The organism is Streptomyces sp. NPDC002619, from assembly GCF_042889305.1.
GTDB lineage: Bacteria > Actinomycetota > Actinomycetes > Streptomycetales > Streptomycetaceae > Streptomyces.
On record NZ_JBIAQV010000008.1, the window covers coordinates 218,591 to 260,051 of the forward strand.

At 69.4% G+C, this 41,461-nt stretch carries 43 protein-coding genes, 3 pseudogenes and 1 riboswitch (1 of these 47 only partly in view); of the genes and pseudogenes, 22 read left to right on the forward strand and 24 right to left on the reverse strand.

Annotated elements, in window-relative coordinates; translation table 11 throughout:
• The 3 genes in view from ACFYXB_RS16575 to ACFYXB_RS16585 are tightly spaced (at most 50 nt apart) and all read left to right on the forward strand, a layout consistent with a single transcriptional unit that may run on beyond the window.
• A protein-coding gene (locus ACFYXB_RS16575; RefSeq protein WP_389582517.1) for an ABC transporter substrate-binding protein crosses the window boundary here: on the forward strand, nt 1-453 show its 3' portion. Its footprint begins 507 nt before the window's first position; only the last 453 of its 960 coding nucleotides appear in the window; its start codon lies beyond the left edge, outside the window; its stop codon occupies nt 451-453.
• 36 nt (nt 454-489) lie between these two features.
• Nucleotides 490-1,422 carry an amino acid ABC transporter permease gene (locus ACFYXB_RS16580; protein ID WP_351343607.1) on the forward strand — a complete coding sequence of 311 codons (933 nt, stop codon included), beginning with the start codon at nt 490-492 and terminating at the stop codon, nt 1,420-1,422.
• A 50-nt stretch (nt 1,423-1,472) separates the two neighbouring features.
• Complete coding sequence (locus ACFYXB_RS16585; RefSeq protein WP_351344449.1) at nt 1,473-2,225, forward strand: amino acid ABC transporter ATP-binding protein; 753 nt, start codon at nt 1,473-1,475, stop codon at nt 2,223-2,225.
• 66 nt (nt 2,226-2,291) lie between these two features.
• Here ACFYXB_RS16585 and ACFYXB_RS16590 read toward each other — a convergent pair whose 3' ends face one another.
• The 3 genes from ACFYXB_RS16590 to ACFYXB_RS16600 all read right to left on the reverse strand — a co-directional run bounded on the left by ACFYXB_RS16590 (nt 2,292) and on the right by ACFYXB_RS16600 (nt 4,444).
• On the reverse strand, nt 2,292-3,047 hold the full coding sequence (locus ACFYXB_RS16590; protein ID WP_389582520.1) for a hypothetical protein: 756 nt from the start codon (nt 3,045-3,047) through the stop codon (nt 2,292-2,294).
• Nucleotides 3,044-3,532, reverse strand: coding sequence for a sigma-70 family RNA polymerase sigma factor (locus ACFYXB_RS16595; protein ID WP_351343613.1), 489 nt, complete (start codon nt 3,530-3,532; stop codon nt 3,044-3,046). The genes ACFYXB_RS16590 and ACFYXB_RS16595 overlap by 4 nt, the downstream gene beginning before the upstream one ends.
• 141 nt (nt 3,533-3,673) lie before the next feature.
• On the reverse strand, nt 3,674-4,444 hold the full coding sequence (locus ACFYXB_RS16600) for a class I SAM-dependent methyltransferase (protein ID WP_389582523.1): 771 nt from the start codon (nt 4,442-4,444) through the stop codon (nt 3,674-3,676).
• Between the two features lie 113 nt (nt 4,445-4,557).
• On the opposite strand from ACFYXB_RS16600, the gene ACFYXB_RS16605 reads away from it, so the two are divergent.
• A complete protein-coding gene (locus ACFYXB_RS16605; protein ID WP_351343618.1) occupies nt 4,558-5,187 on the forward strand; it encodes a CGNR zinc finger domain-containing protein in 630 nt (209 codons plus the stop codon).
• On the opposite strand, the gene sodX is transcribed toward ACFYXB_RS16605, so the two are convergent.
• Complete coding sequence (gene sodX / locus ACFYXB_RS16610) at nt 5,091-5,525, reverse strand: nickel-type superoxide dismutase maturation protease (protein WP_351344452.1); 435 nt, start codon at nt 5,523-5,525, stop codon at nt 5,091-5,093. The two genes, ACFYXB_RS16605 and sodX, sit on opposite strands and share 97 nt — an antisense overlap.
• Nucleotides 5,526-5,670: 145 nt before the next feature.
• Here sodX and sodN point away from each other — a divergent pair, with 145 nt between their 5' ends.
• Nucleotides 5,671-6,066 carry a superoxide dismutase, Ni gene (gene sodN / locus ACFYXB_RS16615; protein ID WP_004983535.1) on the forward strand — a complete coding sequence of 132 codons (396 nt, stop codon included), beginning with the start codon at nt 5,671-5,673 and terminating at the stop codon, nt 6,064-6,066.
• 7 nt (nt 6,067-6,073) lie between these two features.
• On the opposite strand, the pseudogene ACFYXB_RS16620 reads toward sodN, so the two are convergent.
• Both ACFYXB_RS16620 and ACFYXB_RS16625 read right to left on the reverse strand, forming a co-directional pair.
• Nucleotides 6,074-6,744 (reverse strand): annotated as a pseudogene (locus tag ACFYXB_RS16620) (site-specific integrase); the annotation flags it as partial.
• Nucleotides 6,745-6,891: 147 nt separating this feature from the next.
• Nucleotides 6,892-7,997 (reverse strand): annotated as a pseudogene (locus ACFYXB_RS16625) (anion permease).
• Between the two features lie 107 nt (nt 7,998-8,104).
• Here ACFYXB_RS16625 and ACFYXB_RS16630 point away from each other — a divergent pair.
• The 3 genes from ACFYXB_RS16630 to ACFYXB_RS16640 all read left to right on the forward strand — a co-directional run bounded on the left by ACFYXB_RS16630 (nt 8,105) and on the right by ACFYXB_RS16640 (nt 9,799).
• The gene (locus tag ACFYXB_RS16630) at nt 8,105-8,503 is read left to right on the forward strand and encodes a helix-turn-helix domain-containing protein (protein ID WP_389582526.1); all 399 of its coding nucleotides are present in this window, start codon (nt 8,105-8,107) and stop codon (nt 8,501-8,503) included.
• Between the two features lie 86 nt (nt 8,504-8,589).
• Complete coding sequence (locus ACFYXB_RS16635; RefSeq protein ID WP_389582529.1) at nt 8,590-9,006, forward strand: VOC family protein; 417 nt, start codon at nt 8,590-8,592, stop codon at nt 9,004-9,006.
• A 43-nt stretch (nt 9,007-9,049) separates the two neighbouring features.
• A complete protein-coding gene (locus tag ACFYXB_RS16640) occupies nt 9,050-9,799 on the forward strand; it encodes a VOC family protein (protein WP_389582533.1) in 750 nt (249 codons plus the stop codon).
• A gap of 14 nt (nt 9,800-9,813) precedes the next feature.
• On the opposite strand, the gene ACFYXB_RS16645 is transcribed toward ACFYXB_RS16640, so the two are convergent.
• The 7 genes and pseudogenes from ACFYXB_RS16645 to ACFYXB_RS16675 form a co-directional block, all read right to left on the reverse strand.
• Complete coding sequence (locus tag ACFYXB_RS16645) at nt 9,814-10,089, reverse strand: hypothetical protein (protein ID WP_389582536.1); 276 nt, start codon at nt 10,087-10,089, stop codon at nt 9,814-9,816.
• Complete coding sequence (locus ACFYXB_RS16650; protein WP_389582539.1) at nt 10,086-10,418, reverse strand: DUF952 domain-containing protein; 333 nt, start codon at nt 10,416-10,418, stop codon at nt 10,086-10,088. Before ACFYXB_RS16650 ends, ACFYXB_RS16645 begins: the two co-directional genes overlap by 4 nt.
• Before the next feature lie 9 nt (nt 10,419-10,427).
• Nucleotides 10,428-11,636: an RNA polymerase sigma factor gene (locus ACFYXB_RS16655; RefSeq protein ID WP_389582542.1), complete on the reverse strand. Its 1,209-nt coding sequence runs from the start codon at nt 11,634-11,636 to the stop codon at nt 10,428-10,430.
• Nucleotides 11,637-11,652: 16 nt separating this feature from the next.
• Complete coding sequence (locus tag ACFYXB_RS16660) at nt 11,653-12,066, reverse strand: YciI family protein (RefSeq protein WP_389582544.1); 414 nt, start codon at nt 12,064-12,066, stop codon at nt 11,653-11,655.
• Between the two features lie 86 nt (nt 12,067-12,152).
• Nucleotides 12,153-12,398: a hypothetical protein gene (locus tag ACFYXB_RS16665; protein ID WP_389582547.1), complete on the reverse strand. Its 246-nt coding sequence runs from the start codon at nt 12,396-12,398 to the stop codon at nt 12,153-12,155.
• A gap of 192 nt (nt 12,399-12,590) precedes the next feature.
• Nucleotides 12,591-12,992 (reverse strand): annotated as a pseudogene (locus ACFYXB_RS16670) (polyprenyl synthetase family protein); the annotation flags it as partial.
• Nucleotides 12,993-13,197: 205 nt separating this feature from the next.
• Nucleotides 13,198-14,604 carry a family 2B encapsulin nanocompartment shell protein gene (locus ACFYXB_RS16675; RefSeq protein WP_389582549.1) on the reverse strand — a complete coding sequence of 469 codons (1,407 nt, stop codon included), beginning with the start codon at nt 14,602-14,604 and terminating at the stop codon, nt 13,198-13,200.
• Nucleotides 14,605-14,801: 197 nt separating this feature from the next.
• On the opposite strand from ACFYXB_RS16675, the gene ACFYXB_RS16680 reads away from it, so the two are divergent.
• Nucleotides 14,802-15,701 carry a 1-aminocyclopropane-1-carboxylate deaminase/D-cysteine desulfhydrase gene (locus ACFYXB_RS16680; protein WP_389582551.1) on the forward strand — a complete coding sequence of 300 codons (900 nt, stop codon included), beginning with the start codon at nt 14,802-14,804 and terminating at the stop codon, nt 15,699-15,701.
• On the opposite strand, the gene ACFYXB_RS16685 is transcribed toward ACFYXB_RS16680, so the two are convergent.
• Nucleotides 15,698-17,293 carry a Na+/H+ antiporter gene (locus ACFYXB_RS16685; protein WP_389582554.1) on the reverse strand — a complete coding sequence of 532 codons (1,596 nt, stop codon included), beginning with the start codon at nt 17,291-17,293 and terminating at the stop codon, nt 15,698-15,700. The two genes, ACFYXB_RS16680 and ACFYXB_RS16685, sit on opposite strands and share 4 nt — an antisense overlap.
• Before the next feature lie 61 nt (nt 17,294-17,354).
• Here ACFYXB_RS16685 and ACFYXB_RS16690 point away from each other — a divergent pair, with 61 nt between their 5' ends.
• The 3 genes from ACFYXB_RS16690 (at nt 17,355) to ACFYXB_RS16700 (ending at nt 19,373) form a co-directional block, all read left to right on the forward strand.
• Nucleotides 17,355-17,615, forward strand: coding sequence for a UBP-type zinc finger domain-containing protein (locus tag ACFYXB_RS16690; RefSeq protein WP_389582557.1), 261 nt, complete (start codon nt 17,355-17,357; stop codon nt 17,613-17,615).
• 262 nt (nt 17,616-17,877) lie between these two features.
• Complete coding sequence (locus tag ACFYXB_RS16695; RefSeq protein WP_004925829.1) at nt 17,878-18,291, forward strand: anti-sigma regulatory factor; 414 nt, start codon at nt 17,878-17,880, stop codon at nt 18,289-18,291.
• Nucleotides 18,292-18,308: 17 nt separating this feature from the next.
• On the forward strand, nt 18,309-19,373 hold the full coding sequence (locus tag ACFYXB_RS16700) for an RNA polymerase sigma factor SigF (RefSeq protein WP_389582560.1): 1,065 nt from the start codon (nt 18,309-18,311) through the stop codon (nt 19,371-19,373).
• 17 nt (nt 19,374-19,390) lie between these two features.
• Here the strand turns inward: ACFYXB_RS16700 and ACFYXB_RS16705 are convergent, their stop codons facing one another.
• Complete coding sequence (locus ACFYXB_RS16705; RefSeq protein ID WP_389582563.1) at nt 19,391-19,849, reverse strand: hypothetical protein; 459 nt, start codon at nt 19,847-19,849, stop codon at nt 19,391-19,393.
• 116 nt (nt 19,850-19,965) lie between these two features.
• Here ACFYXB_RS16705 and ACFYXB_RS16710 point away from each other — a divergent pair, with 116 nt between their 5' ends.
• The gene (locus tag ACFYXB_RS16710) at nt 19,966-20,934 is read left to right on the forward strand and encodes a diacylglycerol/lipid kinase family protein (protein WP_389582564.1); all 969 of its coding nucleotides are present in this window, start codon (nt 19,966-19,968) and stop codon (nt 20,932-20,934) included.
• 319 nt (nt 20,935-21,253) lie between these two features.
• Complete coding sequence (locus ACFYXB_RS16715; protein WP_003992873.1) at nt 21,254-21,511, forward strand: WhiB family transcriptional regulator; 258 nt, start codon at nt 21,254-21,256, stop codon at nt 21,509-21,511.
• Between the two features lie 215 nt (nt 21,512-21,726).
• Here the strand turns inward: ACFYXB_RS16715 and ACFYXB_RS16720 are convergent, their stop codons facing one another.
• Nucleotides 21,727-23,193 (reverse strand): PAS domain-containing sensor histidine kinase, encoded by a 1,467-nt coding sequence (locus ACFYXB_RS16720; protein WP_351344455.1) that lies wholly within the window; start codon nt 23,191-23,193, stop codon nt 21,727-21,729.
• 379 nt (nt 23,194-23,572) lie between these two features.
• Complete coding sequence (locus ACFYXB_RS16725) at nt 23,573-24,211, reverse strand: TetR/AcrR family transcriptional regulator (RefSeq protein WP_389582567.1); 639 nt, start codon at nt 24,209-24,211, stop codon at nt 23,573-23,575.
• Nucleotides 24,212-24,354: 143 nt separating this feature from the next.
• Between ACFYXB_RS16725 and nagB the strand changes: the two genes are divergently transcribed.
• A complete protein-coding gene (nagB, locus tag ACFYXB_RS16730) occupies nt 24,355-25,140 on the forward strand; it encodes a glucosamine-6-phosphate deaminase (RefSeq protein ID WP_389582570.1) in 786 nt (261 codons plus the stop codon).
• A gap of 70 nt (nt 25,141-25,210) precedes the next feature.
• Here nagB and ACFYXB_RS16735 read toward each other — a convergent pair whose 3' ends face one another.
• From ACFYXB_RS16735 to ACFYXB_RS16750, 4 genes are all read right to left on the reverse strand, one after another.
• A complete protein-coding gene (locus ACFYXB_RS16735) occupies nt 25,211-26,704 on the reverse strand; it encodes a glycoside hydrolase family 3 protein (RefSeq protein WP_389582573.1) in 1,494 nt (497 codons plus the stop codon).
• Nucleotides 26,705-26,713: 9 nt separating this feature from the next.
• Nucleotides 26,714-27,580: a carbohydrate ABC transporter permease gene (locus ACFYXB_RS16740; protein WP_389582624.1), complete on the reverse strand. Its 867-nt coding sequence runs from the start codon at nt 27,578-27,580 to the stop codon at nt 26,714-26,716.
• A gap of 5 nt (nt 27,581-27,585) precedes the next feature.
• Entirely contained in the window at nt 27,586-28,572 is a 987-nt protein-coding gene (locus ACFYXB_RS16745; protein WP_351343685.1) for a sugar ABC transporter permease, read from the reverse strand.
• A 140-nt stretch (nt 28,573-28,712) separates the two neighbouring features.
• On the reverse strand, nt 28,713-29,993 hold the full coding sequence (locus ACFYXB_RS16750) for an extracellular solute-binding protein (RefSeq protein WP_389582576.1): 1,281 nt from the start codon (nt 29,991-29,993) through the stop codon (nt 28,713-28,715).
• A 411-nt stretch (nt 29,994-30,404) separates the two neighbouring features.
• Between ACFYXB_RS16750 and ACFYXB_RS16755 the strand changes: the two genes are divergently transcribed.
• The 6 genes from ACFYXB_RS16755 (at nt 30,405) to ACFYXB_RS16780 (ending at nt 37,491) form a co-directional block, all read left to right on the forward strand.
• Nucleotides 30,405-31,169, forward strand: a complete 765-nt coding sequence (locus ACFYXB_RS16755; protein ID WP_351343691.1) for a GntR family transcriptional regulator — start codon at nt 30,405-30,407, stop codon at nt 31,167-31,169.
• Between the two features lie 162 nt (nt 31,170-31,331).
• Nucleotides 31,332-31,595, forward strand: coding sequence for a DUF3311 domain-containing protein (locus tag ACFYXB_RS16760; protein WP_351343694.1), 264 nt, complete (start codon nt 31,332-31,334; stop codon nt 31,593-31,595).
• A complete protein-coding gene (gene mctP, locus ACFYXB_RS16765; RefSeq protein ID WP_389582580.1) occupies nt 31,592-33,208 on the forward strand; it encodes a monocarboxylate uptake permease MctP in 1,617 nt (538 codons plus the stop codon). Before ACFYXB_RS16760 ends, mctP begins: the two co-directional genes overlap by 4 nt.
• Before the next feature lie 83 nt (nt 33,209-33,291).
• Complete coding sequence (locus ACFYXB_RS16770; protein ID WP_389582583.1) at nt 33,292-33,798, forward strand: GNAT family N-acetyltransferase; 507 nt, start codon at nt 33,292-33,294, stop codon at nt 33,796-33,798.
• 87 nt (nt 33,799-33,885) lie between these two features.
• Nucleotides 33,886-33,964: riboswitch (cobalamin riboswitch) on the forward strand.
• 144 nt (nt 33,965-34,108) lie between these two features.
• On the forward strand, nt 34,109-36,481 hold the full coding sequence (locus ACFYXB_RS16775) for a ribonucleoside-diphosphate reductase subunit alpha (RefSeq protein WP_389582586.1): 2,373 nt from the start codon (nt 34,109-34,111) through the stop codon (nt 36,479-36,481).
• The gene (locus tag ACFYXB_RS16780; protein WP_389582588.1) at nt 36,481-37,491 is read left to right on the forward strand and encodes a ribonucleotide-diphosphate reductase subunit beta; all 1,011 of its coding nucleotides are present in this window, start codon (nt 36,481-36,483) and stop codon (nt 37,489-37,491) included. Before ACFYXB_RS16775 ends, ACFYXB_RS16780 begins: the two co-directional genes overlap by 1 nt.
• On the opposite strand, the gene ACFYXB_RS16785 is transcribed toward ACFYXB_RS16780, so the two are convergent.
• Nucleotides 37,404-37,646: a hypothetical protein gene (locus ACFYXB_RS16785; protein ID WP_389582591.1), complete on the reverse strand. Its 243-nt coding sequence runs from the start codon at nt 37,644-37,646 to the stop codon at nt 37,404-37,406. The genes ACFYXB_RS16780 and ACFYXB_RS16785 overlap by 88 nt on opposite strands.
• Before the next feature lie 93 nt (nt 37,647-37,739).
• Between ACFYXB_RS16785 and ACFYXB_RS16790 the strand changes: the two genes are divergently transcribed.
• The gene (locus ACFYXB_RS16790) at nt 37,740-38,705 is read left to right on the forward strand and encodes a helix-turn-helix domain-containing protein (RefSeq protein WP_389582594.1); all 966 of its coding nucleotides are present in this window, start codon (nt 37,740-37,742) and stop codon (nt 38,703-38,705) included.
• Nucleotides 38,706-38,732: 27 nt separating this feature from the next.
• Here the strand turns inward: ACFYXB_RS16790 and ACFYXB_RS16795 are convergent, their stop codons facing one another.
• Together ACFYXB_RS16795 and cyc1 are read right to left on the reverse strand one after the other, a co-directional pair.
• Nucleotides 38,733-40,106, reverse strand: a complete 1,374-nt coding sequence (locus tag ACFYXB_RS16795; RefSeq protein ID WP_389582596.1) for a cytochrome P450 — start codon at nt 40,104-40,106, stop codon at nt 38,733-38,735.
• On the reverse strand, nt 40,103-41,188 hold the full coding sequence (gene cyc1 / locus ACFYXB_RS16800; protein ID WP_389582599.1) for an epi-isozizaene synthase: 1,086 nt from the start codon (nt 41,186-41,188) through the stop codon (nt 40,103-40,105). The genes ACFYXB_RS16795 and cyc1 overlap by 4 nt, the downstream gene beginning before the upstream one ends.
• Nucleotides 41,189-41,461: the final 273 nt, after the last annotated feature.

Sequence of the window (41,461 nt, forward strand, 5' to 3'; positions counted from 1 at the left end):
CGCAAGGGCGACACCCAGGGCATCACCTCCTGGGCCGACCTGTGCGGCAAGAAGATCGCCGTCGAGCGTGGCACGGTCTCCAACGACCTGGCCAAGGCCGAGGCCAAGAAGTGTCCGGCCGGCAAGAAGCTCACCATCGAGGCCTTCGACGACGACCAGCAGTCCCAGACCCGGCTGCGCTCCGGTGGCGCGGACGCCGCGTCCTCCGACTTCCCGGTCGCCGCGTACGCGGTCAAGACCTCCGGCGGCGGCAAGGACTTCCAGCTCGTCGGCGACCAGGTCGAGGCGGCGCCGTACGGCATCGCCGTCGCCAAGAGCAACACCCAGCTGCGCGACGCGCTGCAGGCCGCCATGAACGCGGTCATCAAGAGCGGCGACTACGACAAGATCCTCACGAAGTGGGGCGCCGAGGACGGTGCCGTCAAGGAGTCCGCGATCAACGGCGGCAAGTGATCCGCCCGTCGTAGCGGCCACCGAGAGGCAACACCCGTGACTGACATCGAGAAGACGGCGGGACCGAAGGACACGCCCCCGGCCGGAGCGGAGGCCATCAAGGCCGTCCCGGTCCGGCACTACGGGCGCTACGTCACCGCCGTCATCGCGATCGCGCTGCTCGTCGCGATCATCTACGCGTTCGGCCAGGGCAAGATCAACTGGAACGCGGTACCCGAGTACTTCTTCGACGACCGGATCCTGACCGGCGTCAGCAAGACCCTCCTGCTGACCGTCCTGTCCATGGTCATCGGCATCGTGGGCGGCATCGTCCTCGCGGTGATGCGGCTGTCGAAGAACCCGGTGACCTCGTCGATCGCGTGGTTCTACATCTGGTTCTTCCGCGGTACCCCGGTCCTGGTCCAGCTGTTCCTGTGGTTCAACCTGGGCCTGGTCTTCGAGTACATCAACCTCGGTCCGATCTACAAGAACTACTGGTCGGACTTCATGACGCCGCTGCTGACGGCGCTGCTCGGCCTGGGCCTGAACGAGGCCGCGTACATGGCGGAGATCTGCCGCGCCGGCCTGCTCGCGGTCGACGAGGGCCAGACCGAGGCCTCGCACGCGCTGGGCATGAGCCACGGCAAGACGCTGCGGCGGATCGTCATCCCGCAGGCGATGCGAGTGATCGTGCCGCCGACGGGCAACGAAGTCATCAACATGCTGAAGACGACCTCGCTCGTTGCGGCCGTCCAGTATCCGGAACTCTTCCGGTACGCCCAGGACATCGGCCAGAACTCCGGCGCCCCGGTGGAGATGTACTTCCTCGCCGCGGCCTGGTACCTGATCATGACCTCGGTGCTCAGCGTCGGCCAGTACTACATCGAGCGGTACTACGCCCGCGGCTCCAGCCGCAGCCTGCCGCCCACTCCGTGGCAGAAGGTCAGGGCGCATCTCACGACCTTCTCGAGCAGGAAGGTCACGGCATGACCGACAAGCAGAGCAAGACGGACTCCGTGCCCGAGCAGTCGTCCGTCCTGATGGTCAAGGCCGAGGGCGTCCACAAGTCCTTCGGTGCCGTCGAGGTCCTCAAGGGCATCGACCTGGAGGTGAAGCCGGGCGAGGTGTTCTGCCTCATCGGCCCCTCCGGCTCCGGCAAGTCGACCTTCCTGCGGTGCATCAACCACCTGGAGAAGATCAACGCCGGGCGGCTGTACGTCGACGGCGAGCTGGTCGGCTACCGCCAGAAGGGCGACAAGCTGTACGAGCTGAAGGACAGCGAGGTCGCGCTCAAGCGGCGGGACATCGGCATGGTGTTCCAGCGCTTCAACCTGTTCCCGCACATGACGGCCCTGGAGAACGTCATCGAGGCGCCGGTGCAGGTGAAAGGGCTGAACAAGGGCCAGGCGCGGGAGCGTGCGAGGCAGCTCCTGGAGCGCGTGGGCCTGGCCGACCGGGCGGGGTACTACCCCTCGCAGCTCTCCGGCGGCCAGCAGCAGCGGGTGGCGATCGCCCGTGCGCTGGCGATGGACCCGAAGCTGATGCTGTTCGACGAGCCGACCTCGGCCCTCGACCCGGAACTGGTCGGTGACGTCCTCGACGTCATGCGCGACCTGGCCGAGTCGGGTATGACGATGGTGGTCGTCACCCACGAGATGGGCTTCGCCCGCGAGGTGGGCGACAGCCTGGTCTTCATGGACGGCGGTGTGGTGGTCGAATCCGGCCACCCGCGCGACGTCCTGACGAACCCCCAGCACGAGCGGACGCAGTCGTTCCTGTCCAAGGTGCTGTAGGACGACGCGGGAGACCGCGGAAAGGGGCGGTACGGGATCCTCGTACCGCCCCTTTCGCGTGGTCCGCTACGGTCGCAGTTCCGGCTTCAGCGCCAGTTCACGCAGCTGCGCCCGGGTCAGCGGGAACGTCTTCAGCAGCGGCCCCTGGGAGCCCTTGCCGAGGAAGCCCGTCGAGTCCCGGATGGACAGCAGGGTGCCGTCCTTCAGCCGCAGGCTGGCGTTCAGTTCGGTTCCGTTGTACGTCGGCTGGGTGGCCTTGATGCCGGCCCACTGAATGATGCTCAGGAGCGCGCCGCCGGGCACCTTCTCGCTGGTGCACTTGATCATCTCGAGCGGCTGGTGCTTCGGCGCGCAGGGATCCTCCCCCACCCCCTTGGCCTTGACCGCCTTCGCGGTCATCACACGGACCGTGATGTAACCGGTGCCCCCGTCCCGGGTGACCGCGTAGTCCCCGTCGTACGGGCCCACGTCCTTCGGCAGCGGCGCATTCGGTACGCCCTTGATGAGCCGCAGCAGCGACACCTCGCGGACCTTGCCCACATCGCCCGGCAGCAGCTTCCGGAAGCCGGCGGCACCGCCGCCGAACTCCCCGGCCGTCGGCGACGCGGCCACACTCTCGCCCCGCCCGCCCGGCAGCACCCCGGACCCGACGACGACACCGCCCGCGACCACCGCAGCGACGACACCGGTCACCGCCGCGCGCCGCCGCCACCGCAGCCGGGCCGCCCGCGCGAACACCTCCTCGCCGCCCCGGCTCGCCGGCACCGGCACGGCGCCGGCCGCCTTCCACAGCAGCTCCCGTACCACTTCGCTCTCGCTCATACGTATTCCTCCCGCACCGCGGCCCTCAGTGCCGCGAGTCCCCTGGCCGTGTGGCTCTTGACCGTGCTCTCCCGCATGCCGAGCAACTCGGCGGTGGCGGCCACGCTCAGGTCGTCCCAGAAGCGCAGCACCAGCACCGCCCGTTGCTTGGGCGTGAGTTGTGCGAGAGCGGCCCGCACCATCAGCCCGGTGTCGCTGTCGATCAGCTGTCCCGGCACGTCCGGCAGATCGCCGTACGCCTGCTCCCGCCGCCAGAATCTGCGGCGGGCCGAGATGAAGGTGTTGACCAGCGTCTTGCGCGCATAGGCCTCGAGGTTCTCCAGCCGCCCGTGCCTGCGTGCGCCGAGGACGACCTTCACCAGCGTCGTCTGGACGAGGTCCTCCGCCTCGTCGCGGTTGCCGCACAGCAGATAGGCGCTGCGGAACAGCGCCGTTCGTCTGCCCTCGACGAAGGCGTGCAGAGCCGCTTCCGCGCCCCGCGTCATCCCACGCCCCCCTCTCCCTGGCTTCGCGGTCCACCGGATGTACGGACCGTCCCACCCGTACCAGTGCGGTGGGACACCCCCCAGGACGCAGTCGAGGCGGTACGGATTTCCCGTACCGCCTCAACCGGTTGTCGCGGGGCCCTACTTGAGCGCGAGGAGCAGTGTGTCCGAGGGCGAGCACCACACGGGCCGGGCCTCGCCGAAGCCCTGCTCGCGCAGCACGCGCGCGTGCCAGGCGGCGGAGGGCATGTCGCCGTCGGCGTGCTCGCTGTAGATCTCGAAGCGGCGGGCGGTCGGCCCGGCGAGGACCGGGTCCTGGGCGGCGACCTGCCACCAGTCCGCCCAGTCCAGGGCGCCGTCCCGCTTGGCCTGATCCATACGGGCGTGCCGCTGGGCCCGCTCGGCGGCGTTGATCCGGGGCGTGGTGTCGTCGATCATGTGGTCCGCGTTCATGAAGACACCGCCGTCGCGGACCAGCCCCGCGACCTGACCGTAGAGGGCCGCGAGGGGTTCGCTGTGCAGCCAGTGCAGGGCCGTGGCGGTCAGGACGGCGTCGTACGAGTCGTACGGCAGCCGCGTCGCCCAGTCCGGGTCCTTGAGGTCGGCGGTGACGAAGGAGGCGCGCTCGTCACCCTCGAACGTGCCGCGCGCGATGGCGAGGAGGGCCGGGTCGAGGTCGACGCCGGTGCTCGTGGCGCCGGGGAACCGCCGCAGCAGCCGGGCGGTGATGCTGCCGGTGCCGCAGGCGAGGTCGAGGACGCGGGGTGCGGTGCCGACGAGGGCCTCGACCATGTCGAGCATGATTCGGAAGCGTTCCTCGCGGTCCGGCATGTACCACTCCTGCTGCCGGTCCCAGCTCTCCTGCCACGCCGCCCAGTCGGCGCCGGTCGTGGTCGTCTGTGCGTCCGTCATCGCAACCTCCACCGCGGACATCCCGTAATACCCTGGAAGTAACACCCAAGTAGCACGATCGTCTGTTACCCGACCGCATCCACGACCATAGAGCGCCCCCGTAAGGACTACAAGTGGAACTGGCCTATTACTCGGATTACGCCGTGCGCCTCGTCAACAGCGAGGAACCGCTCCGGGGCAAGGACACGCTCACGTCGGTCGACGCCGTTCGCGATCTGTTCGGCGTCAACCAGTCGGCGGCCCGCCGCGCCACGGACGCCGACGTCACGCGCTTCCGCTCGGTACGGGCCCGGCTGCGCGCGGTCTTCGAAGCCGCCGACAAGGGCGACGAGACCCTGGCGGTGGACCTGCTCAACTCACTCCTGCTGGAGTTCCCGGTGAGCCCGCAGATCTCCGGTCACGACCACCGGGACGACGACGGCCGCCCGCTGTGGCACATGCACCTGGCGGACCACCCGTCGAACGCCACCGCCGGCTACGCGGCGATCGCGGCGATGGGCCTGGCGTTCCACCTGACGGAGTACGGCGTGGACCGCCTCGGCCTGTGCGAGGCCGCGCCCTGCCGCAACGCCTACCTCGACACGTCCACGAACCGCTCCCGGCGCTACTGCTCCGATCGCTGCGCGACTCGCGCCAACGTGGCCGCCTACCGCGCCCGGAAGCGCCTGGAGGCCGACCGGTCGGAGAAGACGGGCCATGCCGCCGAAAGCACCCAGCGCACCAGCGCCAGCGGCGAACGCTGATCGGCCCGGCGCGGCCGGTACCGAAAGCGCACCCGGCCGAGCACCAGTTCCTCGGGGACGACCCCGTAATCGGTACTGTCCCCGCCCGCGTACGCGTTGTCCCCCAGCACCCACCAGCCGCCCTCGCGCAGCTCCACGGCACGCTTGACGACCAGCAGGTCCTGCTGGAACGGATGACGCAGGACGACGATGTCACCGGGCCTGATCATGGCCCCGTACTGCAGGACGAGCCGGTCCCCGTGATACAGCGTGGGCACCATGGACGGCCCCGTCACCTCGGCCAGTCCGAAGGGCAGGGCCGCCCTCCCCCGCTCGGTCTCCTGCGACAGCTCCGGCATCGCCGGCACCTCCCCGGTCCGTTCCTCCACCAGTCCCAGTCTGACCCCGGACTTTTGTCCTAAGCCCTAGGGGGCACTCGAGAAAACACGCCTTCCAGGGAGTAATGTCCCACCTGAGAAGACGATCACGAGGAAGGAATGCTCCATGCTTTCCCGCCTGTTTGCCCCCAAGGTCAAGGTCAGCGCACACTGCGACCTGCCCTGCGGTGTGTACGACCCTGCCCAGGCCCGCATCGAGGCGGAGTCGGTGAAGGCCGTCCAGGAAAAGATGGCCGGCAACGACGACCCGCACTTCCAGGCTCGCGCCACCGTCATCAAGGAGCAGCGCGCCGAGCTCGCGAAGCACCATGTCTCCGTGCTCTGGAGCGACTACTTCAAGCCCCCGCACTTCGAGAAGTACCCGGAGCTGCATCAACTGGTCAACGACACCCTGAAGGCCCTCTCGGCCGCCAAGGCGTCCACGGACCCGGCCACCGGTCAGAAGGCTCTGGACTACATCGCCCAGATCGACAAGATCTTCTGGGAGACCAAGAAGGCCTGATCTTGGATCATGCCCTCTGACCTGCAATTTCCTTGGTTGCAGCGTCTCCCTGTCCGCACCCGGTCCGCAGGCCGCCGAGAACGGCGTCCATGACGGTCCGGGTGCGGTCTTCTTCGCCCGGCCACAGGTGGGCGTAGATCCGCAGCGTGATGACGGCGGACGCATGGCCGAGGACCAGCTGGACCTGTTCGACGCTCGCTCCGCCGGCGATGAGGGCGGAGGCGAAGAAGTGGCGCAGGTCGTGGGTCACCATGTGGGGCAGCGCGACGGGCTTGCGGCCATCGCGGTCGGCCGCCTCGTTCTCCGCCGCCTGGAGCGTCCTGCGAGCACAGTTCCACTCCGTCTTCCAGCGGCGGTAGTTGAGAGGCTCGTCCTCCTCCATCGCGAACAGCCACTCCTTGGAGGGCGTGCGGCGAGGTGCGTGAGCAGCGCGTCGGTGACGACTTCGCCGACCGGGACGGTGCGCGGGGACTTGGCGGTCTTCGGCGTCCCGATCTTCCCGGACTGGAGGCGCTGGCGCTCGACGCGGATGGTGCCGGCCTTGAAGTCGACGTCCGACACCTTGAGGCCGAGCAACTCGCCTATTCGCAAGCCTGATCCGGCGAGCGTGACGATCGCCGCGCGGATGTACGGCGGCATCACGCGGGCCATCGCCTCGACCTCGACCACGGTCGGTGACGGCGGCGGCGTGTGCTGCGGACAGTTCCGTGCCACCAGGACGGACTCGTGGCCGACGCCTGTCGCGCGCGTCCTCCGGGCATCGGCTGATGATGGGAGTACGGCCGAACACGCGGAGCTGATCATGACGGGTTGGCGGGTCAGGGACTACACCCAGGACGATCTCGAAGCTGTCATCCGCGTCGATGCGGAGAGCAGCACGACCGAGGAGCCGCCGCTCTTCCCGCTCTCGGACGCCGTGACGGCCCTCCAAGCCCGCCACCCGGCTGTGGTGGCCACGGCCGACGACGTGCTGATCGGCGCCGCCGAGGGCAGGGTGATCAGCCAGGCGAGGGCCATCCGGCCCGCGATCCCCCAGCGGACCTCCGACAGCCGCCGGCCCAGGCCCGCGCCGAGGATGCTGCCCGAGGCGACCTGGGTGGTGGACAGGGCGAAGCCGAGGTGCGCGGAGGTGAGGATGACGGCCGTGGAGGCCGTCTCCGCCGCGAAGCCCTGCGGGGACTGGATCTCGGTGAGTCCCTTGCCCATCGTGCGGATGATCCGCCAGCCGCCGAGGTAGGTACCGAGGCCGATCGCCAGGCTGGCCGACCCGATCACCCACACCGGCGGTCCTGCGTCGGGGCCCAGCGCCCCCGCCGAGATCAGGGTCAGCGTGATGACGCCCATGGTCTTCTGCGCGTCGTTCGTGCCGTGCGCCAGCGAGACCAGTGAGGCCGACGCGACCTGGCCGAGCCGGAAGCCCTTGGTGACGGACTCCTTGCGGCCCGCTCGGTGATCCGGTAGGCGAGGTACGTCGCGATCAGCGCCGCCACGCCCGCCACCACCGGCGAGGCCACGGCCGGGATCAGCACCTTCTCGGCAACCTTGTCGAAGTTCACGGCGCCGGACCCCGCACCGACCCAGACGGCCCCGATCAGACCGCCGAACAAGGCGTGCGACGAGCTGGACGGCAGTCCCGCCAGCCAGGTCACGAGGTTCCACAGGATCGCCCCGACCAGGCTCGCGAAGATCATCCCAGGCGTGACGAGCGAGTCGTTCACGATGCCTCCGGAGATCGTCTTGGCGACCTCGGTGGACAGGAAGGCGCCGACGACGTTGAGGACACCGCTGATCAGGACCGCCACTCGCGGTTTCAGCGCGCCGGTCGCGATGGACGTCGCCATCGCGTTCGCCGTGTCATGGAATCCGTTGGTGAAGTCGAAGGCCAGAGCCGTGACGACGACGACCGCCACGAGGAACGTGATGTGATCCATCTCACCAGGTAAGCAGGCCTGGACCAATGCGGCGCGGATGACAGGCGACTGACTCTCCAGGAACACAGGCGGGCCTCATGGAGACACCCACGTGCCATGCTGGTGCGGTGACCATCGAGGACCTGGTCCGGCTGCGCCGGGCGCGCGACCGCATGGACCGCGAGTACGCCGAGCCGCTCGACATGGCCCTCCTCGCGCGCACCGCCCTGATGTCCCCGGGCCACTTCCAGCGCAGTTTCCGCAAGGCCTTCGGCGAGACGCCGTACAGCTACCTCATGACCCGGCGCATCGAACGCGCCAAGGTCCTGCTGCGCCGCGGCGACCTCTCCGTGACGGAGGTCTGTCTCGCCGTCGGCTGCACCTCGCTCGGCTCGTTCAGCTCGCGCTTCACCGAGCTGGTCGGCGAGACGCCGAGTGCGTACCGGGCCCGGTCGCACGAGGAGAGCGCGGCGATCCCGTCCTGCGTGTCCCGCACGTTAACGCGCCCACGACGCCACCGCTACTGACCCGGACCGCCGCCCTGGTTGTCCCGAACGCGACGGGTCCGTGTGACGGGCGGGCGCGAGCGGGGCCGGCGTCCTAGCGTGAGCACATGGACCTGAAATTCAAGACGTGCTTCATCGCCGTGGACGACCACGACAAGGCGCTCGCCTTCTACCGTGACGTACTCGGTCTGGAAGTGCGCAACGACGTGGGCTTCGAGGGAATGCGCTGGGTGACGGTCGGCTCGCCGCTCCAGCCGGACGTGGAGATCGTGCTGGAGCCGCCGGGCATGAACCCGGACGCCTCTCCCGCCGACCGGCAGGCCATGGCCGAGCTGCTCGCCAAGGGGATGCTGCGCGGGGTCATCTTCTCCACCGCGGACTGCGACGCCCTCTACGCACGAGTCCAGGAGTCCGGCGCGGATGTGATCCAGGAGCCGATGGACCAGCCGTACGGGGTGCGCGACTGCGCGTTCCGCGACCCGGCCGGGAACCTGCTGCGGTTCATGGAGCGGGCCGAGGACTGAAATTCGCGGCGGGACGGGGCCCTGCCGTGCCTACGATCACGGCATGAGCATCCGCTGGACCTACGCCTTCGCCGACCGGCCCGCCGGCCTGCTCGACGACGCCCGCACGTTCTGGACCGCCGTCACCGGCACCCGGCTCTCCGAACTCCGTGGCGAACACGGCGAGTTCGTGACCCTGGTGCCGGACGGCGCCGACGCCTGCGTGAAGGTGCAGGGCGTCGACTCCGGTGCGGGCGGGGCCCATCTCGACCTCTGCGTCGAGGACGTGGACGCGTTCGTGAAGGCGGCCCGGGAACTGCGTGCGGAGCCGGTCGCCGAACACGAGGGGTGGGCCGTACTGCGGTCACCCGGCGGGCTGTTGTTCTGTGCCGTGCCATGGCACGGGGAGTCCGTACGGCCGCCGGTCGTGGCCGGCAGCCGGCTGGACCAGGTGTGCCTCGACATCCCGCCGTCCGCGTACGACACCGAGATCGCCTTCTGGGCGGCGTTGACCGGCTGGGACCTGCTGACGGGCTCGCTCCCGGAGTTTCGGGTGCTCAGACCGCCGACCGGGCTCCCGGTCCGGGTGCTGCTGCAGCGGCTGGGCGAGGAGCGGCCCGCCTCCGCCCACCTCGACCTCGCCTGCACGGACATCGAGGCGACCCGCGCCCGGCACGAGACCCTCGGCGCCACCCTCGTGTCCCGCGGCCCCCACTGGCTGGTAATGCACGACCCGACGGGCGGCACCTACTGCCTGACCGGCCGCGACCCGGAGACGGGCAGCCTGCCGCGGTCTACGGCCAACGGCACGTAGGGCCTGTCCGGCGATCACCGATGCGTCGAGTACGCGCAGAGGACCAGCATCGGCAGCTCGCCCGGTGGCCTGGACGGCTGCGGGCACTCGCCGTGTCCCTCCCGCCCGAGTTGCTGCTGCGGCGGTGGCGGCGAGTCGTCGCCCGCGTCCTGCCAGACGTACGGCCCGGACGGCTCGGTCGAGTCCTGGAGCCACAGGGTCAGCCCTCCCCCGACGGCCACGGCCACCGCCCACCCCACGGCCAGCCCGTGCCACAGTCTGCGGCGTCGACGTCCCCCCTCCGCCGTCACCCCCAGGGCTCCACATCCACCACCGCTTCGACCGGGACGGGCCCGTACACGTGCGGGAACTCCTCGCCGTCCGGTTCCACCGCCTCGTACTTCACCGGCACCCGGAGCAGTCCCGGGTCCACGACCAGGACCACCAGTTCGTCCGGGCCGTCGTAGGAGCCGTACAAGAAGGCCGCCACGCGCGGGAGTTGGTCGCGGGTGGAGAAGTGGATGAAGCCCTGCTCCTGGAGGGTGCGGCCGCGCGTCGACATCTCGTAGGTGCCGCGCTCGCGGGCCGCGTCCCAGACGGCGCGTTCGGTGATGTGGACGATGTACGGGAGTTTGGTCATGCGGCAACGCTAAGTCCTGAGCCGGGCCGCCCGCGCCTGCAAATAGCGCTGCTCCGGCAGGCTCAGGGTCCTGGCGGCCGCGGACTCGTAGGCGGCCCGGGCGGTGTCGTACTCGCCCGCGCGTTCCAGGAGGTGGCCCCGGACCGCGTCCAGGCGGTGACCGGCCCCCAACTCGTCGGCCAGCGCGTCGAGTTCATCCAGTCCGGCGCGCGGACCGTGAACCATGGCGAACGCGACGGCCCGGTTGAGGCGTTCGACGGGACCGGGAACCAGCCGGACCAGGATGTCGTACAGGCCGAGGATCTCCCGCCAGTCGGTCGCCTCCGCGGACGGCGACTCGTCGTGCACGGCCGCGATGGCCGCGCGCAGCGCGTACGGCCCGGCAGGACCGCTCGACAGCGCCCGGGTGACCAGCGCGACGCCCTCCGCGACCGCCGTCGCGTCCCAGCGGTCGCGGTCCTGTTCGTCGAGGGGGATCAGTTCGCCGTGCGGGCCGCTGCGCGCCCCGCGGCGGGCGTCGGTGAGCAGCATCAGCGCGAGGAGGCCCGTCACCTCGCCGTCGTCCGGGAGGAGACGGTGGACCGCACGGGTCAGCCGGATCGCCTCACCGGCCAGGTCCCGGCGCATCAGGCTCGCGCCGGACGTCGCCGTGTATCCCTCGTTGAAGATCAGGTACAGGGTGTGCAGGACCGCGGGCAGACGCTCGGCCCAGTTGTCGGGCCGCCCGAAGCTCACGCCGCGCACCTTCTGCTTGGCCCGGCTGATGCGCTGGGCCATGGTCGGCTCCGGGACCAGACAGGCGCGGGCGATCTCCGCCGTGGTGAGGCCGCCGACCGCGCGCAGGGTGAGCGCGATCTGCGCGGGCGGGGTCAGGTCGGGGTGGCAGCACAGGAACAGCAGGGAGAGCGTGTCGTCCTCGCGGGGAGCCCGGTCCTCTACGGTTACGCGTGCGGACAGCGCCGCCGCCCGCTGCTCACGCTCACGCCGGGCCTCGTCGGCGCGCAGGGCGTCGGTGAGCCGTCTCGCCGCGACCTTGATCAGCCAGCCGCGAGGATTGCCGGGCACCCCGTCGGACGGCCACTGCCGCGCCGCCGCAAGCAGTGCCTCCTGTACGGCGTCCTCGGCGGCGTCGAAGTGGCCGTACCGTCTCACCAGCGCGCCGAGGACCTGCGGCGCGTGGCGTCGCAGCAGATCCTCGGTCTCGGTCGGCACCGACATGGGCGGGCTCGCGCGCTCAGATGTCCCCGGCACCGTCCATGATCGGCCGGATCACCACGGGGTACTCGGTCAGTCCCTCGGGACCGGGGCAGCGGCTGACGCGCTCGGCGATCTCCGTGACCCGCTCGAGGCTCTCGCACTCCAGGATCCAGAAGCCGGCCATCAGCTCCTTGGTCTCGCTGTACGGACCGTCGGTGACCACCGTGTTCCCGTCCTTGTCCCGGGCGACCAGCCGGGTCCGTGCGGGCTCGGCCAGCCCCTGGCCGTCGAGGAACTCGCCGGTCTCGGCGAGGTCGTCGTTGATCGCGCCCATGTAGGCGTACATGGCCTGGAGTTCCTGCTCGGTCCAGGCGGGGGCGTGCGGGGTCTCCTTGCCGCGCATGGCCTCGTAGTCCGCCTGCGTGCCCTGCACCATCACGAGATACTTCATCGGTCCGCTCCTTCGGCTCTCGCCGCCCCTCGGTGGGCGGCTTTCACAGGGGACGTCGGAGCCGGGCCGGGATTCTCGACACGGCCTCAGGATTTTTTCGCGGCGGATTCGTGAGCGGTGGATTCCGGCGTGGCGGATTCTTGTGCGGGCCGTTCCGGTGCGGGTCGTTCCCGTGCGACGGCGTACGCGTGCTCGGCGCTCTCCTCGCACTCGGGGTTGTGGCACGGGCCAGGACCCCACACCGGGACCCAGGCACCCAACGTCTTGTGCCGCTTGACGATGGTTTCGACGGGCTGTCCGCAAGTGGGACAGACGTGTTCCTCGCTGTCCATGTCCTCAGGGTAGGGCGGACGAGTACTCAGCGCTTCCTGCTGTACGTCGAACAGAGGACCGTGCCCCGCACACCGTGGGAATGCGCGGGACCCGGCCGGCTGGAGCCCCGGGGGCCGTGCTGGGTCAGGAGCCGCACGGCCCCGGAGGCTCCGGGGTTCGGAGTGGACGGCACGGGCCGGTTGCCACCGGTCTCAGCTGCTGCGCCGGGTCACCAACTCGGCGAGCGCCGGCAGGCCGGCCGCCGACTCCGGGTCGGGGACCGCACGGGACAGCTCGTCCATGGCCGGGCCCATCCGGTCGGCCGCCCGGGCCTGCGCCCAGTCCCGGCCGCCCTCGCGCTCGACGGCCGGCGCCGTGCGGTCCAGGTCCTTCTCGTCGTACGGCGATCCGTACAGTTCGGCGAGTTCGGCCGCCGCCGGGGTGCCGGAGGTGAGGGCCGCCACGACCCGCAGCGACTTCTTGCGGGCGGCGAGGTCCGCATCGGCCGTCTTGCCGGTGTGCTTCGGGTCGCCCCATATGCCGATGACGTCGTCGATCAGCTGGAAGGCGAGCCCGGCCTGGCGGCCCAACCCGTCCAGCGCCGCGACCTCCTCCCTGGTGGGCTTTCGTCGCTCGCGTGTCTCCAGCGACCCGGTGGGGCGCGGTGTCCCGGTGCGACGCTGTTTCGTCTCGTCATGAACTCGGCCATGGGAACCCCTCGCGGAGTCCGCGGACGGTGGCGTTTTCGCCCCGACTGGACGCGCATCCCGAGGGTGTACCCGCCCCGGCGCGCGGACACGGCTCCGGAGTGCGGGAACGTCACCTCCAGCGGCCGATCTCGACGTTCTCCAGGACACCGAGCGCGTCCGGCACCAGCACCGCGGCCGAGTAGTACGCGGTCACGAGGTAGTTGATGACGGCCTGTTCGTTGATGCCCATGAAGCGGACGGACAGGCTCGGCTCGATCTCGTCCGGGATCCCGGACTGCCTCAGCCCGACGACGCCCTGGTCCTCCTCTCCGATACGCATGGCGATGATCGAGGTCGTGCGCTCCGCGCTGACCGGGATCTTGTTGCACGGGTAGATCGGCACCCCGCGCCAGGTGGGAATGCGGTTGCCGCCGATGTCCACGGTCTCCGGCACGAGCCCCCGCTTGTTCAGCTCGCGGCCGAACGCGGAGATCGCGCGCGGGTGGGCGAGGAACAGCTTGGTGCCGCGCCGGCGGCTGAGCAGTTCGTCCATGTCGTCGGGGCTCGGCACGCCGTCGTGCGGCTGGAGCCGCTGGTCGTACTCGCAGTTGTGCAGCAGCCCGAACTCCCGGTTGTTGACCAGTTCGTGCTCCTGGCGCTCCTTCAACGCCTCGACGGTGAGCCGGAGCTGCTGCTCGGTCTGGTTCATCGGCTGGTTGTAGAGGTCGGCCACGCGTGTGTGGATGCGCAGCACGGTCTGGGCGATGCTCAGCTCGTACTCGCGCGGCCGTGCCTCGTAGTCGACGAAGGTGTGCGGGATGTCCGGCTCGCCGCTGTGGCCTGCCGCCAGGTCCACCTCCTTCTCTCCGTACTTGTTGGTGCGCTGCTGCGGGATGGCCCGCAGCAGCCGCAGATGGTCGCGCAGCGAGTCCGCCCGCTCCGCGACCTGCTCGAAGTCCTGGCGGGACAGGACCAGTACGGTGCACGCCGTGTCCGCGCGGGCCGTGTACTCCCAGATGGCGTCGGGGTCGAGCAGCGCCTGTTCGCCCAGGTACGCGCCGTCGGCGAGCACGCCCAGGACCGCGTCGTCGCCGTACGGGCCCGTGCCGATCTTCTCGATCCTGCCGTGCGCGAGCAGGTACACCTCGTCGGTCCGGCTGCCGAACGAGGCGATCACCTCGCCCGGGCCGAACTCGCGCTGCCGGCACCGCCGGGCCAGCTCCGAGAGCACCTCCCCGTCCTCGAACGACCGCAGCGCGGGCAGCTCCCCCAGCTCGGCGGGGATGACCTCGACCCGGTCGCCCGTCTTGACGAAGGTGATGCGGCCGTCGCCGACCGCATAGGTGAGTCGCCGGTTCACCCGGTACGTGCCACCCTGCACGTTCACCCAGGGCAGCGTCCGCAGCAGCCAGCGGGAGCTGATCTCCTGCATCTGCGGCGCGGACTTGGTGGTGGTGGCCAGGTTCCGCGCGGCCGCCGTGTTCAGAGACTGCTGCGGCTTGCCCTGATCCGTGCGGACCTCTTCGCCTACCGACATAGAGAATTGCCCTCCCAGTCATGCAGTGGCGCCGAACTGCGCCGCGCATCGTTCGCATGACCAGCCTCCATCACGGATCGTGCCCGTGCCATTACCCGAAAGAGCGGGAATGGATCATTGACTGACTGGGCACTCGGCGCGTTTCGTCCGACGCGGCCCGACCCGTCCCCCCGGCGGCACCGGGCCACAATGAAGCGGTGACCAGCACCGGCCTCCTCGCTCCCCGGCTCCCGTCTCCCCTGCGGGAAGTCGCCGACGACCGCTTCGCCCGGCACGGTGTCCGTCTGCTGCTCAAGCGGGACGATCTGATCCACCCGGAGCTGATCGGCAACAAGTGGCGCAAGCTGGTGCCGAATCTGACGGCGGCGGGCGGGCGTACGGTCGTCACGTTCGGCGGGGCCTACTCCAATCATCTGCGGGCCACCGCCGCCGCGGGCCGGCTGCTGGGGCTGCCCACGGTCGGCGTTGTCCGCGGCCAGGAGCTGGCCGACCGCCCGCTCAACCCCTCCCTGACCCGGTGTGCGGCCGACGGCATGCGGCTGCACTTCGTCGACAGGTCGACGTATCGGCGCAAGAGCGAGCCGGAGACGCTGGCGGGCATTCTGCGCGCGGCCGGCGCCGAGGAGGCGTATGTCGTCCCGGAGGGCGGTAGCAACAGCGCGGCGGTGCGCGGCTGCCGGGCCCTCGGCGAGGAGCTGCGCGGCCGTGCCGACGTGGTCGCGGTCGCCTGCGGCACCGGCGGCACGCTCGCCGGTCTCGCCGCCGGGCTGGCCCCCGACCAGCGCGCCCTGGGTGTTCCGGTCCTCAGGGGCGGCTTCCTGACCGGTGACACACAGGCACTCCAGGAGCGCGCCTTCGGCGGCCGGCGCGGCAACTGGTCCCTCGCCGACCGCTTCCACTTCGGCGGCTACGCCCGCACCACACCGGAACTCGACGCCTTCGCCGAGAACTTCGAGACCCGCCACGGCCTGCCCGTCGAACGTCTCTATGTCGCCAAGTTGCTGTACGGACTCGTCACCCTGACGGACGAGGGCGCCTTCCCGCGCGGAACGACCGTCGCCGCGGTCGTGACGGGCCGCCCGTTCCCCGAGCCCTAGGCCGCCTCCCGGTAGGCCGCCGCCTCCTCCAGGTCCAGGCGGCGCAGCAGGGTGCGGAGCATCTCGTCGTCGATGTAGCGGTGGTCGCGCAGCCGTACGAACACCTCGCGCTCTGCGCTGATCATCTCCCGTGCCAGCCGGCGGTAGGTGTCGTCGACCGTCTCGCCGGTCACCGGGTTCACCGCGCCGAGCCGCTCCCAGACCGAGTTGCGGCGACGCTCCAGGACGGCGCGGAGGCGGTTGGCGAGCGGCGGGGGCAGGTCGTTGCGGTCGTCCGAGAGAAGCGCCTCTAGGCGGGCCTCCGCCGCTCGGGAGGCCTGTGCCTGGGCGTTGGCCTCGGCGAGGGTCTCGGCCTGGATGTCGCGCCCGGGGAACTTCAGAAGGCGGATCAGCGGCGGCAGCGTCAGGCCCTGGACGACCAGCGTCCCGATGACCGTGGTGAACGTCAGGAAGAGGATCAGGTTGCGGTGCGGAAAGGAGTGGCCACCGTGAATCGTGACCGGGATCGAGAAGGCGATGGCCAGCGACACGACACCGCGCATGCCGGCCCACGACGTCACCATCGCGCCACGCCAGGTGGGATTCGTCTCCCGTTCCCTGATCCGGGCCGACAGCAGCCGGGGCAGGAAGGTCGCCGGGTACACCCACACGAACCGGGCCGCGACCACCACGAGGAACACGGCCACCGCGTACCAGGTGGCGTCGAGGCCCGAGTATTCGCCCAGCCCCCTGAGCACGACCGGCAGCTGCAGTCCGATGAGCGCGAAGACCGCCGACTCCAGGATGAAGGCGACCATCTTCCACACCGCCTCCTCCTGGAGCCGGGTGGCGAAGTCGACCTCCCACGCGCGGTGGCCGAGGTACAGGGCGACCACCACGACCGCGAGGACACCGGAGGCGTGCAGCTGCTCGGCGACGCCGTACGCGACGAACGGGATGAGCAGGGACAGCGTGTTCTGGAGGAGGGGTTCCTTGAGGTGCGTGCGCAGCCAGTGGAGGGGGGCCATCAGCACGAGGCCGACCCCGACGCCGCCGACCGCCGCGAGCAGGAACTCGCCGACCCCGCCGGCCCAGGTGGCGCCCTCGCCGACGGCCGCGGCCAGGGCCACCTTGTAGGCGGTGATCGCGGTGGCGTCGTTGAGCAGGGACTCGCCCTGGAGGATGGTCGTGATCCGCGAGGGCAGCCCGACCCGCCGCGCGACGGCCGTCGCCGCGACCGCGTCCGGCGGTGCCACCACCGCGCCCAGCACCAGCGCGGCCGTCAGCGGCATCCCCGGGACGAGCTGATAGACGGCCCAGCCGACGACGAAGGTCGCGAACAGCACGTACCCCACCGACAGGAGGGCCACCGGCCGCAGCTGCGCGCGCAGGTCCAGGTAAGAGCTGTCGGTGGCCGAGGTGTACAGCAGCGGGGGCAGCAACAGCGGCAGTACGACCTCGGGGTCGAGGGTGTAGTCCGGGACCCCGGGAACGTACGAAACGGCCAGTCCGGCCGCGACCAGCAGCAGCGGCGCCGGCACCGGAGTGCGCCGCGCGGCCGCGGCGACCCCCGTACTGCATGCCACCAGCAACAGCAGTGGCAACACGTCCATGTCCTCGCCCGCCCTCGTTTTTCCGCGCGGCCACCCGCTCGGCCGTCGTAATCTGGCAATCATGAAACAGTGCACGCATGCCGACGCGCTGCCGCACCCCGAACCCGACCCGCAGAACGAGACGTGCCCGGAGTGTCTCGCACAGGGCACGCACCCGGTGCAACTGCGGATCTGTCTGTCCTGTGGACATGTCGCGTGCTGCGACTCGTCGCCGGGAAGGCACGCGACGAAGCACCACACGGAGTCCGGTCACCCGGTGATGCGGACCTTCGAGCACGGCGAGAACTGGCGCTGGTGCTTCGTCGACCACGTACTCGTGTGACACTGCATGACAACAGCCCGTCCCGACGGTTCGAGCGTCTGACGTCTGGGTACGTCAAACCGGCGCGCGCTCTTCCCAATTGGGCCCGCAGACCTCTAGACACGGAGCGTATCCGCAGGTTTACTGTGAGTGACGCCAGGGGGTCGGGGTCCCGGGGACAGGAAAGTTCAGAGCGCGATAGCGTCACCGCTGAACCAGGTATCGCGTTACCCCGGGGGGCGACCCTCGGCCCCGAGAAGCTTGTACCACCATGGAGGTGAGGGTGTCCCAGATCGCAGGCGAGCCCGCGACCCAGGACTTCGTGGAAGTCCGGCTGCCGGCTGCGGGTGCCTACCTGTCGGTGCTGCGGACGGCCACGGCCGGACTCGCGGCCCGCTTGGACTTCACCCTGGACGAGATCGAGGACCTGCGCATCGCCGTGGACGAGGCCTGCGCGATCCTCCTTCAACAGGCCGTGCCCGGCTCGGTGCTCAGTTGTGTCTTCCGGCTCGTCGACGACTCGCTCGAGGTCACGGTCTCCGCCCCGACCACGGACGGCCACGCCCCCTCGCGGGACACCTTCGCCTGGACCGTGCTGTCGGCCCTGGCGGGCAAGGTCTCCTCCGCCGTCGACGAGGACAAGACCGTGTCGATCAGCCTCTACAAACAGCGCGGCGCGGGACCCGGGCCGGCGTGAGGAACGGGGACGGGCCGGTGCGGGACGAAGAGCGCGGCACGCGGGAGCTGCCGTCCGGGGGCGCGGACTCCCCGGACGGTTCCCGACGCATGGCGGACGGCATCGACGGCATCCCCGAACAGGCCAGACCGCATCCGGAGGGTGACTCCACCGGGGCGGATCGGGACGGTGCCGTGCAGAGCGCGTCTCCGGAAGGACGGAACGGGGCCCTGGCCCCGAGCCGAGCGGAGGCGAGAGCTCGTGGAAGGGCGACGGGCGGGACGATGAGCGAGCACGAGCGATACTCCGAGGGCGACGCGCAGGGCGCACAGGCCACCCAGCACGATCCTCAGGACCGGAGCGGGGCGCGCGCGCTGTTCGTCGAACTGCGCAAGCTGAAGGAGGGCAGCCCCGAGTACGCGGAGCTGCGCAACCAGCTGGTCCGTATGCATCTGCCGCTCGTCGAGCACCTCGCGCGCCGGTTCCGCAACCGCGGTGAGCCGCTGGACGACCTCACCCAGGTCGCCACCATCGGCCTGATCAAGTCCGTCGACCGGTTCGACCCGGACCGCGGCGTCGAGTTCTCGACGTACGCGACCCCGACGGTCGTCGGCGAGATCAAGCGGCACTTCCGCGACAAGGGCTGGGCCGTCCGCGTCCCGCGGCGCCTCCAGGAGCTGCGCCTGGCGCTCACGACGGCCACGGCAGAGCTCTCCCAGCAGCACGGCCGCTCCCCCACGGTCCACGAGCTGGCCGAGAAGCTGGCCATCTCGGAGGAGGAGGTCCTGGAGGGCCTGGAGTCGGCGAACGCCTACTCGACTCTCTCCCTGGACGTCCCCGACACCGACGACGAGTCCCCGGCGGTCGCCGACACGCTCGGCGCGGAGGACGAGGCCCTGGAGGGTGTCGAGTACCGCGAGTCCCTCAAGCCGCTCCTCGAGGACCTGCCGCCGCGGGAGAAGCGCATCCTGCTGCTCCGCTTCTTCGGCAATATGACGCAGTCGCAGATCGCGCAGGAGGTCGGCATCTCCCAGATGCACGTCTCCCGGCTGCTGGCGCGGACGCTGGCCCAGCTGCGCGAGAAGCTGCTGGTGGAGGAGTAGCGGAGGCAGCCCTGCGGCTACCGGCCCTTGGGCTCCTCCGTACGACCGGGCCCCCGGATGCCGAGGGCCTCGGTCGTCGCGGGGTTGATCAGCAGGACCAGCGAGGCCACGGCGACCAGCGCAAGGGCGATGCCCGCCGGGATGGCGGCGCTGTCGGCCTGGAGCAGGCTGTAGGCCACCGGAAGGGCCATGATCTGGGTGATCACGGCCGGGCCGCGGCTCCAGCTGCGACGCAGCAGCAGCCCGCGCGCGGCGACCAGCGGCAGCAGTGCGAGCACGATCACGGTGACGCCCAGGGTGAGGGCCTGCTGCCGGTCGTCCGGGGCGCCGGTGAGTCCGAGGACGAGCGTCCAGGCGCCGCCGGCCAGCAGCGCGAAGCCCTCCAGGGCGGCCAGCGCCGCCGCGTACGTCAGACGGCGCGGGCGGGGGGCACCGGCTTCCGCGGTGTCCGGGGTGGGGTTCGGCTCGCTGCTCACCCCAGCAGGGTAGCCGTCGCCGAAACACCCCGAGTGTTCAGGCTCACGCCCTCTTCTCTTACCGGATCCCTACCTCGGTCTGGGCCCGGTACCCCCCGGTAGGTACGCTGCAATCCATGCGTGCACTTCTCGTGGTCAACCCGGCGGCAACCACCACAAGCGCACGCAGACGTGACGTGCTGATCCATGCGCTCGCGAGCGAGGTGAAGCTCGAGGTGGTCACCACCGAGTACCGCGGGCACGCGCACGACCTGGGCCGGCAGGCGGCGGAGAGCGACGACATCGACCTGGTCGTATCCCTGGGCGGCGACGGCACGGTCAACGAGCTCGTCAACGGACTGCTGCACGACGGACCCGATCCGGCGCGCCTGCCCGGTCTCGCCGTGGTCCCGGGCGGCTCCACCAATGTCTTCGCCCGTGCCCTGGGTCTGCCCAACGACCCCGTCGAGGCCACGGGCGCCCTGCTGGACGCCCTGCGCGAGAAGCGGGAGCGCGTCGTCGGCCTCGGTCTGACCTCGGGCACGCCCGGCACCGAGGACGAGGCCGTACCGTCCCGCTGGTTCACCTTCAACGCGGGGCTCGGCTTCGACGCGGGTGTGGTCGGGCGGGTCGAGCAGCAGCGCGAGCTCGGCAAGAAGTCGACGCACGCGCTGTACGTACGCCAGGTGGTACGCCAGTTCCTCGGCGAGCAGCACCGCCGGCGCGGGACGATCACGCTGGAACACCCCGGCGGGGACCCGATCACCGATCTGGTCGTCGCCATAGTCTCGAACACGTCCCCGTGGACGTATCTCGGCAATCGCCCCATGTACACGTCGCCTAAGGCCTCGTTCGACAAGGGCATCGACGTACTCGGTCTCAGCCGTCTGTCCACGGCCGCGGTTGCCCGATATGGTACCCAGTTGCTCACTTCGTCCCCCGAGCGCGGACCCCATGGCAAGTACGCCGTGTCCCTGCACGACCAGGACCGGTTCACCTTGCATTCGAAGGTGCCGCTGCCCCTTCAGATGGACGGCGACCACCTAGGACTGCGTACGAGCGTGACGTTCACAGGCGTACGCCGTGCACTGCGTGTGATTGTGTGAGTGGAAGGGCCCAAAGTCCTTTCACTCGAACGTTTAGACCAGGGTCCACCCCATGGAAGTACGGCTGTGACCTAGTCGACACCGAGGAATCAAAAAAAACTTTTCTGAAAGGGTTGTATCCGCCGCTGAGGTTTGCGAGTCTCTACGTGGCGATCGGGACGGCCCGCAACACCGGCCTCCGCTGATCACCAGAACCCCTCTTCGCATCACAGGACCACGCCAGTGAATCTGGCTGTCGGCCCTTCACTTGTTGAGGGATTCGTGAAAGCGTTCACATTCACAAGCAACCCGCATGTAATACCAAGGAGAGGTAGCAGCCATGGACTGGCGTCACAACGCCGTTTGCCGCGAGGAAGACCCCGAGCTCTTCTTCCCCATCGGCAACACCGGTCCTGCGCTGCTGCAGATCGAGGAAGCCAAGGCCGTCTGCCGTCGCTGCCCGGTTATCGAGCAGTGCCTGCAGTGGGCGCTCGAGTCCGGTCAGGACTCCGGCGTCTGGGGTGGCCTCAGCGAGGACGAGCGCCGCGCCATGAAGCGCCGCGCCGCCCGCAACCGGGCCCGTCAGGCCTCCGCCTGACCCGACCACCCCGCTTGACAGCCTGAGCTTGGCGGCGCGTACATCGCGTACGCATCTCCCGCCCCCGAGCCGCAGCGCGCAGTACCCCCGATGCGCTTAGCAAACGAGCAGCAACGAGCTTAAGCCCCGGACCACCAAGTGGCCCGGGGCTCAATGCTGTTCAGGGCTGTTCGGGGCTGTTCGGGGCTTTGCGGATGAAGGGTCGCCGGGAGCGGCTACTTCTGCGGTCGCACCGGCACGTCCAGGATCACGCGGGTCCCCCGTTCGGGCGCCGGGACCATGTCGAACGTACCTCCCAACTCTCCCTCGACCAGGGTTCGTACGATCTGCAGACCGAGGTTGCCCGAGCGGTGCGGGTCGAAGCCCTCGGGCAGGCCGACGCCATTGTCCTGGACGGTGACGAGAAGACGGGCCTCCTTGGTCGTGCCGCCGCGGACCGCCGAGACCTCGACGGTGCCGGTGTCGCCCTCGCGGAAGCCGTGTTCGAGGGCGTTCTGCAGGACCTCGGTCAGGACCATCGACAGCGGGGTGGCCACCTCGGCGTCGAGGATCCCGAAGCGCCCGCTGCGCCGGCCGGTCACCTTGCCCGGCGAGATCTCGGCGACCATCGCGAGCACTCGGTCGGCGATCTCGTCGAACTCCACACGTTCGTCCAGGTTCTGGGAGAGCGTCTCGTGCACGATCGCGATCGAGCCGACCCGCCGTACGGCCTCCTCCAGCGCCTCCCGGCCGCGCTCGGACTCGATACGGCGGGCCTGGAGGCGCAGCAGCGCGGCGACCGTCTGGAGGTTGTTCTTCACCCGGTGGTGGATCTCCCGGATGGTCGCGTCCTTGGTGATCAACTCGCGTTCGCGGCGGCGCAGTTCGGTGACATCCCGCAGCAGCACCAATGAGCCGACGCGGGTGCCCTTGGGCTTGAGCGGGATCGCCCGGAACTGAATCACTCCGTCGTCCGACTCGATCTCGAACTCGCGCGGCGCCCAGCCGCTGGCGACCTTGGCCAGCGCCTCGTCCACCGGTCCGCGCGTCGGGGCGAGTTCGGCGGTGGTCTGCCCCAGATGGTGGCCGACCAGGTCGGAGGCGAGGCCGAGACGGTGGTACGCGGAGAGCGCGTTCGGTGAGGCGTACTGGACGATGCCGTCCGCGTCGACCCGGATCAGGCCGTCGCCGACGCGCGGCGAGGCGTCCATGTCGACCTGCTGGTCGAGGAAGGGGAAGGAGCCGGCCGCGATCATCTGCGCGAGGTCCGAGGCGCTCTGGAGGTACGTCAGTTCGAGGCGGCTCGGGGTGCGCACGGTCAGCAGGTTGGTGTTGCGGGCGATGACGCCGAGGACGCGGCTCGCGCGCCGTACCGGGATCGACTCGACCCGGACCGGGACCTCCTCGCGCCACTCCGGGTCGCCCTCGCGCACGATCCGGCCCTCGTCGAGCGCCGCGTCCAGCATGGGGCGGCGGCCACGCGGGACGAGGTGGCCGACCATGTCGTCGTGGTAGGAGGTCGGGCCGGTGTTGGGGCGCATCTGGGCGACCGAGACATACCGGGTGCCGTCGCGGGTGGGGACCCACAGGACCAGGTCGGCGAAGGAGAGGTCGGAGAGCAGCTGCCACTCCGAGACCAGCAGATGGAGCCACTCGAGATCGGAGTCGTCGAGGGCCGTGTGCTGGCGTACGAGTTCGTTCATGGAGGGCACGTCTGTGAGCGTACCTGGCGGTTTGTACGGCTCAGAAATGAACGGTGCCGCCGGGACCGGGTCCGGAAACACCCGCGGGCCGCGGCGCCTGGGAGGGACCCTCAACCCTCCCGGCACCGCAGCCCGGAGCAACAACGGCCGTGGGGGTGTGCGGTCCCGGTCGGCCGAAGGGTGAGGAGCCGGGGCAGTCAGGGCAGAGAGCACCGGATCCTCGGTCCGCCCTCCTGTGCGGGGAAGGCGGAAGTGTGCGGCTGTGTCGTACGGTCCTGCCGTACTCAGGCCTCCCGTCCATTGTGGACTAGACCACGTTTGTGTGTCCATGCATTGGAGGTTGTTCACAGTCGGCGCTTCGCAGCCTAGCCCGGCCGGGTCACGTACGGGGCCAGATGGCCATGGTGATTTCCGCGACCGCTTCCAGTTCCGCCCGGCTCGCGCCGTCGCGCGCCTGCTGCGACATGCCCTGGAAGACGGCGCCGACGTGGCGGGCGAGAGCGGCGGCGTCGGTGCCGGGCGGCAGTGCGCCACAGGCGACGTCGCCGGCGATCCGGCTCTCGATGGCGGCGATGTCGGCGTTCCGCCGCCGGCGCAGGGAGTTCTCGATCTCGGGGGTCGCGCAGTTGGTGGCGGCGTGGATCACCAGGCAGCCGTGGGGGCGGCCAGGGTCGGTGAACTCCGTCGCGGCCTCGCGCAGCAGCCGTTCGACCGCGGCGCGTGCGGTCGGCTCCTCCTTCAGGGCGCGCTGCGGGAAGGCGCCGTACGTCCCGTCGTAGACGCGCACGGCCTCCTCGAACAGGGAGCGCTTGTCGCCGAAGGCCGCGTACAGGCTCGGCGCGCCGATGCCCATGATCCGGGTGAGGTCGGAGACCGAGGTCGCCTCGTAGCCGTGCTCCCAGAAGGCGCGGACCGCTTTCTCGAGCGCCGTCTCGCGGTCGAAGGAGCGTGGGCGGCCCCTCCTGGCGGGGGACTCGGCCGGCGTCTTCGTGTCCTGACCGTCTTGACTGCGCACCATGGGGCGCATTTTACGGTTTTTCTGTAGCGACCGCTAGGTAATGCGAAGAGGAGCGGCGCCGACGCGGGCTGGGTGTTAGATTGGTCTAAACCACACAGACCTTTCCCAGACCTTCCAGCCCTCTCCAGAACGGCAGGCCCAGCGTGGAAGTTGTCATCGTTCCGGACGCCGCGGCGGGCGGCGAGCTGATCGCCGAGACCATGGCCCAGCTCCTGCGGCGCAAGCCCGACGCCGTGCTCGGTGTGGCCACCGGCTCGACCCCGCTGCCCATCTACCAGGCGCTGACGGCGAAGGTGCGCTCCGGCGCCGTGGACACCGCGCGGGCGCGGATCGCGCAGCTCGACGAATATGTGGGACTGCCCGCCGAGCACCCCGAGTCTTATCGCTCGGTGCTGCGCCGCGAGTTGCTCGAGCCGCTCGGGATCGGGATGGACGCGTTCATGGGGCCCGACGGTACGGCCGAGGACGTGCAGGCGGCGTGCGTGGCGTACGACCGGGCCCTGGCCGAGGCCGGCGGCGTGGACCTGCAGTTGCTCGGGATCGGGACCGACGGGCACATCGGGTTCAACGAGCCGTGCTCGTCGCTCGCCTCGCGCACGCGGATCAAGACGCTGACCGAGCAGACTCGGGTCGACAACGCGCGGTTCTTCGACGGCGACATCGAGCAGGTACCGCATCACGTGATCACGCAGGGCATCGGCACGATCCTGGAGGCCCGGCACCTGGTGCTGCTCGCGACCGGCGAGGGCAAGGCGGACGCGGTCGCGGCGACGGTCGAGGGACCGGTCGCCGCGGTGTGCCCCGCCTCGGCGCTGCAACTCCACCCGCACGCCACGGTGGTCGTCGACGAGCCCGCCGCGTCCAAGCTGAAGCTGGCGGACTACTTCCGCCACACGTACGCCAACAAGCCGGAGTGGCAGGGGATTTAGCGACACGGAGACACGACGACACGACGAAGGCGCCGGTGCCCTGCGGGGCGACCGGCGCCTTTGTCTGTGGTCACTTGCCTGCGATGATCTCCGCCGCCGCTGTGGCGCAGACTCTCGCCGCGCCGTGGGTGGCGATGTGGAGGGCACCCCGGGGCGGGGACTGGGGGACGCCCATCTCGATCACGATCGTCTCGGGACGGGCGGCCAGGACCGTGTCCAGGGCCGTTGCCATCCATGCGTGCCGGTGTTCGTCGCGGACCACGGCGACCACGCGCCGCTCCCCCGCGGCGGCGAGCGCCTCCTTCCCCGCCGCGTCCCCGGTGAAGCTCTCCGTCTCCGTGCCAGGCAGCGACCGCGCGAGCTCCGCCGCGACGCCCCACGGGGTCTCGTCACCGACGGCGATGTTCGCGACCGGGGTGAAGGCGGCGACGTACGGCGCCTCGGTCAGCGGCTCGAACGCCTCGCCGCCCGTCACCGTCAACGCCCGCCGGGCGGCGACGAGTCCGACGCCGTCCGCCGAGGACGCGGAACCACCGGCACCCGAGGCCGCAGCCGACGCCGTCCACCGCGCCAGGCTCCGTACCCGTTCCGCCGCGTCCGCCAGGCGTTCCTCCGGGAGGTCGCCCGAGCGTACGGCCGCGACGAGGGCGTCGCGCAGGCGGCGTACCGTTTCGTCGTCCGAGAGGCCGCCGCCCACGCAGATGGCGTCGGCGCCGGCCGCGATGGCGAGGACGCTGCCGCGTTCGATGCCGTACGTCGCGGCGATGGCCTGCATCTCGATGCCGTCGGTGACGATCAGGCCGTCGTAGCCGAGTTCGCCCCGGAGCAGATCCGTGAGGATGCGGCGCGACAGGGTCGCCGGGTGGTGCGGGTCCAGCGCCGGGACCATGATGTGCGCGCTCATCATGGCCTTCGTACCGGCGGCGATGGCCGCGTGGAACGGGACCAGTTCACGGGACTGGAGCACCGCAACGTCCGCGTCGATGTGGGGCATCGCGTGGTGGGAGTCGACGGCCGTGTCGCCGTGGCCCGGGAAGTGCTTCGTGCAGGCGGCCACTCCGGCCGCCTGGAGCCCCGTGACATAGGCCGCCGTGTGCCGGGCGACCAGGTCGGTGTCGGCACCGAAGGAGCGCACACCGATGACCGGGTTGGCGGGGTTGGAGTTCACGTCGGCCGACGGGGCCCAGTTGAGGTTCACCCCGCAGGCCGCGAGGCGGCGGCCGAGTTCGAAGGCCACCTCCCGGGTCAGCTCCACGTCGTCCACCGCGCCGAGCGCGTGGTTGCCGGGGAAGGACGAGCCCGTCCGCACCTCGAGGCGCGTGACGTCGCCGCCCTCCTCGTCGATCGCGACCAGGACGTCGTCCCGTTCCGCGCGCAACTGGGCGGTCAGGGCCGCGACCTGTTCGGCCGAGGCGATGTTGCGGCCGAACAGGCCCACGGACGCCAGGCCCTCGCCGAGCCGGCGCAGCAGCCAGTCGGGCGCGATGGTGCCGGGGAAGCCGGGCTGCAGGACCGTGAGGGCGTCCCGGGTCAGGGTGTCGGTACCGCTGGCGAATGTCGTCATCGGATGGCGTTATCCCTTCACGGCGCCAGCGGTCAGGCCCGCGGCCATCTTGCGCTGGACGAGGAGGAACAGCACGACGATCGGCACGGCCATCATGGTGGCTCCGGCCATCATGGGGGCGTACTCGGTGCCGTGCTTGGTGGTGAAGTTGCCGAGCCACACGGTCGCGGTCTGGTGCTCCTGGCTGAGCAGCATCAGGGCGTAGAGGTACTCGTTCCAGGCCTGGATGAAGCCGTAGACCGAGGTGGCGACCATGCCGGGGGCAAGGAGCGGGAAGACGACGCGGATGAAGGCGCCGGTGCGGGAGCAGCCGTCGACCATCGCGGCCTCCTCCAGCTCGCGCGGGATGTTGACGATGAAGCCGCGCAGCGTCCACACCGTGAAGGGCAGGATGAAGGTCAGGTACGTGATGATCAGGCCGGTGAGTTTGTCGTACTGCTTCAGGTCGTTGAGCAGCAGGAACACCGGGATGATCATGGCGACCAGCGGGACCATCTGCACCGCGAGGATGCCGACGATCACGATCTTGCGGCCGCGGAAGGCGAACCGGGAGATGGCGAGCGCGGCCAGCATGCCGACGACGACGCCGATCGCCACCACGGACAGCGAGACGATCAGACTGCGGCCGACCGGGCCCCAGAAGTCCGCGATGTCCAGCGCGCGGCTGAAGTTGGACAGGGTCACACCCGTGGGCAGCAGGCTGGGGTCCGGGTCGATGGCGTCCTTGGCCGGCTTGAACGCCGTGTTGAGCATCCAGTAGACGGGGAAGCCGGCGGTGACGAAGACGAGGAGGCCGAGGAGGTTCCAGCCGACCTTGGACTTGCGGGGCCGCGAGGTGCTCCTCGAGCCGCTCCCCGTCGTGGCGACGGCGTCCATGATGGTCATTCGACCTCTCCGATCTTCAGCATCTGGCGCATGTAGACGGCGACCACGCCCAGCAGCAGGACGACCGTGATCAGGGCGATCGCCGAGCCCTGCGCATAGTCGTTGACCACGAAGGCGCGGTCGTAGGAGTAGGTGGTCAGGAGCTGGAACTCGGCCTCGGGGTGCCCGTTGCGCATCACGAAGACCTGCGGGAAGACGCCCATGTCCCAGATGACCGAGAGAGTCGTGAGCATCACGATGATCGGCTTGAGGATGGGCAGGGTGACGTACCGGAAGACTCCCCAGGAGCCCGCGCCGTCGAGGCGGGCCGCCTCCTCCAACTCGGCCGGGACCTGGGTGAGTCCGGCGCTGAGGGTGATGACGACGAAGGGGACGGCTCCCCAGACCACCAGCAGCATGATCACGGCCAGGCCCTGCGGGCCGCTCGCGAACCAGTTGTGGCCGATCAGGTCGACGCCCGGCAGCTTGCTGAGCAGCGCGTTGAGGATGCCGTAGTCGGCGTCGAAGAGCCACTTGAAGACCGTGGTGGCGACGATGACGGGCATGCCCCAGCTGGCCACGAGCGCGATGTTGACGAGCGTCTTCACCCAGCCGGAGACCCGCTGCAGCAGCAGGGCGATCAGCATGCCGATGACCATGGTGAAGATCACCGATCCGGCGGCGAAGATCACCGTGCGCAGGACGACCTGCCAGAACTCGACGTCCCCCAGCACCTTGGCGAAGTTGTCGAAGCCCACCGACTCGGCGGGCTGGAAGCCCCACAGCTGGGACTGGCCGAACTTCTGGAACGACAAGGTGACCAGGCGGACCAGCGGATAGCCCATGACCAGGGCGAGGATCGCCAGACAGGGGGCGAGCAGCAGCCAGGGGGTGCCGGCCGTGCCCGACGTCCGCTTTCCGCGTGGCCGTTCGGGGACGTCCGGTGGCGGCGCGTGCCGCGGCGGCGGCACCTTGGCAGGGGTGGTGGTGTCTGCGGCACTCATCGCGCGCTCCTCAGCGGTCCCTCTGGTCGTACGAAGCCGGAATCCCGTTCGGCCGCGCGGCGCCGGACACGGCGCGGCCGAACGGGAAGCGGGGCCCCTCCCCCGGAACCCCCCAGGGTCCACGGGGCCCCGCGCTCAGGTCACTTGGTGTTGATGACCTTGTCGATCGCGGCGTCCGCTTCCTTCGCGGCGTCCTCGACCGACTTCTTGCCGGTGCCGATGTTCTGCAGCATGGTCTGCAGGACCTGGGCCTTCTCGACCTGGCCCCAGCCGGGCGCCATCGGGACGAACCAGTTGGACTCGGCCGCGGTGGCCGGGACGACGGTCGCCGGGTCGTTCTTCAGAGTGGCGAGGTCGGTCTTGTTGTTGGGCAGGTTGCCCTTGGCCATCAGGCCCTTCTGGCCCTCGGGGCCGACGAACGCGTTGATCCACTCGGCGGCGACGGCCTGGGCCTTGGACTTCACCGGGACGGCGAGGTCCGAACCGCCCAGGAAGACCGGCATGTTCTTGCCGGACGGGCCGGGCAGCACGAAGTTCTCGAGGTTGTCCTTGAGCTTGCCGGTCTTGTCGTTCTTCGGGTCGGCGGAGGTCGCGCCCTCCCAGGCGGCACCGAAGATCAGGTCGGACTTGCCCTGGCCGTAGACGATGTAACGGTCGGACTCGTCCTTGGTCTTGTCGCCGTGCATGTACTTGTCGAGGATCGTCTTGAACTCGTTGAGGCCCTTGAGGGACTCGGGCGAGGAGAGGTTGGCCTTCCACTGGCCGCCCTCCTCCTTCGCGATGGAGCCGCCGGCGTCGTAGACGAAGGACATGGCCGCGTACCAGTCACGGGTGGGCTGGTACCAGGCGTTGAACTTGGCGCCCTGCTTCTTCTGGATCTTGTCCAGGTCGCCGGTCAGTTCGGCGTAGGTCTTCGGCGTCGCCTTGATGCCGGACGCGGCGGCGATGTCCTTGCGCCAGGTGCCGACGCGGCCACCGGCGTAGTAGGGCACGCCGTAGGTCTTGCCGTCGTACGTCACGGAGGCCTTGAGGCCGTCCAGCCAGGAGGCGGAGTTGCTGAACTGGGCCGGGTCGACGGGTGCGAAGGCGCCCTTGACCATGTAGCCGAGCATCTCCGTGTTGCCCATCTCGACGACGTCGGGCGCCTTGTCGGTGGCGAGGACGGCGTCGAGCTTGGTGTTCTTGTCCGGCCAGCCGTAGTACTCGTGCTTGATCTTGATGCCCGGGTGCTTCTTCTGCACCGCGGCGTCGGCGGCCTTCACCAGGTTGGGCCAGTTGTTCTGGGCGTCGACGGTGAGCCAGACGGTGAGCTCCTTGGCGTCCGCCCCCTGTGCCTTGTCGTCCTTCTTGTCACTGCCACACGCCGCGATGGAGACGACCATGCCCGCGATACCGATCGCGGCTATCAGCTTGCGCTTCACGCCACCCTCCTCAGGGATGCCACAATCCCCCCTGCCTCCCTGCGGTGACCGTCAGCGCGTCGTACCGCCCGTGGGGCCGGGACCTGGACCAATGGTGTAGACCAGTACGGGGGAGCTTGGCCCAGACCAATAGGCCTGTCAAGGGTGTTGAGCAGGCTCCGGGGGTCCGTGATGGGACCGAGATATGCAGAGACCTTTCATTCCCCAAGCGACAGATCGGACGGACCACTTGACGTGGACCACTGCCGCCACGAGGGCCCTATGGACTAGACCAACTGGGGGCGCGAGGGTATACAGAGGAGATCACGGAGCGTGCGGGTGACCTCCCACCCCACGAAGCCGTGCCACGATGTGAGCCGTGGCCGATGGGATGTCGGCCACTTTCGGCACCCGGAGCCGGGAAGGCGGAGCATGAGCACCGACGTCAGCAGTGCGGAGAACGAGGGTGGGGCGACCGTCCGTACCGCGCGCGTGCCCAAGTACTACCGCTTGAAGAAGCATCTGCTCGACATGACGGAGACTCAGGCGCCGGGCACGCCGGTGCCGCCCGAGCGCACCCTGGCCGCCGAGTTCGACACCTCACGCACCACCGTCCGCCAGGCCCTGCAGGAACTCGTCGTCGAGGGCCGCCTCGAGCGCATCCAGGGCAAGGGCACGTTCGTCGCCAAGCCGAAGGTCTCCCAGGCGCTGCAACTCACCTCCTACACCGAGGACATGCGCGCCCAGGGCCTGGAGCCGACCTCGCAGCTGCTGGACATCGGCTACATCACCGCGGACCACCGCCTCGCCGAACTTCTCGACATCACGGCCGGCGGCCGAGTGCTGCGCATCGAGCGGCTGCGCATGGCCAACGCGGAGCCGATGGCCATCGAGACGACCCACCTCTCGGCGAAGCGTTTCCCGGCCCTGCGCAGGTCGCTCGTCAAGTACACGTCCCTCTACACCGCCCTCGCCGAGGTGTACGACGTCCATCTCGCCGAGGCCGAGGAGACCATCGAGACCTCGCTGGCCACGCCACGCGAGGCGGGCCTGCTCGGCACGGACGTGGGCCTGCCGATGCTGATGCTCTCCCGGCATTCGCTGGACCGTCAGGGGAACCCGGTGGAGTGGGTGCGGTCGGTGTACCGGGGGGACCGCTACAAGTTCGTCGCTCGACTCAAGAGGCCGCAGGATTGAGCTACTTGAAGTAGTGCACCTGGTGTAAAGCGACCCCTTCCGCCGCTACCGAGGTTGCCGTTCGGGACCGAAATGCGGATGGGGTCTTCCGTTTCGTTGACACCGTCACCTACATTGCCTGCGCGTTACACCTGGTGATCAGCGAGGGGACGGAGCCTTGGCATGTCAGATGCGCCTGAAGTGAAACCGCCGGTCGTGACACCGGTCCGGGTAGTGATCGCCCTGTGTCTCGTCGTGCCCTTCGTGGCGATGCTCTGGGTGGGCTCCTATGCCAAGACCGACCCCACGTTCATCGGGATCCCGTTCTTCTACTGGTACCAGATGGCCTGGGTGCTGATCTCCACCGCGCTCACGATGACCGCGTACCAGCTGTGGCAGCGTGACCAGCGCGCCCGCAAGGCTCCGAAGGGCGGTGCGTCGGCATGAAGGACGGCGTGAACGGCGTCGCGCTCGGCGTCTTCATCTTCTTCTTCCTGGCCGTCACGGTCCTGGGCTTCCTGGCGGCGCGCTGGCGCAGACCGGACAACGAGCACAGCCTCGACGAATGGGGCCTGGGCGGCCGGTCGTTCGGCACCTGGATCACCTGGTTCCTGCTCGGCGGCGACCTCTACACGGCGTACACCTTCGTGGCCGTACCGGCCGCCATCTACGCGGCGGGCGCGGCGGGCTTCTTCGCGGTGCCGTACACGATCCTGGTCTACCCGCTGATCTTCACGTTCCTGCCCCGGCTGTGGTCGGTGTCGCACAAGCACGGATACGTGACGACGTCGGACTTCGTGCGCGGCCGTTTCGGCTCGAAAGGCCTGTCGCTGGCGGTCGCGGTCACCGGCATCCTGGCGACCATGCCGTACATCGCGCTCCAACTCGTCGGCATCCAGGCGGTGCTCGACGTGATGGGTGTCGGCGGCGGCGAGAGCACCAACTGGTTCGTGAAGGACCTGCCGCTGCTGATCGCGTTCGGCGTGCTGGCCGCGTACACCTACTCCTCGGGCCTCAGGGCCCCGGCGCTCATCGCGTTCGTGAAGGACACGCTGATCTACATCGTCATCGCGGTGGCGATCATCTACATCCCGATCAAGCTCGGCGGCTTCGACGACATCTTCGCCAAGGCCGGCGACGCGTTCGCCCAGGTCAACCCCGCGACCGGCAAGCCGCGCGGAGCGCTCACGCCGCCCGAGGCGGGCCAGTGGACGTATGCCACGCTCGCCCTGGGCTCCGCGCTCGCGCTGTTCATGTACCCGCACTCGATCACCGCGACGCTGTCCTCGCGCAGCCGTGAGGTGATCCGCCGCAACACCACGATCCTGCCGCTGTACTCCCTGATGCTCGGCCTGCTCGCGCTGCTGGGCTTCATGGCGATCGCGGCCGGCGTCAAGGTGCAGAACGGCCAGCTGGCGATCCCGCAGCTGTTCGAGAACATGTTCCCGGACTGGTTCGCGGGCGTGGCCTTCGCGGCGATCGGCATCGGCGCGCTGGTGCCGGCGGCCATCATGTCCATCGCGGCCGCGAACCTGTTCACCCGCAACATCTACAAGGACTTCATCAAGCCGAACGCCACGGCCCATGAGGAGACCAAGGTCTCCAAGCTGGTCTCCCTGCTGGTGAAGGTGGGCGCGCTGGTCTTCGTCCTGACCATGGACAAGACGGTCGCGATCAACTTCCAGCTGCTTGGCGGCATCTGGATCCTGCAGACCTTCCCGGCCCTGGTCGGCGGCCTGTTCACCCGCTGGTTCCACCGCTGGGCGCTGCTCGCGGGCTGGGCGGTCGGCATGGTGTACGGCACGCTCGCCGCGTACGGGGTGGCCTCGCCGACGCAGGCGCACTTCGGCGGCTCGGCGAAGGAGATCCCCGGCATCGGCGAGATCGGCTACATCGGTCTCACGGCGTTCGTCCTGAACGTCGTCGTCACGGTCGTCCTGACCTTCGCCCTCAAGGCCCTGAAGGCCCCCGAGGGCGTCGACGAGACGAAGCCGCAGGACTACACGGCGGACGCGGGCGACCCCGGAGTCCGGACGGAGCTGAGCGGCGCCGCTCACTGACACCGCTCACTGAGCGCACACCGACAACGGGCCGCCGGAAATCCGGCGGCCCGTTGTCGTACCCGTCCGGCACACTCGGCCCCATGGACATCGTGATCCGGAACGCCACTCCCGAAGAGTACGAAACCCTCGGCGACATCACCGCCCGCGCCTACCTCCAGGACGGCCTCCTCGACTTCGGCGAGAGCGACGCCTATCTCGGCAGGTTGAAGGACGTCGCGGGGCGCGCGGCCGCCGCCGAGGTGTTGGTGGCCGTGGCCGACCGGCGGGTCCTCGGCGGGGTGACCTTCGTGCCGTCCGGCGGGCCGATGGCCGACATCGCCCGGCTCGGAGAGGCCGAGATACGGATGCTCGCCGTCGACCACACCGCCCGCGGCCGGGGCACCGGCGAGGCCCTCGTCCGCGCCTGTGTCGAGCGGGCCCGGGCCACCGACGGCTGCGTACGGCTCGTCCTGTCGACGCAGCGCACGATGCGCACCGCCCACCGCATCTACGAGCGCCTGGGCTTCGTCCGCGTCCCCGAGCGGGACTGGAACCCGATTCCGGAGCTCGACGACATCATGCTGCTCACCTATGAGTTGACGCTCTGACACACTCCGAAGTCACCGCGACACAACATATGGGGGTGCCCTCAGCGCGCGGCACAAGATGTATGCTCATGCTCGCTGTCGCCGCAGGGGAATCCGGTGCGAATCCGGAACTGTCCCGCAACGGTGTACTTGCGTGCATCCGCACGCCTGTTTCAGTCCGAGGACCTGTCGACAGCGCGCCCGGCCGTCCGGTCCGGGTGCCCTGACGTCCGGGCCTCGTGGAGTGGGCCGGTGGACGCGACGCCCCGTGCGCTCGTGTGCTGCCCCCTGCCCTCCGCAAGGCCCCCTGCCGAGCGAGGGAGAGCCCTACGTGACCATCGCGCCAGCCGACCCGGCTTCAGCCATCGGTGTTTCCGCCACGGCCCTGGAGTCCGACGGTCCCGCAGCCGCGCTGCTGCGCATCCTGACCGAGCTGACCGCCGACCTCCCCGACGCCGAGCCCGGCCGGGTCGCCGCCGCCGCGCTGCGCGGCCGGTCGGCGCGGGCGGACGAGTCGGAGTTGCGCGAGTTGGCCACGGAGGCGGCCGCGGGCCTCATCTCCGACGACCCCGCCTACTCCCGGCTGGCCGCCCGTCTGCTCGCCGTCGATATCCGCGCCGAGGCCGCCTCGCAGGGCGTCACGTCCTTCACCGAGTCGGTCGCCGTGGGACACCGCGAGGGCCTGATCGCCGACCGCACCGCCGAGTTCGTACGGCTGCACGCCGAGCGGCTCGACGCGCTGGCCGACCCCGCCGCCGACGACCGCTTCGGCTACTTCGGCCTGCGCACCCTGCAGAGCCGCTATCTGCTGCGCCACCCCCACACCCGCAAGGTCGTCGAGACGCCCCAGCACTTCCTGCTGCGCGTCGCGGCCGGTCTCGCCGAGAGCGACACCGTCCAGGCCGCCGACGAAGTCGCCGCGCTCTACGGGCTGATGAGCCGCCTCGAGTACCTGCCCTCCTCCCCCACGCTCTTCAACTCCGGTACGCGCCATCCCCAGATGTCGTCCTGCTACCTCCTCGACTCCCCGCTGGACGAGCTGGACTCCCTCTACGACCGCTACCACCAGGTGGCCCGGCTCTCCAAGCACGCGGGCGGCATCGGGCTGTCGTACAGCCGCATCCGTTCGCGCGGTTCGCTGATCCGCGGCACCAACGGGCACTCCAACGGCATCGTGCCGTTCCTCAAGACCCTCGACGCGTCGGTGGCGGCGGTGAACCAGGGCGGCCGGCGCAAGGGGGCCGCGGCCGTGTACCTGGAGACCTGGCACTCCGACATCGAGGAGTTCCTGGAGCTGCGCGACAACACCGGTGAGGACGCCCGGCGTACGCACAACCTCAACCTCGCGCACTGGGTGCCGGACGAGTTCATGCGCCGGGTCGACGCCGACGAGCGGTGGTCACTGTTCTCGCCGTCCGACGTGCCCGAGCTGGTCGACCTGTGGGGCGAGGAGTTCGACGCCGCGTACCGCCGGGCGGAGGCGGCCGGGCTCGCGAAGAAGACGATCCCGGCCCGCGATCTGTACGGCCGCATGATGCGCACGCTCGCGCAGACCGGCAACGGCTGGATGACCTTCAAGGACGCCGCCAACCGCACCGCCAACCAGACGGCGGAGCCGGGCCAAGTGATCCACTCCTCCAACCTCTGCACGGAGATCCTGGAGGTCACGCACGACGGGGAGACCGCGGTCTGCAACCTGGGGTCGGTCAACCTCGGCGCGTTCGTGGCGGACGGGGACATCGACTGGGAGCGGCTGGACGACACCGTCCGCACCGCCGTCACCTTCCTCGACCGCGTCGTCGACATCAACTTCTACCCGACCGAGCAGGCGGGCCGCTCCAACGCCAAGTGGCGTCCCGTCGGCCTCGGCGCGATGGGCCTGCAGGACGTCTTCTTCAAGCTGCGCCTGCCCTTCGACTCGCCGGAGGCCAGGGACCTGTCCACGCGGATCGCCGAGCGCGTCATGCTCGCCGCGTACGAGGCCTCCGCCGACCTCGCCGAGCGGAGCGGACCGCTCCCGGCCTGGGAGAAGACCCGTACCGCGCGGGGTGTTCTGCACCCCGACCACTACGGCGTCGAGCCGGCCTGGCCGGAGCGCTGGGCCGCGCTGCGCGAGCGGATCGCGTCCGTCGGCATGCGCAACTCGCTGCTGCTCGCCATCGCCCCGACGGCCACCATCGCGTCGATCGCGGGCGTCTACGAGTGCATCGAGCCGCAGGTGTCCAACCTGTTCAAGCGCGAGACCCTGTCCGGGGAGTTCCTCCAGGTCAACTCGTATCTGGTCGACGACCTCAAGGAACTCGGCGTCTGGGACTCCCGCACGCGTGAGGCGCTGCGCGAGGCGGGCGGCTCGGTGCAGGACTTCGCCTGGATCCCCGAGGACGTACGGCGCCTGTACCGCACCGCCTGGGAGCTCCCGCAGCGCGGCCTGATCGACATGGCGGCGGCCCGGACCCCGTATCTGGATCAGTCCCAGTCGCTGAATCTCTTCATGGAGACGCCGACCATCGGCAAGCTCTCCTCGATGTACGCGTACGCCTGGAAGCAGGGCCTGAAGACGACGTACTACCTGCGCTCACGCCCGGCGACCCGCATCGCCCGCGCCGCACGCGCCCAAACTCCCATCCCCGTCCAGCAGATGACCGACCCCGACGCCGTCGCCTGCTCCCTTGAGAACCCCGAGTCCTGCGAGGCCTGCCAGTAATGCCCAGCAATAAGAATCTCCTGGACCCCGGCTTCGAGCTGACTCTGCGTCCCATGCGCTACCCCGACTTCTACGAGCGCTACCGGGACGCCATCAAGAACACCTGGACCGTGGAGGAGGTGGACCTCCACTCGGACGTCGCCGATCTCGCGAAGCTGACGCCGGGTGAGCAGCATCTGATCGGCCGGCTGGTGGCGTTCTTCGCGACGGGCGACTCGATCGTCGCGAACAACCTGGTGCTGACGCTCTACAAGCACATCAACTCCCCCGAGGCGAGGCTCTACTTGAGCCGTCAGCTCTTCGAGGAGGCCGTCCACGTCCAGTTCTATCTGACCCTGCTCGACACCTATCTGCCCGACCCGGACGACCGGGCCGCCGCCTTCGCCGCGGTGGAGAACATCCCGTCCATCCGCGAGAAGGCGGGGTTCTGCTTCAAGTGGATCAACGAGGTCGAGAAGCTGGACCGGCTGGAGACCAGGGCCGACCGCCGCCGCTTCCTGCTGAACCTCATCTGCTTCGCCGCGTGCATCGAGGGTCTGTTCTTCTACGGCGCCTTCGCGTACGTCTACTGGTTCCGCAGCCGGGGTCTGCTGCACGGTCTCGCCACCGGCACCAACTGGGTGTTCCGCGACGAGACCATGCACATGTCCTTCGCCTTCGACGTGGTCGACACCGTCCGCAAGGAGGAGCCGGACCTCTTCGACGACGAACTGCGGCAGCAGGTCACCGACATGCTGCGGGAGGCCGTCGAGGCCGAGCTGCAGTTCGCGCGCGACCTGTGCGGTGACGGCCTCCCGGGCATGAACACCGATTCGATGCGGCAGTACCTGGAGTGCGTCGCCGACCAGCGCCTCACGCGCCTCGGCTTCGCCCCGGTGTACGGCTCGGAGAACCCCTTCTCCTTCATGGAGTTGCAGGGGGTTCAGGAGCTGACGAACTTCTTCGAGCGGCGTCCGTCGGCGTACCAGGTGGCGGTGGAGGGCACCGTCGACCTGGACGAGGACTTCTGATCCGCTTCGCTGCTCCGGTCCTCCTGGGCCTCCCTGAGCTGCCGGTCGACGCGCCTGTCGCGCATGACGCCGAGCAGTGACGGGAGGACCAGGAGGACGAGGATCCCGAGGAAGGCGATCATTCCGATCAGGCCCTGGATCTGGTTCGTGTTCATGGACACCACTGTCGCGCCGGAGACTCCTTACCGTGAGTGGCAGGACTGCCGTACACCCTCGAATTACTGCCATGACTGAGGCACACTGGCGGCATGTTGCAAAACGTGGCCGCGGTACTCCTCGACGGTGTGCATCCCTTCGAACTGGGCGTCGTCTGCGAGGTGTTCGGCATCGACCGCAGCGACGAGGGTCTGCCGGTGTACGACTTCGCCGTGGTCTCGGCGGAGGGCCCGGCGCTGAGCACCCATGTCGGCGGGCTGAGCGTCTCGACGCCGTACGGGCTCGAACGGCTGGAGGAAGCGGACTTGATCGCGGTGCCGGCCGGCAGCGAGTACGTCACGCGCGACTATCCGCCCGAGCTGCTCGACGCCCTGGTACGGGCGGTGGAGCGCGGCACGAAGGTGCTCAGCGTCTGCTCCGGGGTCTTCGTGCTCGGCGCCGCCGGACTGCTCGACGGGCGGCGGTGCAGTGTGCACTGGCGGCAGGCCAGAGAGCTGGCCGTGCGCAATCCGCGAGCGATCATCGAGCCGGACGTGCTCTACGTCGACGAGGACCCGGTGATCACCTCGGCGGGCACCGCGGCCGGTATCGACGCCTGTCTGCACATCGTGCGCAAGGAGCAGGGCCCCGAGGTCGCCAACAAGATCGCCCGGCGGATGGTGGTGCCACCGCACCGGGACGGCGGTCAGGCCCAGTACATCGAGCGGCCACTGCCCAAGGACACCTGCGACACGGTCGGCGAGGTGCTGGCCTGGATGGAGCAGCACCTCGACCGCGAGGTCACCGTCGAACAGCTCGCCGCCCGCGCCCATATGGCGCCGCGCACCTTCGCCCGCCGCTTCCAGCAGGAGACCGGCACCACTCCCTACCGCTGGATCCTGCGCCAACGTGTGCTGCTGGCCCAGGAGTTGCTGGAGGGGAGCGACGAGACGATGGACGCGATCGCCGCCCGCACCGGCTTCGGTACAGCGGCTGCGCTGCGTCACCAGTTCGTCCGGGCGCTGGGGACGACCCCGAACGCCTACCGGCGCGCGTTCCGGGGCCCTCAGGCCGCCTGACCGCGCGTCGGCGTCATGACTCGCCCCTCACCAGGGCAAGGGTTTGACCAGCAGGTTGTCCGGACGGAGCGTGATGCCGACCCGGGGCGTGTCGTTCGACCCGGCGACCTGCTCGAAGCGGTACTTCGCCGACAGCGCCGCGATGACCAGGCTGAGCATCGCCATCGAGAAGTGGTCGCTGGGGCACTTGCGGTTGCCGACGCTGAACGGGCGCATGGCGTACTTGGGCACGTCCTTCGACCGCTCCGGCAGCCAGCGGTCGGGGTCGAACTCGAGGTTCTCCGCGTAGGAGCGCGGGTCGCGCTGGATGGCGTACGGGCTGTAGATGATGTCCGCCCCGGCCGGAATGCGATAGCCGCCGAGCTCGGTGTCGGTCACCGCCCGACGCGTCAATACCCATATGGCCGGCCGCAAACGCATGGCCTCGACCAGAACGTTGTTCGTGTACGAGAGCTTACGGACGTCATCGAATGCGACGGGCCGGTCACCACCGGTCACGGATTCGACCTCGGCGCGCACCTTCGCCGCGTGTTCCGGGTGTTCGGCGAGCACGTGAAGCAGCCACATGATCGTGGACCCGATCGTTTCGCTGCCCGCGGTGAGTATGTCGACGACCTGGTCGTGGATCTCCTGTTCCCCGATGGGGTCGCCATTGTCGTCCTGCGCCTCCAGCAATGCCGTCAGCAAATCGTCCGGCTTTTGACCAGATGCACGGCGCTCGGCGACGATCTCGTCGACCAGCAGATGAAAATCGGCCAGGGCTCGGTTGAATTCGCGGTTGGCCGGAAGGGGCAGTTTGTACAGCGGTCCGAGCGGGACCACCATCCGCCGGTACATGCCCCGGAAGAGGGTGGCGAGCGCGACGCACAGCCGCTCGGCCGCCTCGTCCATGTAGTGACCGCGCAGCAGACAGCGGGCCGCGACGCGCACGGCGATCCGGAAGGACTCGGAGGTGCAGTCGACGGTCTCGCCGGGCTTCCACCGCTCGGTGAGCGCGTGCGCCTCCTCCTCCATGATCGGCCCGTAAGCGGGGATGGCGTCGAGCCTGAACGCGGGCTGGATGGTGCGCCGCTGACGCCGGTGCAGGGCGCCGTTGGCGGTGGCCACTCCCTCCTTCCCGAGCAGGGCTTCGAGGGACTCCCACAGCGGGCCCGCGACGTGGTAGTCGGGACTGAGCGCCAGCGCCCCGGTGAGGGCCGGCGTGGTGACGGCGTACACCGTCTTGGGGCCGAGCTTCAGCCGGACGACGTCGCCGTGGTCGCGCAGTTGCGCCATGAAGGACAGCGGGTCACGGACGAGCTTCCAGCCGTGGCCCAGGAGCGGGACGGTGCCCCCCGCGAGGGGCGGTTCACTCGGCTCGGGCGCCCGTGGCGCCACGGGCTTCACAGACTCGACGGTCATTTCTCACCTGCCGCTTCGTTGTTGACGTACGGGGGCGTGGACCGGTCGTCCCAGCTGTCGACCATGTACCGGCCGGATTCGTGGTGGAACCAGTAGACCGAGCTGAACCAGTTCCGCATATTGCAGATACAGGCCCGTACGACGACGCTGAGCTCTTTCCCCCGCGTCGTTCCGTCGGCGAGGTCGTCGGCGAAACGTAAGGCTTCCCGCTCCGCCTCGAGGAATTCCGTGATGCATTTCTCGACGCGTCGCCTGACTTCCACGACCGCCTCTTCCAGATTCAGCCCCTGATGGGTGATGAGACTGATTCCGAGATTGTGGACCTCGTCCCCCGCTATTTCTTTCGGAAGTGAACAGAGGTCGTTGTACCAGGCGGCGAATTCCTGACTCAGCAGCGCCGGACGTCGATATACCGGGTTCTTGCGCACGGCGTCCGGAATTTCCAGTCCCGCGCTCGGCTCCAGCAGGTCCGTCCAGATCCAGTGCGCGAAGGTCAGGCGCCTGAGGGCGAGGTACTCCTCGACCTCGGGGATGTATCCCTCGGCGCGGTTGCGGAACTCCCGGTCGTACGCGTCGATCACCGCGTGGAAGTGCCGGGCGAAGCGCGCGTTCCAGGTCTGCGGCAGGAACGAGTACAGCCGCACCATACTGTCCGCGAAACCCGCGACCAGGGGATCCGGGTGGTTCAGGTGATGCCGTGGTGACTCGAGAGCCGTGTGCAGCCGGAGCCTGAGCCGCCGCCAGTCGGCCGGGCGGCCGTGCACGATGTCGCGGTCGTGCCGGTCGTCCCAGACGAAGAACCACGCACTGTAGTCGGCTATGGCCTGCATCACGTCGTCGGGGGCGCCGATGTAGTACCCCGCCATCAGGTCCGTGTAGCACAGGCCATCGGCATATTCCTCGACCTTGCCAGCCGGCATCAGCCGCTTTTCGACCAGCCAGAGGCGCGTCTTCTCCTGAAGCTGCGGCCAATACGGATGTAACTGCCGGGGAAACTCTGCCTCGATCACCGGGAGAGCTAGCGACGGTGGGACGGCCACCGTCGTCGGCGTCGATGTGGTGCCGTGTGGGAAATCATGCACGAACAAACCCCTCTCAGCCGCCAGGAGCGCACGACCCTCCCGTTGTGCCGGGCGTGCGCCGTTGCGTATCCCCGCACTTCCCATTCAGCACTACAACTGACCGATCTGGGAACGGATTTGCTTCATTCACTACCCCAAGGTGCCGAGAATCTCCCCTTGTGTGACTGAATAAGGAGCACTAGCCTCGATCGTTCATGAGTCTCCGTGGGTTCACTGACGGGGACTCAGTATTTGTGTGGTTCGGTCGTTTCGGCGCCGGGACAGGTTGAGGGC

Coding starts and splice junctions, on each gene's coding strand:
- ACFYXB_RS16585 (WP_351344449.1), top strand. CDS start 1,473: ATGGTCAAGGCCGAGGGCGTCCACAAGTCCTTCGGTGCCGTCGAGGTC.
- ACFYXB_RS16590 (WP_389582520.1), bottom strand. CDS start 3,047: ATGAGCGAGAGCGAAGTGGTACGGGAGCTGCTGTGGAAGGCGGCCGGC.
- ACFYXB_RS16595 (WP_351343613.1), bottom strand. CDS start 3,532: ATGACGCGGGGCGCGGAAGCGGCTCTGCACGCCTTCGTCGAGGGCAGA.
- ACFYXB_RS16600 (WP_389582523.1), bottom strand. CDS start 4,444: ATGACGGACGCACAGACGACCACGACCGGCGCCGACTGGGCGGCGTGG.
- sodX (WP_351344452.1), bottom strand. CDS start 5,525: ATGCCGGAGCTGTCGCAGGAGACCGAGCGGGGGAGGGCGGCCCTGCCC.
- sodN (WP_004983535.1), top strand. CDS start 5,671: ATGCTTTCCCGCCTGTTTGCCCCCAAGGTCAAGGTCAGCGCACACTGC.
- ACFYXB_RS16635 (WP_389582529.1), top strand. CDS start 8,590: ATGGACCTGAAATTCAAGACGTGCTTCATCGCCGTGGACGACCACGAC.
- ACFYXB_RS16640 (WP_389582533.1), top strand. CDS start 9,050: ATGAGCATCCGCTGGACCTACGCCTTCGCCGACCGGCCCGCCGGCCTG.
- ACFYXB_RS16650 (WP_389582539.1), bottom strand. CDS start 10,418: ATGACCAAACTCCCGTACATCGTCCACATCACCGAACGCGCCGTCTGG.
- ACFYXB_RS16655 (WP_389582542.1), bottom strand. CDS start 11,636: ATGTCGGTGCCGACCGAGACCGAGGATCTGCTGCGACGCCACGCGCCG.
- ACFYXB_RS16660 (WP_389582544.1), bottom strand. CDS start 12,066: ATGAAGTATCTCGTGATGGTGCAGGGCACGCAGGCGGACTACGAGGCC.
- ACFYXB_RS16665 (WP_389582547.1), bottom strand. CDS start 12,398: ATGGACAGCGAGGAACACGTCTGTCCCACTTGCGGACAGCCCGTCGAA.
- ACFYXB_RS16675 (WP_389582549.1), bottom strand. CDS start 14,604: ATGTCGGTAGGCGAAGAGGTCCGCACGGATCAGGGCAAGCCGCAGCAG.
- ACFYXB_RS16685 (WP_389582554.1), bottom strand. CDS start 17,293: ATGGACGTGTTGCCACTGCTGTTGCTGGTGGCATGCAGTACGGGGGTC.
- ACFYXB_RS16690 (WP_389582557.1), top strand. CDS start 17,355: ATGAAACAGTGCACGCATGCCGACGCGCTGCCGCACCCCGAACCCGAC.
- ACFYXB_RS16710 (WP_389582564.1), top strand. CDS start 19,966: ATGCGTGCACTTCTCGTGGTCAACCCGGCGGCAACCACCACAAGCGCA.
- ACFYXB_RS16715 (WP_003992873.1), top strand. CDS start 21,254: ATGGACTGGCGTCACAACGCCGTTTGCCGCGAGGAAGACCCCGAGCTC.
- ACFYXB_RS16720 (WP_351344455.1), bottom strand. CDS start 23,193: ATGAACGAACTCGTACGCCAGCACACGGCCCTCGACGACTCCGATCTC.
- ACFYXB_RS16725 (WP_389582567.1), bottom strand. CDS start 24,211: ATGGTGCGCAGTCAAGACGGTCAGGACACGAAGACGCCGGCCGAGTCC.
- ACFYXB_RS16735 (WP_389582573.1), bottom strand. CDS start 26,704: ATGACGACATTCGCCAGCGGTACCGACACCCTGACCCGGGACGCCCTC.
- ACFYXB_RS16740 (WP_389582624.1), bottom strand. CDS start 27,580: ATGGACGCCGTCGCCACGACGGGGAGCGGCTCGAGGAGCACCTCGCGG.
- ACFYXB_RS16745 (WP_351343685.1), bottom strand. CDS start 28,572: ATGAGTGCCGCAGACACCACCACCCCTGCCAAGGTGCCGCCGCCGCGG.
- ACFYXB_RS16755 (WP_351343691.1), top strand. CDS start 30,405: ATGAGCACCGACGTCAGCAGTGCGGAGAACGAGGGTGGGGCGACCGTC.
- ACFYXB_RS16760 (WP_351343694.1), top strand. CDS start 31,332: ATGTCAGATGCGCCTGAAGTGAAACCGCCGGTCGTGACACCGGTCCGG.
- mctP (WP_389582580.1), top strand. CDS start 31,592: ATGAAGGACGGCGTGAACGGCGTCGCGCTCGGCGTCTTCATCTTCTTC.
- ACFYXB_RS16770 (WP_389582583.1), top strand. CDS start 33,292: ATGGACATCGTGATCCGGAACGCCACTCCCGAAGAGTACGAAACCCTC.
- ACFYXB_RS16780 (WP_389582588.1), top strand. CDS start 36,481: ATGCCCAGCAATAAGAATCTCCTGGACCCCGGCTTCGAGCTGACTCTG.
- ACFYXB_RS16785 (WP_389582591.1), bottom strand. CDS start 37,646: ATGAACACGAACCAGATCCAGGGCCTGATCGGAATGATCGCCTTCCTC.
- ACFYXB_RS16790 (WP_389582594.1), top strand. CDS start 37,740: ATGTTGCAAAACGTGGCCGCGGTACTCCTCGACGGTGTGCATCCCTTC.
- ACFYXB_RS16795 (WP_389582596.1), bottom strand. CDS start 40,106: ATGACCGTCGAGTCTGTGAAGCCCGTGGCGCCACGGGCGCCCGAGCCG.